The organism is Mesorhizobium sp. LEGMi-168a, from assembly GCF_058312955.1.
In genome coordinates this window covers 110,529-167,408 of the sequence record NZ_JBZEGV010000001.1, presented here as the reverse complement: position 1 = coordinate 167,408, position 56,880 = coordinate 110,529, and the positions used below count along the sequence as shown (strand labels likewise).

At 63.5% G+C, this 56,880-nt stretch carries 51 protein-coding genes and 1 pseudogene (2 of these 52 running past the window's edge); 19 read left to right on the top strand and 33 right to left on the bottom strand.

Annotated elements, in window-relative coordinates; translation table 11 throughout:
- From AC4FWB_RS00820 to AC4FWB_RS00810, 3 genes are all read left to right on the top strand, one after another.
- Positions 1–2,577 carry the 3' portion of a T1SS-143 repeat domain-containing protein gene (locus AC4FWB_RS00820; RefSeq protein ID WP_491023903.1) on the top strand. The gene continues 864 nt to the left of window position 1, outside the view, so the window shows 2,577 of its 3,441 coding nt (coding positions 865–3,441); the start codon falls outside the window, past its left edge; its stop codon occupies positions 2,575–2,577.
- A 74-nt stretch (positions 2,578–2,651) separates the two neighbouring features.
- A complete protein-coding gene (locus AC4FWB_RS00815; RefSeq protein ID WP_491023902.1) occupies positions 2,652–4,397 on the top strand; it encodes a type I secretion system permease/ATPase in 1,746 nt (581 codons plus the stop codon).
- 3 nt (positions 4,398–4,400) lie between these two features.
- Positions 4,401–5,927, top strand: a complete 1,527-nt coding sequence (locus AC4FWB_RS00810; protein WP_491023901.1) for an HlyD family type I secretion periplasmic adaptor subunit — start codon at positions 4,401–4,403, stop codon at positions 5,925–5,927.
- 107 nt (positions 5,928–6,034) lie between these two features.
- Here the strand turns inward: AC4FWB_RS00810 and AC4FWB_RS00805 are convergent, their stop codons facing one another.
- Positions 6,035–6,337, bottom strand: a complete 303-nt coding sequence (locus AC4FWB_RS00805; RefSeq protein ID WP_491023900.1) for a DUF982 domain-containing protein — start codon at positions 6,335–6,337, stop codon at positions 6,035–6,037.
- 294 nt (positions 6,338–6,631) lie between these two features.
- Here AC4FWB_RS00805 and AC4FWB_RS00800 point away from each other — a divergent pair, with 294 nt between their 5' ends.
- A complete protein-coding gene (locus AC4FWB_RS00800) occupies positions 6,632–8,089 on the top strand; it encodes an NCS1 family nucleobase:cation symporter-1 (RefSeq protein ID WP_491023899.1) in 1,458 nt (485 codons plus the stop codon).
- 195 nt (positions 8,090–8,284) lie between these two features.
- Here AC4FWB_RS00800 and AC4FWB_RS00795 read toward each other — a convergent pair whose 3' ends face one another.
- The 5 genes from AC4FWB_RS00795 to tpiA all read right to left on the bottom strand — a co-directional run bounded on the left by AC4FWB_RS00795 (position 8,285) and on the right by tpiA (position 13,459).
- Positions 8,285–8,830, bottom strand: coding sequence for a DUF1697 domain-containing protein (locus AC4FWB_RS00795; RefSeq protein WP_491023898.1), 546 nt, complete (start codon positions 8,828–8,830; stop codon positions 8,285–8,287).
- A 22-nt stretch (positions 8,831–8,852) separates the two neighbouring features.
- Complete coding sequence (gene pyrG / locus AC4FWB_RS00790) at positions 8,853–10,490, bottom strand: CTP synthase (protein ID WP_491023897.1); 1,638 nt, start codon at positions 10,488–10,490, stop codon at positions 8,853–8,855.
- 171 nt (positions 10,491–10,661) lie between these two features.
- Positions 10,662–11,780 (bottom strand): L,D-transpeptidase, encoded by a 1,119-nt coding sequence (locus tag AC4FWB_RS00785; protein ID WP_491023896.1) that lies wholly within the window; start codon positions 11,778–11,780, stop codon positions 10,662–10,664.
- Between the two features lie 212 nt (positions 11,781–11,992).
- Positions 11,993–12,499 (bottom strand): preprotein translocase subunit SecG, encoded by a 507-nt coding sequence (gene secG / locus AC4FWB_RS00780; RefSeq protein WP_491023894.1) that lies wholly within the window; start codon positions 12,497–12,499, stop codon positions 11,993–11,995.
- A gap of 192 nt (positions 12,500–12,691) precedes the next feature.
- Positions 12,692–13,459, bottom strand: coding sequence for a triose-phosphate isomerase (gene tpiA / locus AC4FWB_RS00775; RefSeq protein ID WP_491023893.1), 768 nt, complete (start codon positions 13,457–13,459; stop codon positions 12,692–12,694).
- 144 nt (positions 13,460–13,603) lie between these two features.
- Between tpiA and AC4FWB_RS00770 the strand changes: the two genes are divergently transcribed.
- From AC4FWB_RS00770 to lexA, 6 genes are all read left to right on the top strand, one after another.
- The gene (locus AC4FWB_RS00770; RefSeq protein ID WP_491023892.1) at positions 13,604–15,496 is read left to right on the top strand and encodes a SurA N-terminal domain-containing protein; all 1,893 of its coding nucleotides are present in this window, start codon (positions 13,604–13,606) and stop codon (positions 15,494–15,496) included.
- Entirely contained in the window at positions 15,493–16,503 is a 1,011-nt protein-coding gene (trpD, locus tag AC4FWB_RS00765; protein ID WP_491023891.1) for an anthranilate phosphoribosyltransferase, read from the top strand. The genes AC4FWB_RS00770 and trpD overlap by 4 nt, the downstream gene beginning before the upstream one ends.
- A gap of 4 nt (positions 16,504–16,507) precedes the next feature.
- Positions 16,508–17,359: an indole-3-glycerol phosphate synthase TrpC gene (gene trpC, locus AC4FWB_RS00760; RefSeq protein ID WP_491023890.1), complete on the top strand. Its 852-nt coding sequence runs from the start codon at positions 16,508–16,510 to the stop codon at positions 17,357–17,359.
- Between the two features lie 65 nt (positions 17,360–17,424).
- Entirely contained in the window at positions 17,425–17,904 is a 480-nt protein-coding gene (moaC, locus tag AC4FWB_RS00755; RefSeq protein ID WP_491023889.1) for a cyclic pyranopterin monophosphate synthase MoaC, read from the top strand.
- Between the two features lies 1 nt (position 17,905).
- Positions 17,906–19,111 (top strand): molybdopterin molybdotransferase MoeA, encoded by a 1,206-nt coding sequence (locus AC4FWB_RS00750; RefSeq protein WP_491023887.1) that lies wholly within the window; start codon positions 17,906–17,908, stop codon positions 19,109–19,111.
- A gap of 116 nt (positions 19,112–19,227) precedes the next feature.
- Positions 19,228–19,962 carry a transcriptional repressor LexA gene (gene lexA, locus AC4FWB_RS00745; protein ID WP_192245184.1) on the top strand — a complete coding sequence of 245 codons (735 nt, stop codon included), beginning with the start codon at positions 19,228–19,230 and terminating at the stop codon, positions 19,960–19,962.
- Here the strand turns inward: lexA and AC4FWB_RS00740 are convergent.
- Positions 19,946–22,411 carry a ComEC/Rec2 family competence protein gene (locus tag AC4FWB_RS00740; protein WP_491023886.1) on the bottom strand — a complete coding sequence of 822 codons (2,466 nt, stop codon included), beginning with the start codon at positions 22,409–22,411 and terminating at the stop codon, positions 19,946–19,948. The genes lexA and AC4FWB_RS00740 overlap by 17 nt on opposite strands.
- A gap of 101 nt (positions 22,412–22,512) precedes the next feature.
- Here AC4FWB_RS00740 and gltX point away from each other — a divergent pair, with 101 nt between their 5' ends.
- Positions 22,513–23,937: a glutamate--tRNA ligase gene (gene gltX, locus AC4FWB_RS00735; protein WP_491023885.1), complete on the top strand. Its 1,425-nt coding sequence runs from the start codon at positions 22,513–22,515 to the stop codon at positions 23,935–23,937.
- Between the two features lie 182 nt (positions 23,938–24,119).
- Positions 24,120–25,448, top strand: coding sequence for a citrate synthase (gene gltA, locus AC4FWB_RS00730; RefSeq protein ID WP_278230534.1), 1,329 nt, complete (start codon positions 24,120–24,122; stop codon positions 25,446–25,448).
- 51 nt (positions 25,449–25,499) lie between these two features.
- On the opposite strand, the gene lpxB is transcribed toward gltA, so the two are convergent.
- From lpxB to AC4FWB_RS00660, 14 genes and pseudogenes are all read right to left on the bottom strand, one after another.
- Positions 25,500–26,687, bottom strand: coding sequence for a lipid-A-disaccharide synthase (gene lpxB / locus AC4FWB_RS00725; protein ID WP_491023884.1), 1,188 nt, complete (start codon positions 26,685–26,687; stop codon positions 25,500–25,502).
- A complete protein-coding gene (locus AC4FWB_RS00720; protein ID WP_491023883.1) occupies positions 26,677–27,594 on the bottom strand; it encodes an LpxI family protein in 918 nt (305 codons plus the stop codon). Before AC4FWB_RS00720 ends, lpxB begins: the two co-directional genes overlap by 11 nt.
- Positions 27,566–28,402, bottom strand: a complete 837-nt coding sequence (gene lpxA, locus AC4FWB_RS00715; protein ID WP_491023882.1) for an acyl-ACP--UDP-N-acetylglucosamine O-acyltransferase — start codon at positions 28,400–28,402, stop codon at positions 27,566–27,568. Before lpxA ends, AC4FWB_RS00720 begins: the two co-directional genes overlap by 29 nt.
- 19 nt (positions 28,403–28,421) lie before the next feature.
- Positions 28,422–28,880, bottom strand: a complete 459-nt coding sequence (gene fabZ / locus AC4FWB_RS00710; RefSeq protein ID WP_491023881.1) for a 3-hydroxyacyl-ACP dehydratase FabZ — start codon at positions 28,878–28,880, stop codon at positions 28,422–28,424.
- On the bottom strand, positions 28,873–29,928 hold the full coding sequence (lpxD, locus tag AC4FWB_RS00705) for a UDP-3-O-(3-hydroxymyristoyl)glucosamine N-acyltransferase (RefSeq protein ID WP_491023880.1): 1,056 nt from the start codon (positions 29,926–29,928) through the stop codon (positions 28,873–28,875). The genes fabZ and lpxD overlap by 8 nt, the downstream gene beginning before the upstream one ends.
- Before the next feature lie 78 nt (positions 29,929–30,006).
- Complete coding sequence (gene bamA, locus AC4FWB_RS00700) at positions 30,007–32,379, bottom strand: outer membrane protein assembly factor BamA (protein ID WP_491023879.1); 2,373 nt, start codon at positions 32,377–32,379, stop codon at positions 30,007–30,009.
- A gap of 218 nt (positions 32,380–32,597) precedes the next feature.
- On the bottom strand, positions 32,598–33,740 hold the full coding sequence (rseP, locus tag AC4FWB_RS00695; protein ID WP_491023878.1) for an RIP metalloprotease RseP: 1,143 nt from the start codon (positions 33,738–33,740) through the stop codon (positions 32,598–32,600).
- A 102-nt stretch (positions 33,741–33,842) separates the two neighbouring features.
- Positions 33,843–34,658 (bottom strand): phosphatidate cytidylyltransferase, encoded by an 816-nt coding sequence (locus AC4FWB_RS00690; RefSeq protein WP_491023877.1) that lies wholly within the window; start codon positions 34,656–34,658, stop codon positions 33,843–33,845.
- A 12-nt stretch (positions 34,659–34,670) separates the two neighbouring features.
- Positions 34,671–35,402: pseudogene (locus AC4FWB_RS00685) on the bottom strand (isoprenyl transferase); the annotation flags it as partial.
- Positions 35,403–35,422: 20 nt separating this feature from the next.
- Positions 35,423–35,977: a ribosome recycling factor gene (gene frr / locus AC4FWB_RS00680; protein WP_491023876.1), complete on the bottom strand. Its 555-nt coding sequence runs from the start codon at positions 35,975–35,977 to the stop codon at positions 35,423–35,425.
- 89 nt (positions 35,978–36,066) lie between these two features.
- Positions 36,067–36,789, bottom strand: coding sequence for a UMP kinase (pyrH, locus tag AC4FWB_RS00675; protein ID WP_059188649.1), 723 nt, complete (start codon positions 36,787–36,789; stop codon positions 36,067–36,069).
- Positions 36,790–36,937: 148 nt separating this feature from the next.
- A complete protein-coding gene (locus AC4FWB_RS00670; protein WP_491023874.1) occupies positions 36,938–38,047 on the bottom strand; it encodes an aldo/keto reductase in 1,110 nt (369 codons plus the stop codon).
- Between the two features lie 28 nt (positions 38,048–38,075).
- Complete coding sequence (locus tag AC4FWB_RS00665; RefSeq protein WP_491023873.1) at positions 38,076–38,603, bottom strand: nuclear transport factor 2 family protein; 528 nt, start codon at positions 38,601–38,603, stop codon at positions 38,076–38,078.
- A 68-nt stretch (positions 38,604–38,671) separates the two neighbouring features.
- Positions 38,672–39,100, bottom strand: a complete 429-nt coding sequence (locus tag AC4FWB_RS00660; RefSeq protein WP_491023872.1) for a nuclear transport factor 2 family protein — start codon at positions 39,098–39,100, stop codon at positions 38,672–38,674.
- A gap of 121 nt (positions 39,101–39,221) precedes the next feature.
- On the opposite strand from AC4FWB_RS00660, the gene AC4FWB_RS00655 reads away from it, so the two are divergent.
- Positions 39,222–40,148, top strand: coding sequence for a LysR family transcriptional regulator (locus tag AC4FWB_RS00655; RefSeq protein ID WP_491023871.1), 927 nt, complete (start codon positions 39,222–39,224; stop codon positions 40,146–40,148).
- 27 nt (positions 40,149–40,175) lie between these two features.
- On the opposite strand, the gene tsf is transcribed toward AC4FWB_RS00655, so the two are convergent.
- From tsf to AC4FWB_RS00630, 5 genes are all read right to left on the bottom strand, one after another.
- A complete protein-coding gene (gene tsf, locus AC4FWB_RS00650; RefSeq protein WP_320229167.1) occupies positions 40,176–41,096 on the bottom strand; it encodes a translation elongation factor Ts in 921 nt (306 codons plus the stop codon).
- 119 nt (positions 41,097–41,215) lie between these two features.
- Positions 41,216–41,995, bottom strand: a complete 780-nt coding sequence (gene rpsB, locus AC4FWB_RS00645) for a 30S ribosomal protein S2 (protein ID WP_491023870.1) — start codon at positions 41,993–41,995, stop codon at positions 41,216–41,218.
- A gap of 201 nt (positions 41,996–42,196) precedes the next feature.
- Entirely contained in the window at positions 42,197–42,475 is a 279-nt protein-coding gene (locus AC4FWB_RS00640; RefSeq protein WP_059188655.1) for a DUF4031 domain-containing protein, read from the bottom strand.
- Positions 42,476–42,538: 63 nt separating this feature from the next.
- Complete coding sequence (locus AC4FWB_RS00635) at positions 42,539–43,831, bottom strand: hypothetical protein (RefSeq protein WP_491023869.1); 1,293 nt, start codon at positions 43,829–43,831, stop codon at positions 42,539–42,541.
- A 96-nt stretch (positions 43,832–43,927) separates the two neighbouring features.
- Complete coding sequence (locus AC4FWB_RS00630) at positions 43,928–44,758, bottom strand: cell envelope integrity EipB family protein (protein ID WP_491023868.1); 831 nt, start codon at positions 44,756–44,758, stop codon at positions 43,928–43,930.
- Positions 44,759–44,896: 138 nt separating this feature from the next.
- Between AC4FWB_RS00630 and AC4FWB_RS00625 the strand changes: the two genes are divergently transcribed.
- The 3 genes from AC4FWB_RS00625 (at position 44,897) to AC4FWB_RS00615 (ending at position 47,486) form a co-directional block, all read left to right on the top strand.
- Positions 44,897–45,361 carry a RidA family protein gene (locus AC4FWB_RS00625; protein WP_491023867.1) on the top strand — a complete coding sequence of 155 codons (465 nt, stop codon included), beginning with the start codon at positions 44,897–44,899 and terminating at the stop codon, positions 45,359–45,361.
- 11 nt (positions 45,362–45,372) lie between these two features.
- A complete protein-coding gene (locus AC4FWB_RS00620; protein ID WP_491023866.1) occupies positions 45,373–46,101 on the top strand; it encodes a glycerophosphodiester phosphodiesterase in 729 nt (242 codons plus the stop codon).
- A gap of 170 nt (positions 46,102–46,271) precedes the next feature.
- Positions 46,272–47,486 carry a GNAT family N-acetyltransferase gene (locus tag AC4FWB_RS00615; protein WP_491023865.1) on the top strand — a complete coding sequence of 405 codons (1,215 nt, stop codon included), beginning with the start codon at positions 46,272–46,274 and terminating at the stop codon, positions 47,484–47,486.
- Between the two features lie 8 nt (positions 47,487–47,494).
- Here the strand turns inward: AC4FWB_RS00615 and AC4FWB_RS00610 are convergent, their stop codons facing one another.
- Positions 47,495–47,668: a hypothetical protein gene (locus tag AC4FWB_RS00610; RefSeq protein ID WP_491023864.1), complete on the bottom strand. Its 174-nt coding sequence runs from the start codon at positions 47,666–47,668 to the stop codon at positions 47,495–47,497.
- A gap of 252 nt (positions 47,669–47,920) precedes the next feature.
- Between AC4FWB_RS00610 and AC4FWB_RS00605 the strand changes: the two genes are divergently transcribed.
- Both AC4FWB_RS00605 and AC4FWB_RS00600 read left to right on the top strand, forming a co-directional pair.
- A complete protein-coding gene (locus AC4FWB_RS00605) occupies positions 47,921–48,349 on the top strand; it encodes an HIT domain-containing protein (protein WP_491023863.1) in 429 nt (142 codons plus the stop codon).
- Between the two features lie 233 nt (positions 48,350–48,582).
- On the top strand, positions 48,583–49,677 hold the full coding sequence (locus tag AC4FWB_RS00600; RefSeq protein ID WP_491023862.1) for a phosphatase PAP2 family protein: 1,095 nt from the start codon (positions 48,583–48,585) through the stop codon (positions 49,675–49,677).
- Positions 49,678–49,856: 179 nt separating this feature from the next.
- Here AC4FWB_RS00600 and AC4FWB_RS00595 read toward each other — a convergent pair whose 3' ends face one another.
- From AC4FWB_RS00595 to AC4FWB_RS00580, 4 genes are all read right to left on the bottom strand, one after another.
- Positions 49,857–50,468, bottom strand: a complete 612-nt coding sequence (locus AC4FWB_RS00595) for a chloramphenicol phosphotransferase CPT family protein (protein ID WP_491023861.1) — start codon at positions 50,466–50,468, stop codon at positions 49,857–49,859.
- A gap of 62 nt (positions 50,469–50,530) precedes the next feature.
- On the bottom strand, positions 50,531–52,996 hold the full coding sequence (clpA, locus tag AC4FWB_RS00590) for an ATP-dependent Clp protease ATP-binding subunit ClpA (RefSeq protein WP_491023860.1): 2,466 nt from the start codon (positions 52,994–52,996) through the stop codon (positions 50,531–50,533).
- Positions 52,997–53,002: 6 nt separating this feature from the next.
- Positions 53,003–53,329, bottom strand: a complete 327-nt coding sequence (gene clpS / locus AC4FWB_RS00585) for an ATP-dependent Clp protease adapter ClpS (protein ID WP_041000825.1) — start codon at positions 53,327–53,329, stop codon at positions 53,003–53,005.
- A gap of 277 nt (positions 53,330–53,606) precedes the next feature.
- Positions 53,607–53,936, bottom strand: coding sequence for a phasin family protein (locus tag AC4FWB_RS00580; protein WP_491023859.1), 330 nt, complete (start codon positions 53,934–53,936; stop codon positions 53,607–53,609).
- Between the two features lie 287 nt (positions 53,937–54,223).
- Between AC4FWB_RS00580 and AC4FWB_RS00575 the strand changes: the two genes are divergently transcribed.
- Positions 54,224–55,660, top strand: a complete 1,437-nt coding sequence (locus tag AC4FWB_RS00575) for a D-alanyl-D-alanine carboxypeptidase (protein ID WP_491023858.1) — start codon at positions 54,224–54,226, stop codon at positions 55,658–55,660.
- A 42-nt stretch (positions 55,661–55,702) separates the two neighbouring features.
- Here AC4FWB_RS00575 and AC4FWB_RS00570 read toward each other — a convergent pair whose 3' ends face one another.
- The gene (locus AC4FWB_RS00570) at positions 55,703–56,401 is read right to left on the bottom strand and encodes a J domain-containing protein (protein ID WP_491023857.1); all 699 of its coding nucleotides are present in this window, start codon (positions 56,399–56,401) and stop codon (positions 55,703–55,705) included.
- Between the two features lie 227 nt (positions 56,402–56,628).
- On the bottom strand, positions 56,629–56,880 hold the 3' portion of the coding sequence (locus tag AC4FWB_RS00565) for a DUF1489 family protein (RefSeq protein ID WP_491023856.1). Its footprint extends 186 nt past the window's final position; 252 of the gene's 438 nt are visible here — the last part of the coding sequence; the start codon falls outside the window, past its right edge; its stop codon occupies positions 56,629–56,631.

The following is a 56,880-nucleotide window of genomic DNA, read 5'->3' as shown; positions in this document are numbered from 1 at the left end:
CAGAACGTCGTCAATGCGACCTCGGCGTCCTTTACCGTCAACCAGACCAATCCGGGCATCGGACCCGTCACCGTCAAGATCACGGCCTTCACCACGGCCGCAGAGCCGGGGGTGAATTTCGTCGACGGGCTCACCAACGACACGCACGTCAACATCACGTCGTTCTCGCTAACCAATGTCGTCGTCAAGACAGGCAACACGCAATTTTTTCCGGCCGCCTCGATCGATGCCGACGGCAACTTGATCATCACCGGACTGAGTAGCGGCGACACTGTACAGTGGACGACGAGCGGAACGCACGACCGCGTCCTGATCGAAAACATCAGCAATGCGGACGGCATTTCCGGCAACGACAACAACACTTTCGACATTGGCGGCTTCGGCATCGTAACATCCAGCGGCTCCTCGACGTTCGTAGGCCAACAGATCGTCATCGAGGACGACGGGCCGACGGCGAGCCAAGCGCAGCAGACCGGCACGGTCGACGAGGACGGGGTGCCCGGCGGCATCGCGGGCGGCGTCGGCGACGTGGCCGGCGAGGCCACCCAGGCCACCGGCAGCGTGGCACCGCTGTTCAACTCCGGCACCGATGTGCCGCTGACCTTCAGCCTGAATACCGACACCAGCGGGCTGCCCGCGCTGACGTCAGCTGGGGTGACGGTGACCTACTCCGTCCTCGGCAACACGCTGACGGCTTCGGCCGGCGCGAACACGGTGTTTACCTTCGCGCTCAACGGCACGACCGGCGCCTGGACCTTCACGCTCGTTGATCAACTCGACCATCCGACACTCAACGGCCTGTCGGGTGACGATACCGAGAACGACCTGACGATCAATCTGAGCTCGATCCTGCGCGCCACCGACGCTGACGGCGATACGGTGGCGGCGGCGGCCAACGCCCTGATCGTTACGGTCGACGACGATACGCCGACGGCGAGCCAAGCGCAGCAGACCGGCACTGTCGACGAGGACGGGGTGCCCGGGGGCATCGCGGGCGGCGTCGGCGACGTGGCCGGCGAGGCCACGCAAGCCACCGGCAGCGTGTCCCCGCTGTTCAACTCCGGCGCCGATGCGCCGCTGACCTTCAGCCTGAATAGCAACACGAGCGGGCTACCCACGCTGACCTCGGGTGGGGTGACGGTGACCTACTCCGTCGTCGGCAACACGCTGACGGCTTCGGCCGGCGCGAACACGGTGTTTACCTTCGCGCTCGACGGCACGACCGGCGCCTGGACCTTCACGCTCGCTGATCAGCTCGACCATCCGACGCTGAACGGCCTGCCGGGGGACAATACCGAGAACGACCTGACGATCAATCTGAGCTCGATCCTGCGCGCCACCGACGCCGACGGCGACACTGTGGCGGCGGCGGCAAACGCCCTGGTCGTCACGGTCGACGACGACACACCTACCATCAACCCGGCCATCGCGGACGGCCTGGTGGATTTCGCAGCTGGCAGCACCGTGACCAAGTCGCTAAACGGCTCGGCCGGTGCCGATAGCCCGGCAACCTTCAGCATCACCAGCTCGCCGGCGACCCTCACCATACTGGACGGCACGTCCTCGGAGCTGACCCTGCTCAGGGACCTGACCAACAACGACACCGTCGCCACCTACTACAAGGATGTCGATGGCAGCGGCACGCACAATGCCGGAGACATCGATTTCTTCAAGCTCACCCTGTCGGGCGGCAACTACACCTTCGATGTCCTCCAGAATCCTCCGCCCGCGGAGCTCACCTTCAGCTTTGCCGGGGCACCCTCCGGCAGCAATCTGTTCATGACCTTCGGCGATCCAAACTCCACCCAGATAGTGGTGATCGGGGAAGACCCGTTGAACCAGTCCCAAGGCGGGAACATCACGACCAAGGATGTGCTCAATATCAGCCAGGCCGGCAGCACCACCTCGTTCGGCGTCAACGGCAACCAGATCAACCCCGACGAAGGCGCGTTCATCACCTTTGTCACCGGCGCGAACACGAATTTCCTCGTGCCAAATCTGGACCAGAACGAGGCCGACGTCGAAGCCAACATCGACTTCACGGGCGTGTTTAATACGAACACGGCGTCCTTCACCGTCAACCAGACCAATCCAGGCGTCGGACCCGTCAGTGTCAAGATCACGGCCTTCAGCACCGCCGCCGAGCCGGGGGTGAATTTCGTCGACGGTCTCACCAACGACACGCACGTGAACATCACGTCGTTCTCGCTCACCGACTTCGTCGTCACGTCAGGCAATAAACAATTTACTCCGGCCGCCTCGATCGACGGCGACGGCAACTTGATCATCACCGGCCTGAGCACCGGCGACAAGGTGCAGTGGACGACGAGCGGAACCCATGACCGTGTGCTGATCGAAAACATCAGCAACGCGGATGGCATTACCGGCAACGACAACAACACCTTCGACATCGGTGGCTTCAGCCTCAGCCAGACGCAGCCAGCGCCCGACGAGAAGCTCGATTTCACCGTGCAGATCGCCGATTTCGACGGCGACACGGCGAGCGACAGCTTCTCCATTGGCATCGACGGAACCGGCATCTTCAACGACAACCACGTAGACGGCGTCATAGCCTGACGCGATCCGGCCGGGCGCCTGTCCTGGCGCCCGGCTGGGCACTTACCTTAAAGCATCGAAACGGGGGCTCCGTGATGCAACCAAGACCGCAATTCCAGGAGGTGATGCATCTGGCGCGCCGACAGGCGCCCGCCCTCCTCCTTTTCAGCCTGCTTACCAATGTCCTCCTGCTCGCCAGCACCGTCTACATGCTGCAGATCTACGACAGGGTGCTGTCGAGCGGCTCCGTTGACACTCTGCTTTGGCTCACTCTTGCCGTCATCGGTTCCATCGCCGTCTACGGCCTGCTGGAACACGCCCGCCGCATGATGCTGGCCCATATAAGCCAATGGCTGGACGACCAGCTCAGCGTTCCGGTGATCGAGCGCGCCATGGAGGTGCGTCTGGCGGGCAGCAGTATCGAAGCAGGTCTGAAGGATGTGGGGGAATTGCGCGGCTTCGTTGCCGGCGACGGCGTGCTGACCTTTCTCGATGCGCCATGGACGCCGGTCTTCCTGGCGTTCATGTGGTTTCTGCATCCGGCATTGGGCGTGGTCGGCCTGGCCGGCGCCGTGCTCCTGTTCTGCGCAGCGCTCGCCAATGATTTCCTCACCCGACGCAAGGGCCAGGAGGCATCCGCGGGGCTGCGCCGCAGCCAGGCGGTCGTTGGTCAATACGTTGAGGGTGCCGAGACGTTGCGCTCGCTCGGCATGTCCGAGCCGGCACTGCGGCGCTGGGAGGAAAACCAGCAGTCGCTGATGGAGCTCCAGTGCCGACTTTTTCGACGCACCACCATCATTGGCAGTCTGTCGCGCTCGCTGCGCCTTGCCCTGCAGGTGGCCGTGCTGGGACTCGGCGCCTATTTCGTGCTGCGCCGCGAATTGACGCCGGGCTCGATGATCGCGGCCTCCATCCTGCTCAGCCGGGCGCTGGCGCCGATCGAACGCTCGATCGGCGCCTGGCGCAGCCTGGTCAGCGCGCGAGCCGCGCGCCGCAGCCTGATCAAGCTCTTCGCCGACACCGGTTCGGTGCAAAATGCTGGCGTTACCCTGCCGCGCCCGCAGGGCAGGCTGAAGCTCGAGAACCTGCACTACTGCGCGCCGGGCACGTCGCAACCACTGCTGAACAAGATAGGTTTCGGCCTCGAGCCCGGTCAAACCTGCGGCGTGATCGGTTCGTCCGGCTCCGGCAAGACCACGCTCTGCCGTCTCATTGTCGGCGCGCTCAGGCCTTCGTTCGGCCATGTGAGGTTGGACGGCGCCGAGGTCTGCAACTGGCCTTCGGATCAGTTGGGCCAGCATGTCGGCTACCTGCCGCAACAGATCGAATTGTTCCCGGGAACGATCGCCGAGAATATCGCGCGCCTGCGGGACGTCGATAGCGAAGCCGTCATCGCCGCGGCGCAACTCGCCGGCATCCACGAGATGATCCTGCGGCTGCCGAACGGCTACCGGACCGAGGTCGGGCCGCACGGAGCCCGGATCTCGCGTGGCCAGCGACAGCGCATCGCACTGGCCCGCGCGCTGTTCGGCGATCCGCCGCTGGTTGTTCTCGACGAACCGAACACCGGCCTCGACGGCGAAGGCGAGGTGGCGCTGTTCAATGTCCTCCAGCAGTTGAAGGAACGGGGCCGCACGGTCGTTATCGTCAGCCATCAGACCAATCTTTTGCGCACGGCCGACCATGTCGTCCTACTCCGTGACGGATCCGTCTCGATGTTCGGCACGCGCGACGAGGTACTCGGCGCGCTGGCAGGCCAGGCCAAGCGCATCCCGGTGCCGGCGGCCATGCTGGACAAGATCGCCGCCAATGCGCCAGCGAACCTGAAGGCAGCGGAGTGAGCCATGGACGATCGATTTGGCAATTTCCAAGCGATGCTGGACAGACTGGCTGACAGCCTGCGCGAGCTGGCCGACAGGTTGACCGCCTCTGCCGGGGATCTGATCGCCAGCGTATCGATTTGGTTCGACGGACTGGACCAGCCAACGCGCATTGCTATGACGGTAGGTGGGGGCGCGATGTTCCTGCTCCTGATGAGAGGCCTGATTCGGCGGCGATCACCTGCAGTCCGGGCGAGTAGGCGCGACCTCAACCGACGGACGCGGCCCGCGCGCATATTGGGTTACGTTTCGTCGATCGTGTTCGTCGGCGGTGTCGCTGCTTGGTCCAGCGTTGCGCTTCTGGCAAGCGCCGTCGTCGCAAATGGCGTCGTCAGCCCGGAAGGCTACCGCAAGACCGTCCAGCACCTGGAGGGCGGCATCATCGGGAAGATCCATGTCAAGGAAGGCGACAGGGTCGGCGCCGGACAGGTGCTCATCAGCTTGAAGACAACGCAGGCTCAGGGTCGCTACGACGAATTGCAGACACACTACATCCGCCTTCTGGCGACCGAGGCCCGCCTGGTCGCTGAGCTTTCCGGCCAGAGCCGGATCGCCTTTCCCAAGGAGCTGACGTCGACCAATAGCGATCTGGCGCGAAAGGTGGTCGTCGAGGAGCAGGCGCTGCTCGACAGCCGCCTCGCAACCCGCGAAGGGCGCACGCACATCCTGGAAAAGCGCATTGCGCAGATCAAGGAGCAAAGCACGGGATCGAGGGAGGTGATCGCCGCCCAGACCGAGCAGCTCGGCCTGATCGACCAGGAGATTGCCTCCGCGCAGGAGATGTACAAGAAGGGCCTGGAACGCCTGCCACGGATATTGGCCCTGCAGCGCGCACAGGCCGACATTCGCGCCAATCAGGCGACGAACCGGGCACAGGTAGCGCACAACGACCAGCAGATCGGCGAGACCGAGTTCCAGCTCCTCAACCTGCGCCAACAAGACAGCGAGACGGCCAATGAGGATCTTACCAAGGTACGCGGGGACCTCGCCGAACTGCACAGCCAATTGCCCTCGCGCGAGGATGTGCTGGCCAGAACCGACATCGTCGCGCCGATCGCCGGAACGGTGATGAACCTGCGCGTGACGACCGAATCGGGCGTGATCGCCAGCGGCCAGCCGCTTCTCGACATCGTCCCCAACGAGCCCAATCTGATCATCGATTCACGCATCAAGCCGGCGGACATCGACGTGGTGCACCCGGACATGCCTGCCCGCGTGGTGCTGACGGCCTATCCAAGCCGGCATCTGCCGCAAATCCATGGCCTGCTCACCTCGGTGTCGGCCGACCGTCTCACGGACGAAAAGACCGGCGAGCCTTATTTCCTCGCCAAGGTCAAGGTCGACAAGGCCGATCTCGGAGAGCTGCATGACGTCCGTCTGTCGCCCGGCATGCCGGCGGAAGTCATGATCCTGACCGGGGAACATACCCTGCTCGACTATATGCTGGCCCCGGTTCAGGCGTCCCTCACGCGCTCTTTCAGGGAAAACTGAAACGAGAGAGCGGCACGCCGACGGAAACAAAAGGGAACCGCGGCGTCGGCCTAAGGCCAACGCCTCATCATCCGGATTTGTCAGCAGCAGCCGCAGGGGCGACGGAGCTACCGCCTCAGGGCGTAGACATTGTCCGTGGACGGGCCACCTAGCGGCAGCGCCATGTCGTCATCGAGCAGGCGGGTAATACGGGCAAAGCCGACGAAAGCCTTTCTCGCTTCCTCGGCCGACATGGTGCCCGACATCGCCGCCGAACAGCAATTCACGGCGCACTGATAAACGGGGCCGCGTCTCCCCGTTGGCCACTTCCGCAGGAACACCATCGCTTCGGAGACGCTATCGACTTCCTCCAAAGGGTATCCCTGCCCACGCGCAATCCGCACTGGGGTAAAGAAATGCAAGCGATCCATAGTTTCCTCCCGGTCGACCGCAGAGCGGCCGAACCGCATTAAACGCATATCCTGTGGATTAGTTCCAAACAAATTTGGTTGCCTCTTGAAAATTTCGTAGCCGCCGACCTCCAGCAAAAAGGCTGGCACCGACTAAGCCATGACGCAAGCTCGCGCCAAGCGATAACGGCGATTCTCATTGAATGTCTTTAAGGTGAAAGCCGGCAAATGGGTCGCTTGCCGGTTCCCCTGCGGCAGGCTTAACCTCCACGGTTAACGCGTGAGGGCGCGTTTTGCAAAAGGGGAACACTTGCAATGGCCATACAAGGTGCATCGCCCGGCCTCTACAACGAGGATCTGGCTCCGGCAACGGTCAGGAACTGGGGACCGTTTTCGATCTTCAACGTCTGGACGTCCGACGTCCACAGCCTCTGGGGCTACTATCTCGCCGCAAGTCTGTTCCTGTTCTGCGGCGGCTTCGTCAACTTCATCATCGCCATCGGCATCGGCTCGCTGATCATCTATTTCCTGATGAACCTTGTCGGCTATGCCGGCGTGAAGACCGGCGTTCCCTACCCCGTGCTCGCCCGCGCCTCTTTCGGCATCTGGGGCGCCAACATCCCGGCGCTGGTGCGCGCCGTCGTCGCCTGCTTCTGGTACGGCGCGCAGACGGCCGCGGCATCGGGCGCGATCGTCGCGCTGCTGACGCGGCTGCCATGGTTCAATGAATTCAACCAAACCTCGCACCTCCTTGGCCATTCCACCCTGGAAGTGATCTGCTTCGTCGTCATCTGGGCGCTACAGCTCCTGATCATCCAGAAGGGCATGGAAACGGTGCGCCGCTTCCAGGATTGGGCCGGCCCCGCCGTGTGGGTCATGATGCTGATTCTGGCGATCTATCTCTGCGTGAAGGCGGGCACCTTCGCCTTCACCAGCGACATCCCGATGGACGTGCTGCTCGACAAGACCAAGGACGCTGGGGTGCCCGGCGAGCCGGGATCGTGGACCGCGCTGTTCGCGGTGGCGGCGATCTGGGTGACCTATTTCTCGGCGCTCTACCTCAACTTCTGCGACTTTGCCCGCTATGCGCCCGACAAGGCATCGCTGCGCAAGGGCAACATCTGGGGCCTGCCGGTCAACCTCATCCTGTTCTCGCTGGTCGCCGGCGTCACCACGATCGCCGCCTACGACGTCTATCACGAGGTGCTGCTGCATCCCGACCAGATCTCGGCCAAGTTCGACAGCTGGTTCCTGGCGGCTCTCGCGGCGCTGACCTTCGCGGTGGCGACGCTCGGCATCAACGTCGTGGCGAACTTCGTCTCGCCGGCCTTCGACTTCTCCAACGTCTTCCCGCGCCAGATCGACTTCAAGAAGGGCGGCTACATCGCAGCACTTATCGCGCTTGTGCTCTATCCCTTCGCGCCTTGGGAAGGCAGTGCTGCTTCCTTCGTCAACATCATCGGCGCGACGATGGGGCCGATCTTCGGCGTGATGATGGTCGACTATTACCTGATCCGCAAAAGCGAGGTCGATGTCGAGGCGCTCTACCGCGAAGACGGCGAGTTCCGCTTCCAGGGGGGCTGGCACGTCAACGCCTTCATCGCCGCCGGCTTCGGCGCGATCTTCTCCTCGATCCTGCCGAACTTCACCAGCTGGCTGCCCTCCTGGTGGGGCGTATATGGCTGGTTCTTCGGCGTGGCGATCGCAGGCGCCGTCTACTACGTGCTGCGCACCATGGCGCTTGGTGCGGGTGCGCGGACAGTCAAGGCTTGAACTGGTCTCCCCCTTCTCCCCTTGTGGGAGAAGGTGGCCTCGCGAAGCGAGGTCGGATGAGGGGTGTTGGACGAAGTGGGGCGTTGGGGAGTAAGCGCTTATAATCCTTTGATTTTCAGCGCCGCGATCCTTCCAACACCCCTCATCCGTCTCGGCGCTGCGCGCCGATCCACCTTCTCCCACAAGGGGAGAAGGTCAGTCGTGTTTTCCCACCATCTCGGCCAGCCTGCGCACCGTGTTCCAGTTGCGCGAGGTGCCTGTCCCCATGCGCTTGTGACTGGCGGCCGCGAGCAGCCGCGAGCTCGGCCGCTGGCGCGAAAAGACGAGCCAGATATCGCCGTCGACCAAAAGCACCTTCTCGTCCTCGGCGGCACGGGCCTGAAGCGCTGATAGGGCATCCGTCGGCGCAGGCTCGCGCATGACGCGCACGGCGACCTGGTCGCCAGCGGCCGCGGACTCGGCCGGAAACGGATTGCCGGCCGTAAGCTTCAGCCAGTCCTCGGCACCGCGCACGATGATGTCGACATGGCGGCTGAAGGTCTCTTCGAACGCCTTTTCCAGTCGCCGCTCCAGATCGGAAATTTTGGTCGTCCGCGCCTCGAAGACCAGATTGCCGGTCGCCACCAGCGTGCGGACATTCTTCAGCCCGAGGCCTTCGGCCATCGCCTTGAGGTCCGACATGACGACCCGCCGCCCCTCGCCGAGGAGAATGCTGTAGAGCAGCGCGACGTAGGTCTGCATGGCTGATCCGCCAGCGAACGGCTCAAACGAGCCGCGACTGTTCCACCGCAGCCGAGATGAAGCTCGCGAACAGCGGGTGCGGTTCGAGCGGCCGGCTCTTCAATTCCGGATGGTACTGCACGCCGATAAACCAAGGATGGTCGGGATATTCGACCGTCTCCGGCAGCACGCCGTCGGGTGACATGCCGGCAAAGACCAGCCCGCATTCCTCGAGCCGTTGCTTGTAGTCGACGTTGACCTCATAGCGATGCCGGTGGCGCTCGGAAATCTGCGTGTCGCCATAGATATCGGCGATCTTGGAACCCTTTGCGAGCTCAGCCTGATAGGCGCCGAGCCGCATGGTGCCGCCGAGGTCGCCGGTCGCCCTGCGTTTCTCCAGCATGTTGCCCTTCAACCACTCGGTCATCAGGCCGACGACCGGCTCCCCGGTCGGGCCGAACTCGGTCGACGACGCATGCTCGACGCCGGCCAGCGACCGCGCCGCCTCGATGCAGGCCATCTGCATGCCGAAGCAGATGCCGAAGTAAGGCACCTTGCGCTCGCGCGCGAATTTCGCGGCGAGAATCTTGCCTTCCGAGCCGCGTTCGCCGAAACCGCCGGGAACGAGGATGCCGTGAACCTTTTCCAGCCACGGCGTCGGATCTTCCTTCTCAAAAATCTCGCTCTCGATCCAGTCGAGCTTGACCTTGACACGGTTGGCGAGGCCGCCATGCGAGAGCGCCTCGATCAGCGATTTATAGGCGTCCTTCAGCCCTGTGTACTTACCGACGACCGCAATCGTCACCTCGCCTTCCGGATTGTGGATGCGGTTGGAGAGCGCCTGCCACGGCTCCATGCGCGGCTTCGGCGCCGGGTCGATACCGAAGGCGGCGAGCACTTCCGAATCCAGCCCCTCCTGGTGGTAGGCCATCGGCACGTCATAGATATGCGGCACGTCGAGCGCCTGGATGACGGCGCTTTCGCGCACGTTGCAGAACAGCGAGAGCTTTCGGCGCTCCTCCTTGGGGATCGGCCGGTCGGCGCGCACCAAAAGGATGTCGGGTGCGATGCCGATGCCGCGCAATTCCTTGACCGAATGCTGTGTCGGCTTGGTCTTCAACTCGCCGGCCGTCGGGATGTAGGGCATCAGCGTCAGATGCACATAGACCGCGTTGTTGCGCGGCAGGTCGTTGCCGAGCTGGCGGATCGCCTCCAGGAACGGCATCGCCTCGATGTCGCCGACCGTGCCGCCGATCTCGCACAGGACAAAATCGTAGTCGTCATTGCCGTCGAGGACGAAATGCTTGATCTCGTCGGTGACGTGCGGGATCACCTGCACGGTGGCGCCGAGATAGTCGCCGCGCCGCTCGCGCTCGATGATGTTCTTGTAGATGCGGCCGGTGGTGATGTTGTCCTGCTGGTTGGCCGAGCGGCCGGTGAAGCGCTCATAGTGGCCGAGATCGAGATCGGTCTCGGCGCCGTCGTCGGTGACGAACACTTCGCCATGCTGATACGGCGACATCGTTCCGGGGTCGACATTGAGGTAAGGGTCGAGCTTTTTGATCCGCGCGCGATAGCCTCGCGCTTGCAGGAGAGCCCCAAGAGCTGCTGCGGCTATGCCTTTTCCGAGCGAGGAAACCACGCCGCCTGTGATGAATACATATCGCGCCATGGGAGTCATCGCTTAACGCGGCCTGATTGATTCCGCCAGAGAAAAAACCGCCGCGAAGGCTTTTTCCCAAAATGGCGCGACGCCCGGAAGGGCAAGGAAATGGCAGTCAAAACGAAAGGGCCGGCGGTGCCGGCCCTTTCGGCAGTTTGATTGAACGCGTCAGATAATAACGACTGGTTGTTATATAATAACAACCTTGGTGCCGATCTTGACGCGGCTGTAGAGGTCCATGACGTGCTCGTTGATCATCCGGAAGCAGCCGTTGGAAGCGCTGGTTCCGATCGAGTTTGGCGCAATGGTGCCGTGGATGCGCAGATGCGTGTCCTTCTTGCCGTCATAGAGATAGATGGCGCGCGCGCCGAGCGGGTTCTCGCCGCCGCCGGGCATGCCGTCCTTGTACTGGCCATAGTGCTTCGGCTCGCGCTTCTGCATGTCGAGCGTCGGGATCCAGCGCGGCCATTCCTGCTTGTCGCCGACGGCGACGGTACCCTTGAACTGCAGGCCTTCGCGGCCGACCGCGATGGCATAGCGGCGCGCTGTCGAAAAGCTCTCGACGAGGTAGAGACGGCGGGCGCTGGTGTCGATGACGATGGTCCCCGGCTCATAGCCGGTGAAGGTGACGTCCTGCGGCACGAATTCCGGCTTCACCTTGAACGGCCTTTTGGCGTCCTTCTTGGCGAGAGCCGAATCGAGAGCGCGGGTTTCGGGCAGATAGCTGATCGAGCTTACCGACTGGCCGCCAAAGAGCCCGGCGAACAGCCCGCCGCTTTCCGTTTGCTTCTGCCCGGGCTGCTCGCTGCGCAGCTCACCGTTGTTGCCGGTGGCCGTGATGTTCATGGCCTCGGCCGGGATGGGCTCCTCGGTCTGGAGCGGCGCGATCGGGGCCAGCGGCTCAAGCGGCGCGATGATCTTGACGGTCTTCTTCACCGGCCTGGCATCGGCCACTTCCGCCGACGTACCCTTCTTGGCAAGCCATTCCTGACGGGCCGCGTCGGCCTTGGCCTTGGCCGCCTCGCGCATCGCCATCTTGCGAGCTTCGAGCGCCTTGGCCTTGGCGGCTTCCTTGTCGGCCGCGATCTTGGCCTCGAGCTTGCTGATCTGGGCGAGGTCGTCCGAGGTTGGGTTTTTCTTCTTCTTGAGAAGCTTCAGCTGCGATGCGTCGCTCTTGGCTGCGACGGGAATAGCGTCGGTCTTCTCGACCGACGGCGAAGCGGCCAGGTTTGCCGGTGAGGCAAAGGCCGCGGACCCCATGCCGAATACGGCACAGAATCCCAAAAGGATGAAGCTGCGAAGCTGCATGGCGAAGATCCGATTTTCTATGCTAGTTGCCCACGGCGTCGCCCGGCGCCCCCCAAGGACGCCGAAAAGTGCCGCGCGCAATCTATAATCGATTAGCCGCGCACCGCTCAAGCTGAGCGACGCGCTACGTTTGGTTGAATCTTCGTGATCAAGCCGCATTTGCCGCGACTGTGTTCAAAGAACAACAGATCGCGGCGGCAATGCTTGTCCGGCTACTGGTTCGGAACCTGCGGAGTGACCGGCAAGGTGACGCCATTGGTGGCCGGCGGCGCGGTCGGATTCGCCGGCGCCGGGGTGGCGGGAGCGGTGGCTGGAGCCGTGGTGGTGCCGCCATTCGAAAGCGGAGTAGTGGTCGTACCGCTCGACGGGGTCGTGCCGCCGGCCGGCGCGGCCGGCTGCGAGGTGCCCACGGGGCCGTTAGCGCCCGGAAGTTTGTTTAGCACGCCCTTACCCGCATTGTCCGTTGCCGCCGGCCGGTCGAGGATGTCGATCGGCCTCTCGCCGTAGCGGGCTATGATGGACAGGGCGAGCGAGGTTACGAAGAACGCCGCAGCCAGGATCGCCGTCGCGCGGGTCAGAGCGTTGGCGGCACCCCGCGCCGTCATGAAACCGGAACCACCGCCAATGCCGAGACCGCCGCCTTCGGAGCGCTGCAGCAGCACCACGCCGACAAGGGCGAGCACGACCATAAGGTGGATGACGATCAGTACGGTTTCCATAATTTATCCTGGCGAGGCCTTGCGCGGCCGCGCATACGACCGGTGATTTGGAGGCGGCTCCTTACAATGCTTTGGCGGCATTTCCAAGCCCGTGGCCGGGAATATGGGAAGCAATGCGGCCATTGCAACGATTTGGCCAGCCCGTGCAGCGCTTTGCTTCGCGTCCCTGCCGCTCCGGCTGAGCGCCCGCGGCTATGAGATATTCATATAGGCTTCCGCGATGGCGAGGAAATCGGCCGCCTTCAGGCTTGCGCCGCCGACCAGCGCGCCATCGACATTCTCGACGCCAAGCAGTTCCACCGCATTGGACGGCTTGACCGAACCGCCATAGAGAATGCGCATCTTGGCTGCGGCATCGCCGAGCAGCGCGGTGAGCTTGCCGCGGATATGCGCATGGGCCTCGGCGACGTCGGCCGCGGTCGGCGTCAGGCCGGTGCCGATGGCCCAGACCGGCTCATAGGCAATGATGGTGTTGGCGGCGGTGGCGCTCGGCGGCACGGAACCGTCAAGCTGGCGCGACAGGATATCGAGCGTCGCGCCTGCCTCGCGCTCGGCGCGCGTCTCGCCGATGCAGATGATGGCCACCAGCCCTGCCCGCCAGGCCGCCGACGCCTTGGCATGGACTATAGCGTCGTCTTCCCCGCCCTGCTCGCGGCGTTCGGAATGGCCGACGATGACGTGGCTGGCTCCGGCATCCTTCAGCATCTCGGCCGAAATGCAGCCGGTATAGGCGCCGCTCTCCTTGGGATGGCAATCCTCGCCGCCGGCGCGAACGGGCGTGCGCGAAAGGATCTCGGCAGCCTGGTGAAGCAAGGTCGCCGGCACGCAGACCAGCGCTTCCGTCTCCGCATCGAGCCCGCTCATGAAACCGTTGCCGATCATCCTCAACTCGTTGAGCGAGGCGCTGGTGCCGTTCATTTTCCAGTTGCCGGCGACGAGCGGACGGATTCCAGGGGTCATAGGGTCGGGTTCTCCAGGCGACATAAGGCAGCGCCCTCACTACCAAAATCAGGCCACAAAGCAATCGACAGTGGCCCGGAAGGACGCTATTGCGCTTGTTTCAGACTCGGCGCATGCGAAAATGCGCATAAATCGGAAGTAGGCATGCTTGGTTTATTGAGAAGCGCGGCGGGCACCTGGGTCGCGAAGGCGTTGCTGTCCCTGCTGGTGGTGAGCTTTGCCGTCTGGGGTATTTCCGGGCGCTTGTCGGGAAGCTTGGCGGGCCATCATTCCGTGATCACTGCAGGCGGCACGACGGTTTCGATCAACGAGTACCGCCTCGCCTACGATCGCCAGATCAACCTTTTGTCGCAGCAATATGGCCAGCGCATCACGCAGGAGCAGGCCAGGCTGCTCGGCATCGACAACCAGGTTCTGGCGCAGCTCGTTTCGGGCGCCGTGCTCGACGAGCAAGCCCGCAAGCTCGGGCTCGGCCTTTCCAAGGACCGTCTGGCCGAGCTGACGCGCGAGGATCCGGCTTTCAAGGGCCCGGGCGGCCAGTTCGACCGCAGGACCTTCGAATATCTGCTTCGCCAGGTAGGCATGCGGCCGGAGGACTATCTCAGGAACCGCTCGCAGGTGGCGGTGCGCCAGCAGATCGTCGAGGCGATTTCCGACGGTCTCAAGGCGCCGCAGACCTTCCTGAAGGCGGTCGCGCTCTATCGCGGCGAGGACCGCACGATCGACTATCTCGTGCTGCCGAAGACATTGGTGCAGCCGATCGAGGCGCCGTCCGACAGCGCGCTGAAAACCTATTTCGAAGCCAACAAGAAGAACTACGCCGCGCCGGAATACCGCAAATTCTCCTATATCCGGTTGGAGCCGCAGGACATCATGGACCCGACGGCGGTGACCGACAGCCAAGTCGCCGACGACTACAACAAGAACAAGGCGCGCTACACCACGCCTGAAATGCGCACCATCGAACAGCTGGTGTTCAAGACGCCGGATGCGGCCAAGGCGGCCTATGATTCCCTGAAGACCGGCGCCACCTTCGATAAGATCGTCACCGCCGAGGGCAAGACCCAGGCCGATACGCTGCTCGGCACGCTGGCCAAGGACAAGATCGCCGACAAGGCGGTGGCCGACGCGGCCTTCTCGCTCAACGCCAACGAGGTCAGCCCGGTGGTTCAGGGCGCTTTCGGCCCGGTGCTGCTGCGCGTCACCGAGATCAAGCCGCAAGTGGTGAAGCCGCTCTCGGAAGTGTCGGATCAGATCCGCAAGGACCTGGCGCTCGGCGAGGCTAGCCGCATCCTGCTCGACGTGCATGACAGTTACGAGGACACCCGCGCGTCGGGCGCCTCGCTTGCCCAGGCGGCCGAAAAGCTGAAGCTCAAGGTGGTCACCATCGACGCCATCGACCGCACCGGCCAGCGGCCGGACGGCACGATCGTCAACGACCTGCCGCAATCGGCCGATCTCATCAAGGCGGTCTTCGAGGCCGAGCCGAACCAGGAAAACGAAGGCCTGACCACCGCCGACAACGGCTTCGTTTTCTACGAGGACCAGTCGATCACGCCGGCGCGCGACCGCACGCTGGACGAGGTTCGCCAGAAGGTCGCGGCCGACTGGACGGCCGCCGAGACCGACAAGCGGCTCGACACGAAGGCTGGGGAGCTGGAAAAGCGCCTGAAGGCCGGCACGACGCTCGACGTGATTGCGGGCGAGCTGAAGCTCGAGAAGCAGACCAAGCGCGGCCTCAAGCGCGAAGCCGATGATGCCGACTTCGGCAAGGAAGGTGCCGCGGCCATGTTCGGCGTCGGCGAAGGCGGCACGGGCCTGATCCCCTCGCCCACCGGCGACGGCCAGATCCTGTTCAAGGTCGCCGAAGTCTTCGAGCCGGCCGGCGCCGATAGCAGCTCGGTTCCGGACGATGCGCAGAAATCCTTCAGCGCCGGCATGTCCGACGACCTGCTCGACCAGCTGGTGGCGCAACTGCAGTCGCAGTATGACGTTCGCATCGATCCGGCCGCCGTTTCCCAGGCACAGACCCGATGAGCGCTCTCAAGACACACATAGCCAAGGTCGCCACCGGTAGCGCGCTCTCCTTCGAGGAAGCACGCGAGGCCTTCGACATCATCATGTCGGGCGACGCGACGCCGGGCCAGATCGGCGGTTTCCTGATGGCGCTGCGCGTGCGCGGCGAGGCGGTGAGCGAGATTTCCGGCGCGGTCGCCACGATGCGCGCCAAGATGCTGCGCGTCGAAGCCCCGCAGGGCGCCATCGACATCGTCGGCACCGGCGGCGACAACTCGCACTCGGTCAACATCTCCACAGCCTCGGCCTTCGTCATCGCGGCGGCCGGGGTTCCGGTCGCCAAGCACGGCAATCGCGGCCTATCCTCGCTGACCGGCTCGGCCGACGTGCTGACGGCGCTCGGCGTCAAGATCGACATCTCGCCGGAGACGATCGGCCGCTGCATCCACGAGGCCGGCGTCGGCTTCATGTTCGCGCCGGCGCATCACCCTGCGATGAAGCATGTCGGCCCGATCCGCGGCGAGCTCGGCACCCGCACCATTTTCAACCTGCTCGGACCGCTGTCCAATCCGGCCGGCGTCAGCCGCCAGATGGTCGGCGTCTTCCTGCCGGAATGGATCATGCCGGTGGCCGAGACGCTGAAGGCGCTTGGCGCCGATCACGCCTGGGTCGTGCACGGCGACGGTTACGACGAGATCACCACCACCGGCGAGACTCAAGTTGCCGAGCTCGCCGGCGGCGAGATCCGCAGCTTCACGCTCACCCCGGAAGCGGTGGGCCTGAAGCGGCACAGCAAAGAAGAGCTGCGCGGCGGCGACGCGGCGTATAATGCCAAGGCGTTGCGCGATATGCTGGGCGGTGCTGCCGGCGCCTATCGCGACACCGTGCTCATGAATGCCGGCGCTGGCCTGGTGGTGGCGGGCAAGGCGACGACGCTCGCCGACGGCATCGAAGCAGCCGCACAGGCCATCGACAGCGGCCGGGCGCTCGCGGTGCTCGACAAGCTCATCGAGATTTCGAACGGTTAGAACTGTGTCCGATATCCTGCGCAAGATCGAAGCCTATAAGCGCGAAGAGATCGCCGCGGCGAAGCTCGGCGTGCCGCTTGCCGATATCAAGGCGAAGGCGAAGGATGCGGAGCCGCCGCGCGGCTTCCTCGCGGCACTCGAGGCCAAGCGGAAGGCCGGCGGCTTCGCGCTGATCGCCGAGATCAAGAAGGCAAGCCCTTCCAAGGGGTTGATCCGCGCCGACTTCGATCCGCCGGCGCTCGCCAGGGCCTACCAGCAAGGCGGTGCTGCCTGCCTTTCGGTGTTGACCGACGCTCCGTCCTTCCAGGGGGCGCCCGCATTCCTGACCGCCGCGCGCGCCGCCGTCGGCCTGCCCGCTTTGCGCAAGGATTTCCTTTTCGACCCGTACCAGGTCCACGAGGCACGGGCCTGGGGCGCGGACGCGATCCTCATCATCATGGCAAGCGTCGACGACGCTCTAGCCCGCGAGCTCGAAGCGACGGCATTCGAGCTCGGCATGGACGCGCTGATCGAGGTGCATGACGAGAAGGAAATGGAGCGCGCGCTTCGCCTCTCGTCACGGCTGATCGGCATCAACAACCGCGATTTGCGGACATTCGAGACCAGCCTCGATGTTTCCGAGCGGCTTGCGGCGATGGTGCCGCCCGACCGGCTGCTGGTCAGCGAGAGCGGCATCTTCACCCATCAGGACTGCCGCCGGCTGGAGAAGAGCAAGATCGGCACCTTCCTCGTCGGCGAGAGCCTGATGCGGCAGGCCGATGTGGCCGCCGCGACTGAGCTGCTGCTGACGGGCAAGGCGCCGGCCAATGCATCGGCCCGAAAATCGATTCCGATTTTCGGAGGGCACGATGCATAGATTCAAAGTGTTAGAGCGTACTTTGTGCATCCAAGCGGACGCACGTCGCTCTAAGGCCATCTGAGATGGCCGCCCTCACCCATCTTGGCGCCAAGGGCGAAGCCAACATGGTCGATGTCGGCGACAAGGCCGAGACGACGCGCACGGCGATCGCCGAAGGTTTTGTCGCCATGCGGCCGGAAACGCTGGAGATGATCCTGGCCGGCGACGCCAAGAAGGGCGACGTGCTGGGCACCGCGCGCATCGCCGGCATCATGGCGGCCAAGAAGACACATGAGCTCGTTCCGCTCTGCCACCCGCTGCTTCTGACCAAGGTTGCGGTCGATATCGAGCCCGATCGCGCGCTCCCCGGCCTGAAGGTCACAGCGCTTGCCCGCGTCACCGGCAAGACGGGCGTGGAGATGGAGGCGCTGACCGCGGCGTCGGTCGCCTGCCTCACCATCTACGACATGGCCAAGGCGGCGGATCGCGCCATGGTGATTTCCGGCATCAGGCTGGTCGAGAAGACCGGCGGCAAGTCGGGCGACTACAAGGCGGGCTCCTAAGATGGCGCTGCTTCCGGTCGCCGAGGCGCTCGAGCGCCTGCTGGACGGCGCGACTGCGCTGCCAGGCGAAAGCGTGCCGCTGGCCGATGCGGCCGGCCGGGTGCTGGCCGAACCGGTGTTGGCGCTGCGCACCCAGCCGCCCTTCAACGCTTCGGCCATGGATGGCTATGCCGCACACTTTGCGGACGTGGCCTCGGCGCCGGCGCGGCTTTCGGTGATCGGCATGGCGCCGGCGGGGCGCGGCTTTACCGGCATTGTCGGCAAGGGCGAGGCCGTGCGCATCTTCACCGGTGCGCCCGTGCCCGAAGGCGCCGACACGATCGTCATCCAGGAGAATGTCCGCGACCTCGGCGGCGGCCGGATCGAGGTGACCGAACCGACGTCCGCAGGACGCAACATCCGCCGAGCCGGCCTCGACTTCTTGCAAGGCGACGTTCTCTTGGAAAAAGACCGGCTGCTCGATCCGGCGGCGCTTTCGCTGGCGGCGTCGGCCAATCATCCGAGCCTTACCGTGGTGCGGCAGCCGCTGGTCGCCATCATCGCCACGGGCGATGAACTGCTGCCCCCAGGCAGCGCGCTCGGCCCCGACCAGATCATCTCGTCCAATGCCTATGGCGTCACAGCTACGGCCCAGTCGGTTGGGGCGCGCGCGCTCGACCTCGGCATCGCGGCCGACCGCCACGACGCAATCGCGGCCTTGGTCAAGAAAGCAGTCGAGGCTGGCGCTGATGTCATCGTGACGCTCGGTGGCGCCTCGGTTGGTGATCACGACCTGATCCACGACGTGCTGACCGGCGAAGGCATGCGGCTCGATTTCTGGAAGATCGCCATGCGCCCCGGCAAACCGTTGATGTTTGGCCGGCTTGGCAACATCCGCTGCATCGGCCTGCCCGGCAATCCGGTGGCAAGCCTTGTCTGCTCGCAATTGTTCCTGAAGCCGCTTCTGGCACGGCTGGGCGGCCGCGATCATCGGCAGGACATCCGCACCGCGCGATTGGCTGCCGCTATGCACGCCAATGATCTCCGGCAAGACTATGTGCGGGCCGCCGTGCGCGAGGACGCCGGACAGCTGGTCGCGACACCGTTTAGCATTCAGGATTCGTCGATGTTGAGGACGCTGGCCAACGCCAATGGCCTGATCGTGCGCGAGCCCTTCGCCCCGGCAGCGGAAGCGGGCGCCGAATGCAGCGTTCTGATGTTACGCTGAACAAAACGTCAACACATTCACTAAACTTTAAACGGTTGCGGAACACAACTGGAACAGATAGTGTTTGTTCTGGGTTTGTTTTCTGATTCTGGTTTCAGGACCCGCTGGGGGTTGCCATGCTGACGCGCAAACAACATGAACTTCTGATGTTCATTCACGAACGGCTCAAGGAAAGCGGTATTCCGCCATCTTTCGACGAGATGAAGGAGGCGCTCGACCTTGCCTCGAAGTCGGGCATCCATCGGCTGATCACGGCGTTGGAAGAGCGCGGCTTCATTCGCCGGCTGCCGAACAGGGCGCGGGCCCTTGAAGTTCTGCGGCTGCCAGATTCGATAGCGCCCGGCCTGAACGCGGCGAAGAAGTTTTCGCCGAGCGTCATCCAGGGCGGCCAAGGCAATCTCGGCCGGCAGATCAAGCCGGCAGCGCCCTCGCGCACGCCAACGCCCAGCAATGACGACGATGCCGTTTCGGCCGTGTCCATTCCGGTGATGGGCCGCATCGCCGCCGGCGTGCCGATCGACGCCATCCAGCACCAGACGCATTCGATCACAGTGCCGCCGGACATGATCGCGGGCGGCGAGCACTACGCGCTCGAAGTCAAGGGCGACTCGATGATCGAGGCCGGCATCTTCGACGGCGATACCGTGATCATCCGCAACGCCAATACCGCGAGCCCGGGCGAGATCGTGGTGGCGCTGGTCGACGATGAGGAAGCGACGCTCAAGCGCTTCCGCCGCAAGGGCGCCTCGATCGCGCTCGAGGCCGCCAATCCGGCCTATGAGACCCGCATCTTCGGTCCCGACCGCGTCAAGGTTCAGGGCAAGCTGGTCGGGCTCATCCGCCGCTACTGAGTGGTTGTGGCGGCTTCGTATCGGTCTTCTCAGGCCGCTGGTAAGGCGGCAGGCCTCTTGCCTCACGTGAGTACTTTCGCTGCTCGTGCCAAGGCCGATATGGCTTTTCGACGGCATATCGAATGGCCGGCCGCGCCGTTGCCGATTGCGGATCGAAGAAGACGGCGGCACTGCCGTCACGTGCGAGCTGGCGCTTGGTGACGACGAGGACTCGCGGGTCGCGGCAAGGATTATAGGCCGTGGCGTCGTTGATGACGATGAGGTCGGCGAAGCCGCAGGCCGGCCTGGCACTGTCGCGATTCTCGGCCAAAGCGACGATCGCGCCGGACGGATGCCGGCCAATGCAGAGATCACCGGTGCAATAGAACGGCGACCCCGGCGGCAGGTCGACAGGGTCGGCGATGTCCAGCGCGCCTTCGGCGAAGGTCTCTGGCGGCACGATTGCTTCGGCCTTGAGCGCACGTTTCCAGTTGTCAGTGGTGAATTCGTTGGAGCGGGCACGGTTGACGGCGAGCTCGCCGCCGCCGATCGGCATGGCCACCAGATGTGCGTCCTCGGAGATCAGCAGGTCCGGCGTGCGCACCTGCGGGATCGTCAACAGGCTTGCCAGAGCGAAAGGAACGGCCGCCAGCCTGAGCCAGGTGGTCGCCATGGTGGCGATGACGAGCGCGATGGTCGCCAGCAGCACCGACTGGATCGAGATCAGCCCCACGGCGTCGACCGGCGACCATTGCGAAATCCACGCCGAGATCGCGATCATTGCCGTCAGACCCTTGCCCATCAAATAGAGGAAAGGCCCGTCGAAGCCGAACGGCATCATGATCGCGCTGGCGACGGCAAGGAACATCACGACGGTGACGATCGGCATGATCGCCAGATTGGCCAATAAGCTGAGCGGCGAGACGCGCTGGAAATGCCAGATGGCAAACAGCGCCGTAGCACTTCCGGCAATGATCGACGTCATGGCGGCGCCACCCGCTCCGACCGCCAGCTTTCGCGACAGGAACCGCAGGAACGAACGCTTTGCCGGCGGCGCTCTCACTTTGTCGGCGCGGTAGTCGGCCCAGCCAGCATAGGCGCCGACTAGGGCAGCGGTCGCGGCAAACGACATCTGAAAGCTTGGACCGACCACTTCATGTGGCGACACAAGGATGACGGCGATGGCCGAGATCGCCAGGTTGCGCATCGTCAGCGCCGCGCGGTCGAAGAGCACGGCGACAAGCATCACGGCCAGCATGATGAAGCTTCGCTCGGCGGCGACAACCACGCCGGAGATGACGAGATAGGCGGCGATCGAGATAAGCGCGATGGCCGCTGCATATTTCTTCACCGGGCGCCGCGAGGAAAAATCCGGAAACAACGCGAAGGCGCCGCGCAGCAGGAGCATGATCGTGCCGGCGACCAGCGCCATGTGCAGGCCTGAAATCGAGATGATGTGGTAGATGCCGGTCCGCCGCATCGCCTCATTGATGTCTTCGGGGATGCCGGCGCGAACGCCGACGATCAGCGCCGCGGCAATCTCGCCTTCGGGTCCGCCGACGGTGCTTCTGATGTGGTCGGCAATGTTTTCGCGCGCGTTCTCGATCGCCGAGGCGATGCTCGCCTCAGTGGCCGGATCGGTTGTCGAAACGACTTTCGGGTCGCCGAGGAAAAATCCGCTACCGCCAATGCCGGAAAAATAGCTGTCGAAGGAAAAGTCATAACTTTCGGGGCGGACCGGTCCGGTCGGCGGCAAGAGCCGTGCATAGCCTGTCACCAGAGACCCTGCCTTCATGTCGGGCGGAATCCTGCGTGCCGAGAGCCTGACGCGATCCGGCGCGTAGCGCAGCGTCGGATGCGCGGTCGAGATGAGGTCGATGGTCAGCCGCACACGGCCATTGGCCATTTCCTCGACGATGACGACGCGCCCCGTCAGCCGCGTCTGGATCTCGGAGCCGAGCATTGGCGTTGCGGTCCGCCATGTCTCGACCTTCGCGGCGACAAAGCCCAATGCGCAAAACAGCGCCGCCATGAAGAGAAGATGCGTCTTTGGCCAAGAGCGGGAAATGGCCGCACAGCCCCCCATCAGCGCTACCGCCGCCAGCGGCCTGTAGAGATCGGGCTCCGTGTTCAGGGAAAAATAGAAGATCACACCGGCGGCCAGGAACACCGGAACCAGCAGGAAGCCGATGCCTCGGTCGAGCTCAGTGGTGGCTGCTGTTGCGATGCTCCGACGAAACGCGGGAGAAGAGGCACGGCGGAACTGCTTGCGGACCCGCTCGATGATTGCCCGCTCAGGCGGCTGCAAGGAGGCGTCGCCGTTCGGCGGCAAAATCTCACCAGCCGGACGCGGCATCGGAACCGAAATCGGCGTCGCTTCAGCAGGCACGGTGCCGGCAAACAGCAGGCGCTCGCTGACGCCAGCCGCCGTCCCCTCGCCCTCCTCCGCGCCCCGGCCACGTCCAGCCATCGGGTCTGCCCCTTGCGCCCCAGACCTCCTATGCTACATGAACCGCGATCGCGCGAAAGTCCGCGCAACCACGACTGTTTCAGTGCCACTCTGAGAGTTCCATGTCCGACAAGGTCGTCACCCGTTTTGCCCCCTCGCCCACCGGCTACCTGCACATTGGTGGCGCGCGCACGGCGCTGTTCAATTGGCTCTATGCCAAGCACACCGGCGGCACGATGCTGCTGCGCATCGAGGACACCGATCGCGAGCGCTCCACCGAGGCGGCGACGGCCGCCATCCTGGATGGCCTGACCTGGCTCGGCCTCTCCTGGGACGGCGAAGCCGTATCGCAGTTCGAGCGCGCGCCGCGCCATCGCGAGGTGGCCGAGGAGCTCGTGCGCCTGGGCAAGGCCTATTACAGCTACGAGACGCCTGCCGAGCTGGAGGCGATGCGCGAGGCAGCGCGCGCCAAGGGACTGCCGCCGCGTTACAACGGCCAGTGGCGCGACCGTGACCCCTCCGAGGCGCCTGCCGGCCTCAAGGGCGCCATCCGCATCAAGGCGCCGACCGAGGGCGAGACGATCGTGCACGACCGTGTGCAGGGCGAGGTGCGCTTTCCGAACAAGGATCTCGACGACTTCATCATCCTGCGCTCGGACGGCAACCCGACCTACATGCACGCCGTCGTCGTCGACGACCATGACATGGGCGTCACCCACATCATCCGTGGCGACGATCATCTGACCAACGCGGCGCGCCAGACCGTCATCTACAACGCCATGGGCTGGGCGGTGCCGTCGATGTCGCACATCCCGCTGATCCATGGCGCCGACGGCGCCAAGTTGTCGAAGCGCCACGGCGCGCTCGGCGTCGAGGCCTATCGCGCCATGGGCTATCTGCCCGAGGCGCTGCTCAACTATCTGGCCAGGCTCGGCTGGAGCCATGGCGACGACGAGGTGATGTCGATCAAGGACATGATCTCGTGGTTCGACATCGGCGACGTCAACAAGGGCGCCGCGCGCTTCGACTTCGCCAAGCTCGAGGCGCTGAACGGCGTGCATATGCGTCAGATGGATGACAAGGCCCTCTTCGACGTCTTCGTCGCCACCTTGCCCTATCTCGAAGGCGGACCGGCGCTCGCGGCAAAGCTCGACGACAGGCGCAAGGCACAGCTGCTGGCCGCTATGCCCGGCCTCAAGGAGCGCGCGAAGACGCTGGTCGAGCTCGTGGACGGAGCCGCCTTCCTGTTCGCGGAGCGCCCCCTGCAGCTTGATGAGAAGGCTGCGGGATTGCTTGGCGGTGACGCGCGCGCCATTCTGAGCGGTGTTCATGCCGCGCTTGCGGCGATCCCCGGCGAATGGAGCGCCGCGACCGCGGAAGCTGCGATCCGTGACTTTGCGCAGGCCGGCGGCCACAAGCTTGGCGCCGTCGCCCAGCCGCTGAGAGCCGCGCTCACCGGCCGGAGCACCTCGCCCGGCGTGTTCGACGTGCTTGCCGTTTTGGGGCGCCAGGAGAGCCTGGCGCGGATCGGAGATCAAATCGATTAGGAGCGAACTGGCCCAAGAAGATTGGCATTGAAAGGTGTGTTTCGCAGTGCAACATTAGGCCTTGGCCCAATCTGGCACGCACCTCCTAAAATGCGGTGGTAAGTTCGCGCATTCCGGTGATTTCGACGTGTCGTTTGCAGGAATTGCCTTGCCGGCATGAGGAAACATAAAGGAGTTTGAGAATGAGCGAAGCTGCGACAAAACTGGAACCGGGCGGCAAGGCGCATGAGTCGACCGCCAGGCTCGAGCTCGCCGGCAAGACCCATGAATTCAAGGTGCGAAGCGGCTCGACCGGGCCTGACGTCATCGACATCGGCGCGCTATACAGCACCACCGGCGCCTTCACCTACGATCCGGGCTTCACGTCAACGGCGAGCTGCGAGTCGGCGATCACCTTCATCGACGGCGACGCCGGCATCCTCTTGCACCGCGGCTATCCGATCGACCAGCTCGCCGAGCACGGCGACTTCCTCGAGGTCTGCTACCTGCTGCTCTATGGCGAATTGCCGACCAAGGCGCAGAAGGACGACTTCGACTATCGCGTGACGCGCCACACCATGGTGCATGAGCAGATGTCGCGTTTCTTCACCGGCTTCCGCCGTGACGCGCACCCGATGGCCGTCATGTGCGGCGTGGTCGGCGCGCTGTCGGCCTTCTACCATGACTCGACCGATATCTCGGACCCGTATCAGCGCATGGTCGCCTCGATGCGGCTGATCGCCAAGATGCCGACGATCGCGGCGATGGCCTACAAATACCATATCGGCCAGCCCTTCATTTATCCGAAGAACGAGCTGAACTTCGCCGCCAACTTCCTGCATATGTGCTTCGCGGTGCCCTGCGAGGAGTACAAGATCAACCCGGTGCTGGCGCGCGCCATGGAGCGCATCTTCATCCTGCACGCCGACCACGAGCAGAACGCCTCGACCTCGACCGTGCGACTTGCCGGCTCGTCGGGCGCCAATCCCTTCGCCTGCATCGCCGCCGGCATCGCTTGTCTGTGGGGTCCGGCGCATGGCGGCGCCAATGAGGCAGCCCTCAACATGCTGGGCGAGATCGGCCATGTCGACCACATCCCGGAGTTCATCGCCCGCGCCAAGGACAAGAACGATCCGTTCCGCCTGATGGGCTTCGGCCACCGCGTCTACAAGAACTACGATCCGCGCGCCAAGATCATGCAGAAGACCGCGCATGAGGTGCTGGGCGAGCTCGGCATCAAGGACGATCCGCTGCTCGACATCGCGATGGAGCTGGAAAAGATCGCACTCACCGATTCCTACTTCATCGAGAAGAAGCTCTATCCGAACGTCGATTTCTATTCGGGCATCACGCTGAAGGCGCTGGGCTTCCCCACGACCATGTTCACCGTGCTGTTCGCGGTCGCCCGCACCGTCGGCTGGATCGCGCAGTGGAAGGAAATGATCGAGGATCCGCACCAGAAGATCGGCCGCCCGCGGCAGCTCTACACCGGCGCCACGGAGCGCGACTACGTGCCGATTGCGAAGAGATGAAGTGAGTAGTGAATAGGGAGTAGTGAGTGGTAGCGGAATGCAGCGCACTCACTACTCACTACTCACTACTCCCTTCCTGATACACCCCATCACCACCTCGGCGGCGATCTCGCCCGATGGTTTCCCGGTTGCCATGCGCCTGGCAATCTCGGCGAAGCCCGCCTTCTGCCAGGCGCGCATGCCGGTATCGGCAAACAGGGCCTCCAACTGACGCGCCAGGTTCTCCGGCCGGACATACTGGTTGTAGAATTCAGGAACCAGCGTGCGGTCCGAAATCAGGTTGGGCAGCAGTGCCGACCATGTGGTCACCAGGTAGCGGGAAATGAGGCGCGCGATCGGATCCAGCTTGTAGCTGGACACCATCGGAACGCCCGAAAGCGCCAGCTCGAGCGAAACCGTTCCGGACGCTATCAAAGCCGCATCGGCCTTGCCGAAAGCCTGCCATTTGCGCTCCGCATCGGAGATGATCTCGGGCTTCTCGTCCCAACTCGCGACCGAAGCTCTGACCAGGTCGGCGACATGCGGCACGGTCGGCAACAGCAGCCGCAGCCGATGGCCGCGCTGGTGCAGGACCGACACTGCCTTGCCGAACGGCTCGATCAGCCGGCGCACCTCGCCGCGGCGCGAGCCCGGCAGAACGAGCAGCGTCTTGACGCGATCCTCCGACAGGTCCCGCGGCAGGCTTTGGGCCTTTGCGGCGCCAAGCACGCCCGAATCCTGCGTCAGCCGGTGGCCGACATAAGTGCCGGGCGGTCCGCCAAGCCGGGCAAGCGCCTTCACCTCGAAAGGCAGGATGCAGAGGATGTGATCGACATAGGGCTTCATCGCCACCGCCCTGCCCGGCCGCCATGCCCAAACGCTGGGGCAGACATAGTGGACGATCGGAATGGCGGGCGCGGCAGCGCGGACCTTTTTAGCGACGCGCAACGAAAAATCGGGGCTGTCGATGGTGATCAGGCAATCCGGCCGCTCCGCTGCGATCGCGGCGGCCGTCTGGCTGATCCGCCGCATCAGCCGCGGCAGGTCGCGCAAGACGGCGCTGAAGCCCATCAGCGCGATCTCGCTGCCATCGAAGAGCGGCGTCAGCCCCATTTCCTGCAGATGCCGGCCGCCGGTGCCGACGAGCTGGATCTTGCGGCCGGTGGTCTTCTCCAACGCCCGCACGATGTCGGCGCCGAGCAGGTCGCCGGATTCCTCGCCGGCGACGATGGCGATCTTGAGCGGCTTCTCACCGGCCATCAGCCGGCTCCGTTACTGGGAGACCGACGATGAACAGGCCAAGCGCATTGGCCCGCGCCAGTGTCGCCGGGCCTTCGAGAATGAGCGAGCGGCCTGCCTCCACGGCTATGCCGGCAAGCCCTGCGGCATGTGCCGCCTCGATCGTCTGCGGGCCTATCGAAGGCAGATCGGCGCGCAGTTCCTGGCCCGGCTTGGCGCATTTGACCAGAACGCCGCGCGTCTTTCCGGCGAGCCGGCCGTGATGGCGCAGCTCTTTCGTCCGCTCCAGCAGGCCGGCAGTGCCCTCGATGCCTTCCAGCGCAATGGCCCGGCCGCCGATTGCTATCGCCGCCTGGCCGATATCCAGCGCGCCGATGGCCTTGGCCGCCGCGCGGCCGGCCTCGATATCGCGCCAGTCGGACTTGCTTGGCTCAGTTGCCGTGAGCGGGCCTTCACCGGCGGTTAGTTCGGGAACGACCTCGTGCGCGCCGACCACCTTGATGCCCCGCCTTTCGAGGCCTCGCGTCAGAACCTTCAGAAGCCCGTCATCGCCGTGCGCCAGAGCGACGATCACCGACGGTACGATCGCCAGCAATCCGAGGCTGGGACGCATGTTGCTCAGCCTTGGCCTGCGCTTGATTTCCCCGGCAAGGACCAGATGGGTGACGCCGTGGCGTTTCAACGTCGACACCAACGAGCCGATCTGCTCGAGCGCCAAGGTGACGTGCTCGTATCGGCTAAGCTGCTGCTTGCGGTCAGCCTCGCCTTCCATCAACAGAATGAAGGGCGGATGGCCGTGCGCGGCGAGACCGTCGGCGACCTCGACCGGCAGGCTGCCGCCACCGGCTATGATGCCGACCCTGGAGCCCGGCGCGAGTGCAAGCGCTGATCCGGCGGGCTCAGCCCTCGTCATCGCCGTTGTCATCATCGCCGCCGCCCTTGAGCGACGGGACGGCATAGTGCCGCTTGCCGCGGCTGGTGATGAAGTCGATGATCTTCATGGCCGTCGGCGAGGAGGCGAATTCCGCCTTGGAGATCTCGACATTCTCGGCGACGGTGCGGGAGCGGTCGAAAATTGTCCTGTAGGCCTTGCGCAACAGGTAGATTTCAGAGCGCGGCAGGCCGGAGCGCTTCAGACCGATGATGTTCAGGCCGCGCAGGCTGGCACGATTGCCGACGGCAATGGCATAGGGGATTACATCGCCGACAAAAGCCGAACACCCACCGAGAAAGGCGTTGTCGCCGACACGCACGAATTGATGAACGGCGCTTAGGCCGCCGATATAGACGTTGTCGCCGATCTCGCAATGTCCGCCGAGCGTTGCCCCGTTGGCGAAAGTGGCGTTCTTTCCGACGACGCAATCGTGGGCGATGTGGGCATAGGCCAGGAAATTGCCGTTGTCGCCCACTGTCGTCTCGCCACGGCTGGAATCGGTGCCGAGATGCATGGTGACGCCTTCGCGGATGGTGCAGTTCTCGCCGATGACCAGCGTGGTGCGCCCGCCCTTGTGCTTTGTGTTTTGCGGCGGGCCACCCAGGATCGCCATCGGATAGACCTTGGTCGCGGCACCAATGGTGGTCGCGCCCATCACCGAAACATGGCTGACCATTTCGACACGGTCGCCGATCACCGCGTCGGCGCTGACATGACAGAACGGCCCGATGCGGGCGCCCTCGCCGATTTCGGCGCCATCTTCGACGATTGCGGAAGGGTGGATTGATGTCTGGATTTTCATAAGCATTTCGAACCGTCAGTCAGTCGGCAACCATGGCCGAGATCTCGGCCTCCGCCGCCTTCGCGCCGTCCACCATGGCCTCGCAGGCGAATTTGAGCAGGTTGCCGCGCATCTTGATTTTCTTGACGTGAATCCGGAGCTGGTCGCCTGGACCGACCGGTTTGCGGAATTTCGCGTTGTCGATGGTCAGGAAATAGACCAGCGATGGCTTTTCCGTATTGAGGCTGCGAATGCAGATCGCGCCGGCCGTCTGCGCCATCGCCTCGATGATCAGCACGCCCGGCATCACCGGGTGCTCCGGGAAATGGCCCTGGAAATGCGGCTCGTTGATGGTGACGTTCTTGATGCCGACGGCCGAGTCGTTGCCGTCGATATCGACGATCCGGTCGATCATCAGGAACGGATAGCGGTGCGGCAGGAGCTTCATGAGCCCCATTATGTCGACCGCCTCGAGTGTCGTCGCAACCATGTCAGCCATTTCCGTCGCCCTGCTTGCGCGTCCTGGCCAGCCTGCGCAGCATCGCGATCTCGCGCATGGCTTCCGCCATCGGCTGCGCCGGATAGCCTCCCCAGACCTCGCCCGCCGGCACGTTGCTCATGAATCCGCTTCTCGCAGCAAGCTTGGCTCCCGGACCGATGGTCAAATGATCGGCGAGGCCGACACCGCCACCCATCGTGACGTTGTCGCCGACGACGACGGAACCGGAAATACCCGAAAGCCCGGCTATAATGCAATTGCGGCCGATGCGAACATTGTGGGCGATCTGCACCAGATTGTCGATCTTGGTGCCTTGTCCGATGACGGTGTCGGACATTGCGCCGCGATCGACGGTCGAGTTGGAGCCGATCTCGACATCGTCCTGGATGATGACGCGGCCGATCTGCGGAACGCGCTCGGGTCCCTTGGCGCCGGCCACGAAGCCGAACCCGTCCTGGCCTATCCTTGCGCCGCCATGGATGATGACGCGGTTGCCAATCAGCGCGTATTGGATGCTGGCGCCCGGGCCGACATAGCCGTCGCGGCCTATCTTGCAGGAGCGGCCAATGACGGCATGCGGCGCAATGACCGTGCCTGCGCCAATCGAGGCACCGGGACCGATCACGGCGCCCGCCTCCACGATCGCACCGGCTTCGACATGCGCGGACGGATCGATATACGCCTGCGGCGAAACACCGGTTTCGCCGGTCATCGGCCCTGGAGTCGCGGCTTGCGGAAAGAGCAGCCGCCCGACCATGGCGAAGGCCTGCTGCGGGCGCGGATGAACCAGCACCGCGATCCCCTGCGGAGCCCGGCTGGCAAAGTCGGCGGGACACAGGACGGCAGCCGCCTTGAGCGACTGCATCAAAGCGAAATTGCGCCTGCCGTCGACGAAGACCAGCGCACCCTCGCCGCCCTCATTGGCCGGCGCCAACGCTTCGATGGCAATATCGGCTTGCGAGGAATCGACGAGATTGGCGCCGGTCAGATTCGCGACCTCGCCAGCCGTATACCGGCGTGAAGGCGCGAAGAACACCGGATCGGTCATTCCACAAATAATATCCAGCTCGGTCGGATCAGTCTCTTCCGGGCCGTCAGGCGGCCCGGAAACATCGTAACCCGCGGATTAGAAACGGGTCGCAATGCCGAAATTGAATTCCTGCACGTCGTCGCCCGGCTGCTTCTCGACCGGAATCGCATAGTCGATGCGGATCGGGCCGAACGGCGAAGCCCACATCAGGCCGACACCGACCGAAGCACGCAAATGCATGTCAGCCGATCCCGCCTTTACCAAGGTCGGATCAAGCTTGCTGCCATAGAGCGTTGCCGCGTCGGCAAACACCGCGCCGCGCAAGCCGAAGCTCTCCGGAATGACCGGCAGCGGGAACTGGGCTTCCGCCGAGGCATTGAAATAGGTCGTGCCGCCGAGATGGTCGCCGCTGGTGTCGTTGGCGATCGGACCGATGCCGCCATAAGCGAAACCGCGGATCATGCGGTCGTTGCTCTGGAAGTGATCGAAGATGCGAAGATCGCCGTTGCCATAGCCCGCGACATAGCCGGCACCGCCCGATACCAGGCCGACTAGGTCGAGCTGTTCGGACAAGGTCTGGTAGACACTTGCCCGCCCGGTGAGTTTCACGAACTTGGCGTCACCGCCGAGACCTGCGACCTCGGTCGTGCCGGTGATGTAGAGACCCTCATGCGGGTTCTTCATGTCGTCGATGGTGTTGTAGACCAAACCGAGGCTGACTGACGACTTGACCCATGGGCTCTCAGCTATGCCATCGAGAATCGCCTGCGAAACATCGCAGCTGCCATCGGGAATGCCGTCACCATTGGTATCACAACTGTCGTCAAGCTTATATTTCTCCTGCGAGATATTATACGCCAGCTGCGTCGAGATATTGTCGGTGATCGGCAGGCCGAAGCGGATGGTCGCGCCCGTCACGTCACTGTCGTAGTGGCTATATTCTCTGGTCGACTTGTAGATGTCGAACCCAGCCGCGATGCGCCGACCGAGGAAATATGGCTCCGTGAACGAGAGAGCGTAGTCGCGCGAGTGCCTGCCGCCGCCGGCCGACACCTTGATGTACTGGCCCCGGCCGAGGAAGTTGCGCTCGGTGATCGAGCCTTCGACGGACGGACCGGGCGTTTCGCCGCCGGTCGAATAGCCGGCGCCGACCGAGAACTCGCCGGTCGACTTCTCGACCACGTCAACCACCAGGACGACCTGGTCGGGAGCCGATCCGGGAACGGTCGAGATATCGACTTTCTCAAAATAATCCAGCGCTTCCAGCCGCTTCTTCGCGCGCTGGATGAGAACCTGGTTGAAGGCGTCGCCTTCGCTGACATCGAACTCGCGGCGGATGACATAGTCGCGCGTGCGGTCGTTGCCGCGGATTTCGATGCGCTCGATATAGGCCTTGGTGCCCTGGTCGATGGTGTAGACAACCGAGATCGTGTGATTCTCGAAATTGCGGTCGCCGCGTGGCGTTACCTGGGCAAAAGCATAGCCCGAACCCGCGACCTTTTCGGTGAGCGCGACGATCGTGTCCTCGACGTCCTTGGCGTTGTAGACATCGCCCTTGTGAGTCTCGACCACCGATTCCAGCGACTTGGAGTCGACCTCGGGGATCGTGCTCTCGACGCTGATGTCGCCGAAGGTGTAGCGCTCGCCTTCCTGCACGGTGATCGTGACCGTGTATTTGTTGGTGGCTTCATCCAACTCGCCGACGGCCGAGACAACCTGGAAGTCGGCATAGCCGTGATTGTAGTAGAAGCGGCGTAGCAACTCCTGGTCGGCGCGCAGCTTGTCCTCGTCATAGACGTCGTCGCGCAGCACGAACGAAAGCCAGGTCGAACGCTTGGTGTTGATCACGTCCGACAGGCGGCGGCTCGAATAGGCGCTGTTGCCGACGAAGTTGATGGCCGCGATCTGCGTGCGCGCGCCTTCGTTGATGTTGAAGACCACGTTCACGCGATTGTCGCCGAGATCCATGATCTGGGTGGTCACGGCGGCGTCGTCGCGACCGATGCGCCGATAGGCAGCCTTGACCGCCTCGACATCGGCATCGAGCGCCTGCTGCGAGAAGGTCGCGCGCGGCTTCAGCTGGATGGCCGCCTGAAGGGCGTTGTCCTTGAGCTTCTTGTTGCCCTGGAACAGGACCTGATTGACGACCTTGTATTCGGAAACTTTCACGACCAGGGTCGAGCCGACCTGGTTGATCTGGACGTCCGAGAACAGCCCGGTGCCGAACAGGGCTTTCACGGCGCTGTCGATGTCGGCGCTTGAGAACGCCTTGCCGGGCTTGATCGAAATGTAATTGCGGATGGTTTCGGCATCGACACGCTGGTTGCCGCTGACCTCGACCCTGCTGACGACTGCTGCTTCGGCTACCGATGTGGCAACGAACTGCACTGCGAGCGCGCCTGGCAAAACCAGCGCGGCGGACAAAGCCGCCGCGGACGCGGCGCTCAGAAACTTGGATGCTGCCTTCATCGGGCTTTTGTACCTTTTTCTCGTAGTCCCCACGGCGAGAAAACCGGACGTGCGGTATTTTCCCTTACCGTATTAACCGGATTTTCCCTACACGCAAGGCTCCCGGTTAATTTGTATTTACTTAACCCTGATGCGTGGCTTTCGCGTCACGCATATCCCCACGCATGGTAAACGGCGTCTCAATATGGTCGGAGCCGAAGCCAAATTCCTTCATGATTTCAGCACCCAAACAGATCATTCCAAAAAACGAAGCCCATGAACCCGAGCACCAGAAGAAGACCGGCCCGGTAGGCCATCTCCATCATCCGCTCCGACACGGGCCGCCTTATGACGGCCTCCACGCCGTAGAACAAGAGGTGGCCGCCGTCGAGAGGGGGAATCGGCAGAAGATTGAGAATCCCTATCCCGACTGACAGGAATGCAACAAGCTGCACCAGCCACTCGAAGCCTAGTTTGGCAGCCTGTCCCGACATTTTTGCGATCTTGATCGGTCCGCCCAACTGGCATTTGTCCTCGCGCCCGACGACAAACCGCTTCAGGAACTGGCCGGTGCGCTCGATGACATGCCCGGTTTCCTCGACGGCCGCCGCCAGCGCGCCCGCGGGCGTATAGGAGATCAGCCGCGGCTGCCCGAGCTCGGCATTGTTGGCGACGCCGATGATCGCTACCTTGACCTTGTTGCCCAGCGCATCCTGCTGTTCCATCGGCTCCGGCGTCGCCGTGACGGTGAGTTCCTTGCCGTCGCGCAGCATGGTGAATGTGATGGCGTCGCCGGCGCGGCCCGAGACCAGGCGCTGAACATCGGCGAAGGTCTCGACCTTGTTGCCGTCAACCCTGACGAATCGGTCGCCCGGCTGGATGCCTGCCCGCGCCGCGGGGCTGCCGGCAGTGACTTCGGCCACGGTCGGCTCCATGACCGGACGGCCGTAGAGCGAAAACAGCACCGCGAACACGGCGATCGTCAGCAGGAAATTGAACAGCGGTCCGGCAACGACAGTCGCCGCGCGCTTCCAGATCGGCTGGGTGTGGAAGGCGACCGCGCGCTCGGCCTCGGTCAGCGATTCGAGGTCTTCGGCGCTCGGCTGGCTCGACGTCGCGTTCATGTCGCCGACGAATTTGACATAGCCGCCAAGCGGGATCGCGCAAAGCTTCCAGCGCGTGCCGTGGCGGTCGTTGAAGCCGAAGAGTTCCGGCCCGAAGCCGATCGAAAACGCCTTAACGCCGATGCCGCACCAGCGGCCGATCAGGTAGTGGCCCATCTCATGGACGAACACCACGACGGTGAGCACGAACAGGAACGGCACCAGGGTGCCAAGGACAAAGCCTTGAGTGCTGAAGAGCGCGTGAAGAATGTCGTTCAAGTCATGCCCTCAAATTCGCCCAGCGCGACAGTCCGCCGCGACTGTGGCATCAATCCGGGCGAATCCGTGGCACGCGTCGTTTTTCGCCCAGTGGCGACGCCTTCAGTTTGGAAACAGCCCCATTGCCGGATGGTCGGCGCCCGCCGCAATCCAACCGATGACGTACAGGGCAAAGGCCGCCGCGACAAGCCCATCGACCCTGTCCATGACGCCGCCATGGCCGGGAATCAGATTGCTCGAATCCTTGCAGCCGTGCCGGCGCTTGACCCAGGATTCGAACAGGTCGCCGATCTGCGAGACGATCGAGAGCGCCAGGGCGACGAATCCGAGCTGCACGAGGTTGCCGGCCCCGCTGACGATTGCCAGCAGCAATCCGGCGATCATGCCGCCGACGGCGCCGCCAAGCGCGCCGCTCTGCGTCTTGCCGGGCGAGATCGAGGGCGCGAGCTTCGGGCCGCCGACCGCGCGGCCGACGAAATAAGCCGCTATGTCGGTCGCCCAGACCACCGCGAACAGGAAGAGAATGGCGATCAGCCCTGAATGGTTGTCATCGCGCAGATAGGCGAGCGAAAGGCCGGACAGAGCCGCATAGGCCAGCCCGCAGGCTTCCCACTGCGCCCCACCCCGAATGCGCGCGGCGATGACAGCAACTGCGACAAGGATCGCGATAAGGACCAGCAGCCACAAGGCCGGCAGGCCGGCAATCAGCGCGCCGATGAAGACCAGAATCAGCGCTTCCGGCAGAAAGCCGAGCGCCGCGCCGTTCCCGGGGCGCGACATGCGGGTCCATTCGTAGAAGATCAGTGCCGCGATCGCCGCGCAGAACAGGCGGAACGGCAGCCCGCCGAGCCAGGTGAGCGCGAGCGTGACGCCCGCCATCACGATGGCCGAGATGACGCGCTGCTGGAGATTGCTCATTTTGGACGGAGCCTAGGAGGCGACGTCGCGGGCAGCGAGCCCGCCGAAACGGCGCTCGCGGCCGGCAAAGTCCCGCAGGGCGTCGGCGAGATGCTCCCGGCTGAAGTCCGGCCAGTAGCAAGGCAGGAAGACGAGCTCGCTGTAGGCCGCCTGCCACAAAAGGAAGTTCGACAGCCGGAGCTCGCCGCTGGTGCGGATCACCAGGTCGGGATCGGGAATGCCGTCGGTGTCGAGCGAACCGGCAAAGCTCTCCATCGTGATCGCGTCGCTTGTCATTTCGCCGCGTGCCACGGCATCGGCGAACTTGCGCGCAGCGCGCACGATCTCGTCGCGGCCGCCATAGTTGAAGGCGATGACCAGCGTCAGCGCCTGGTTGCCCGCGGTCAGCGATTCGGCCTCCTGCAGCAGGCCCCTGATGTCGGGCTGCAGCCCCTCCCTGTCGCCGATCACCCTCACCCGCACGCCATTCTGGTGCAGTTCGGCGAGATCGCGGCGGATGAAGAGCTTCAAGAGACCCATCAGGTCGCTGACTTCGGATTTCGGCCGCGACCAGTTTTCCGAGGAGAAGGCATAGACCGTCAGATAGGAGATGCCGAGTTCGGGCGCGGCGCGCACCGTCTTGCGCAAGGCCTCGACGCCGGCCCGATGGCCGGCAAGCCTCGGCATGCCGCGCGCCTTGGCCCAGCGTCCATTTCCATCCATGATGATCGCGACATGCGAGGGCGTTGCCATGGTCTCGCTTTCGAGCCGGTGAGAAGCCGACCCTAAACCTGCATGATTTCCGCTTCCTTATCGGAAAGCAGGTGATCGATGGTGCTGATCATCTCGTCGGTCAGCTTCTGAACCTGGTCGGAGCGCTTGCGATGATCGTCTTCGCTGATTGTGCCATCCTTTTCAGCCTTTTTTAGGAAGTCCATGCCGTCGCGGCGAACGTGGCGCACGGCGACGCGGGCGTTCTCGGCATATCCATGCGAAATCTTGACCAGTTCCTTGCGGCGCTGCTCGTTGAGCTCGGGCAGCGGAATCCTGAGATTGGTGCCGTCGACGATCGGATTGAAGCCGAGATTGGCTTCGCGGATAGCGCGGTCGACGGCGCTGACCATCGACTTGTCCCAGACCGAGACCGAAATCATGCGCGGCTCCGGCACCGTCACATTGGCCACCTGGTTGATCGGCATCGCCGTGCCGTAGGCCTGGACCTGGACCGCGTCGAGCAGGTTGCTGGAAGCGCGGCCGGTGCGCAGCGAAGCGAGATCGTGCTTGAAGGCCGAGATCGCCCCGTCCATGCGCCGCTTGAGGTCGTCATACTCGCCACTCATGATCATCTCCTCGACCCGTTCGCCGGGTTCACTGTTTGTGTTCAGGTTCCCATCCGGAACCAACGTTCGTTTAGCCGGTTCTGATCCGATCAGTTATCAGCGACGATCGTGCAACGGCCGCCGCCCCTGAGAATTTCGCCGAAACCACCCTTTTCGTGGATCGAATAGACGATTATCGGAATGTTGTTTTCGCGCGCAAGTGCAATTGCGGCCGTATCCATGATCGTAAGCCCGCGTTTGATGACTTCGGCATGACTTATGCGATCGAAGCGCACCGCGTTCGGATCCTTCTTGGGGTCGGCCGAATAGACGCCGTCGACCTGCGTGCCCTTGAACAGGGCGTCCGCGCCGATTTCGGCGGCGCGAAGGGCCGCGGCCGAATCGGTGGTAAAGAACGGATTGCCGGTGCCGCCGGCGAAAATCACCACCTTGCCCTGATTCATATAGGCGGTCGCCTGGCGCTGCGAGAAGCTCTCGCAGAGCTCGGGCATGGCGATGGCCGAAAGCACCACGGCGTCGACGCCGATCTTGTTCAGCGAGGTGCGCAGCGCCAGCGAATTGATGACGGTGGCCAACATGCCCATATGGTCGCCGGTGACGCGGTCGCCGCCCTTGGAAGCGACGGCCACACCGCGGAAGATGTTGCCGCCGCCGATGACGACGCCGACTTCGATGCCGAGCGCGCGGGCTTCGGCAATGTCGGCGGCGATGCGGTCGACGACCGAAACGTCGATGCCGAAATGCTGTTCTCCCATCAACGCTTCGCCTGAAGCTTTCAGCAAGACACGTCGATAGAGGGGCTTCACCGTCATCTGGTTCCTCGAAAATCTTGGCGCGGCAAATCTGGAGGCGAAGCTGCCCCGCTTCGCCTGGCGGCGCTGGCATGATGGATCGACCCGATACACGAAGGGCGCGGCGATGTCACGCCGCGCCCTTGCGCAAAATCCCAGGCTTTTTCGATCAGTTGCTGCTGACGCTGACCGCCTCGCCTTCGACCAGGACCGGCGGCGAATAGCCGGAAGGCTTGTCGCCGGTCACGGCGCCGCCTGTGACCCTGACCTGAATCTGCGAGCCGAAATACGGATGAGGAAATGGCGCCGGAACGCTGCTGACCGTTTCCAGCCGCTGGCGAAGTGCGGCGGGAATTTCGAAATCCAGCGCCGCGAGGTTGTCCTGCAATTGCGCGAGCTTCGTCGCGCCGAGGATGACGGTTGCGACGCCGGGCTGCGTCGCAACCCAGTTAAGCGCCACCTCAGCCATGCTGCGGTCGAGTTCGGCGGCAACCTTCTCGAGCTCCGCCACGATCGTCCAGTTGCGGTCGCTGAATTTCTGGAAACCCGGATGCGTGGTGTTGCGGAAACCGTCGAGTCGGCCGGCGTTCCCGGCCTGTGTCGGACGGTATTTGCCGCTCAGCAGCCCGCTGGCCAGCGGGCTCCAGACCATGATGCCGGCGCCGTGTCGTGTCGCCAAAGGCACGAATTCGTGCTCGATCGTGCGCTCAGTCAGCGAATATTCGAGCTGGAGCGCCGAGATCGGCTCGTAGCCGCGCAGTTCGGCGATCGCCTGCGCCCGGCCTGCGTACCAGGCCGGCACGTCGGAAAGGCCGATATGGCGCACCTTGCCCGCGCGCACCAGATCGTCGAGCGTGCGCAGCACCTCCTCGGCCGGCGTCAGCCGGTCCCACACATGCATGAGATAGAGGTCGATATAGTCGGTCCCGAGCCGCTTCAGTGAAGCGTCCACGGCGCGCATGATGTTCTTGCGGCCATTGCCGCCGGCATTCGGATTGCCGGGATCTGAGTTGAAGGTGAATTTGGTGGCGATCACCGCCTTGTCGCGTAAGCCGCGCTCGGCGACGAATTCGCCGAGCCAGGTCTCGGCGATGCCGCCGGTGTAGAGATCGGCGGTGTCGAAGAAATTGCCGCCGGCCTCGACATAGGCATCGAACATGGCGCGGGCGGTATCCCTGTCAGCGCCCCAGCCCCATTCGGTGCCGAAGGTCATGGTGCCCAACGCCAGCCGGCTGACGCGCAGACCGCTGTTGCCGAGCGTGTAATATGTCATGCTCATGATGTTCTCCGATCGTGTTGATGTGGGCTTATTGACCAGGAGTCGTTTTCACCCAGGGATTGCCGCGCTCATACGTCATGCGGAAGGTGAAGCCGTCGACCTCCCAGCCGGCGCCGGAGCGGATCAGGTGGTGCTCATAGGTGCCCCACACTTCCCAGAGCGGATCGCCATTGCCCTCCATCCGGTTCCAGGCATAGCCGTTGGAACGGACGGTCGCGGCGTCGGCCTTGATGACGACCTGATGGTTGGTGCGCAAATGCAGGCTGGTCTTGCTGCCCTTGAGGTTGGCCGCCCAGGCGCCGATCAGATCGTCGGAGGCGATGTTGGTCGCAGGCTGTCCGGAAAGGCTGCTGAAGTCGGCGGTGACGCGATCCGCGAAATAGCTGCGGGCAAGCTTCCAGTCCTGCGCATCGACGGCGCGGTCGATGGCATCCGCGATGCGGATGACGGCACGCTCGTCGGCGAGCGCTTGCCAGCCCGTTGGTTCGGCTCCGCCGGCATCGACGGGCGCCAGCGCCAATCCTGCCGCGAAAGTCACATGTCTCAACGCATTCATGTCTCTTCTCCTTGTGTGGATAGGTCTGCAAACGGATGGATGATTTGTCGGCACGGCAGGGTTTGCCTTCAGCCCTTCGCCAGCGCGTCGACCACAACCTGGAACCGGCGCGGATCGAAATAGTCGTGATAGGCGCTGATCAGGCCGTTCTCGAACCGGAAGACCGCAATGTTGCTGTTGGTGTATTCGGTGCCGCCCACGATCACGGCACGGTTTCGGTATTCTACCACCACAGCTTCAGAGTCGGCTGCCGGATAGATGGCTGTCAGCTGGGATTCGAAGGATTCGAAATTGCCGAACAATCCTTTGAAGGCGGCCAGGATGGCGGCCTTGCCGTCAATGCTGTCGCCAAATCCCGCCGGCGGATAGAAGACGATGATCCGCCCGTTATCGGCCCAAAGCTCGCCCCAACTATCGATATCCTTGCGATGCATCAGATCGAAGAAACGGCGAACCGTCTCAAGGTTGCGAGCCTGATTGGAATGAAGATCGGTCATCGGAGGTCTCCTGCCCGTTGGTTGCCACGTTGGTTGCCGTTCGATGCCTGCTTAGATGCACCTCTTTTGCCCGCTCGATAAGGTTGCATGATCTGCATGGACTATGCGATATCGTTCATGAATGGACCGCGATCTGCTCACGCATCTGCCTGTTGTCGTCGCCGTGGCGCGGCGCGGCGGCTTTGCGCTCGCCGCGGCCGAGCTCGGCATGAGCCCGTCGGCCGTCAGTCACGCGGTGCGGCTGGTGGAAGAGCGTATCGGCCAGCCGCTGTTTGCGCGCACGACGCGCAGCGTTTCGCTGACCGAAGCCGGCAAGGCGCTGGTCGAGACGGCCGCCCCTGCCCTTCAGGACATCGCCGAACGCATGGATCGCATCCGCGGCGTCAAGGGCCGGCCCTCCGGCCTGCTCAGGATCAATGCCTCCAACATCGCGATCCCCTTGGCGGTGACGCCCGTGGTCGCGGCCATGGCCGAGCGCTATCCGGATGTGACGGTCGAGGTCTTCGCCGAGCAGGGCCTGGTCGATATCGTCGGCGAGGGTTTCGATGCCGGCATCCGACTGGGCGAGATGATCGCGCAGGACATGATCACCGTGCGGCTGACGCCGCCCTTCAAGGCCGTGGTCGTTGCCTCGCCTGCCTATATCGGAAAGCACGGCCGTCCGCGCGACGTGGCAGACCTCGCCAAGCACAATTGCATCGGCTACCGGCTTGTCCGCTCGGGCGGGCTCTATCGCTGGGATCTGAACGACAACGGCAAGGACGTCGCGGTCGAGACGCGCGGCACCGCCGTCGTCACCGATTCGCTTGCGGCAATCGATGTTGCGCTTGCGGGCGTCGGGCTCGCCTATGTGTTCGAGCCGCTGGTGCGCGCCGATCTTGCGGCCGGACGTCTGGTCCAGATCCTGCCGAAAGCAGCGATCGAGGAGCCGGGCCTCTTCCTCTACTTCCCGCGCCGGGCGTCAATGGCGCCGAAGCTCAGGGCCTTCATCGATACCGCAAATGAGATCGGCCGGGCATCCTTGCGGACACCCGGCCGAGTTGCCTGAGCTCTTTAGCCTTACTTCTTCTTCGGGCTATTTCTTGACCGCGGCCGCGACTTCCGCCGCGAAATCGGTCGTTTCCTTCTCGATGCCTTCGCCGAGCGCGAAGCGCAGGTAGGCGCTGATCTTGGCCGGAGCGCCGATCTCCTTCTCGGCATCCTTCAGCGCCTTCTCGACGGTGATGTCAGGGTTGAGCACGAAGGCCTGCTTCAGAAGCACCACCTCTTCATAGAACTTGCGCAGGCGGCCCTCGACCATCTTCTCGATGATCGCCTCGGGCTTGCCGGTCTGGCGCGCCTGGTCGGCGAAGATCGCCTTCTCGCGCTCGACCGCGGCCGGATCGAGTTCTTCGGTCGTCAGCGCCATCGGGTTGGTGGCGGCGACATGCATGGCGACCTGACGGCCGAAGGCGTTCGCCGCATGCTCATTGCCGGTGGTCTCGATCGCGACCAGCACGCCGAGCTTGCCGAGGCCGTCGGCAACGGCGTTGTGGACATAGGTCGCCACCGCGCCATGCGGAACGGTGAGCTTGGCCGAGCGGCGGAAGCCCATGTTCTCGCCGATGGTGCCGACCGCGTCCTTGATGGTGTCGGTGACCGACTTGTCGGAACCCGGATACTTGGCCGCGGCCACGGCCTCGGTCGTGCCATAGGCGAGCGCGACCTTGGCGACGTTGGCAACGATTTCCTGGAAGGCGGCGTTGCGCGCAACGAAGTCGGTCTCGGAATTGACCTCGACGACGGCGGCTTCGCGGACGCCGGAATCGACGCCGATCAGGCCCTCTGCCGCGGTGCGGCCGGCCTTCTTGTCAGCCTTGGAGATGCCCTTCTTGCGCAGCCAGTCGACGGCCTCTTCCATGTTGCCGTTGGTTTCGTTCAACGCCGCCTTGCAGTCCATCATGCCCGCGCCGGTCAAGTCGCGGAGTTCTTTGACCTGTGCAGCCGAAATGCTCATTGTCGCCTCTTTGTTTCAAATGCGCCGACGCACCATCGAATGTCGATGATGCGCCCGGCAAAAGCGCTTTAGCGCGCCAACTTATTGGAAAGATGAAGGCCGGAACCGGCCTTCGCTTTTCAAGCTTCCGGAGCCTCGGCAGCCGGGGCGTCGAGCGCCGGCTCGACCGGTGCCTCGGCCGACGCGCCGATATCCATGCCGAGCGCGCCCTGCTGGCGGGCGATGCCGTCGATGGCAGCCTTGGCGATCAGATCGCAATAGAGCTGGATGGCGCGCGCCGCGTCGTCATTGCCGGGGATCGGGAAGTCGATCTTGTCCGGATCGCAGTTCGAATCGATGATGGCGACGACCGGAATGCCGAGGCGCTTGGCCTCGAGGATGGCGATCGCTTCCTTGTTGGTGTCGATGACGAACATCAGGTCCGGCGTCGAGCCCATGTCCTTGATGCCGCCCAGCGCCTTGTTGAGCTTCTCGCGCTCGCGGTCGAGGTTGAGGCGCTCCTTCTTGGTGAGGCCCTGGGCCTCGCCGGCCAGCGTCTCGTCGAGCTTGCGCAGGCGCTGGATCGAGTTCGAGATCGTCTTCCAGTTGGTCAGCATGCCGCCCAGCCAACGCGAGTTGACATAATACTGGGCCGAACGCTGCGCGGCGTCGGCGACGATGTCCGAGGCCTGGCGCTTGGTGCCGACGAACAGCACACGGCCGCCCTTGGCGACGGTGTCGGAAACCTGCTTCAGGGCCTGATGCAGCAACGGCACCGTCTGCGACAGGTCGATGATATGGATGTTGTTGCGGGCGCCGTAGATGTAAGGCGCCATCTTCGGGTTCCAGCGGTGGGTCTGGTGGCCGAAGTGAACACCAGCTTCCAAAAGCTGGCGCATGCTGTAATCAGGCAGAGCCATTCTTTAGTTCCTTTCCGGTTGGCCTCCACGGACACAGGCATTTCGGACGGATGTCCTGATGCCACCGGAGGTTTCAGCCGGATTTCTCCCGGGCAGACACCAAAGTCCGTGTGTGGAATGAGCGCGCATATAGAGGGGATGCGCCATAAACGCAAGCGGGGCGCCGGAAAACGCTTTTGCCTGCGGCGATCCGCGCAAATCTCAGCGTTTCACCTTGCCGTTCGGCACCCGCACGCGGCGGAAGATCGCCACGATCTCCTCGCGGCTGCATTCGACCGCGCCAAGCCGCACGGCGCGGTCGCGCTCGAAGCCGGTGATATCGTAGTGCGGCGCCGAAGTCTTCGGCGGCCCCTGATAGGATGAGCGCTTGACGCCGAGCTCGGCGGCAAAGCGGTGCAGCTCATCGGTGTCGTCGGCGAGCAGATGGCACCAGCGATGGCCGGCCCATTTCCAGATCGCCGCATCGACATAGACAGCCATCGAGCTTGCCGCACTCCTACCGACATGGGCGGCCCGCTCACAGTCACCCGGGCCGAAATGAAGTCAGCGATGATAGAAGGGATTCGGATAGGAAATGAAGCCGCCGCCGGCCTGGAGCTCGGCGACGATCCCGGTCACCGCTTCCTGTATGCGCGAGCGCAGCACGATGAGCGCCTCGTCGACCGAGCCGTCATAGACATGCAGTCCCAGGGGCTCGGGCACGCGGATATGGGCACAGCGCGGCCCCGCGGGTTGCGGGATGAAGCGGTTGACCGTGTCGCGCAATGAACCCTTGCAATAATCGTTGCGGATGCGCTTCAGATGCTCGGCGATCTCCTCCTGCGTGACCGTTTGATTGGCGAAGGCCCAGGCGCCGACACGCTGTATGCGCTGGATCGTTTCCGTCAGCTTTCGCACATGTTTCTGCTCACCGGCATCGGCCTTTCCGTCGCGCAGCCAGCGGCGTGAGCGCCGCAGCAGCTCGGCCATATCCAGGCCCGGCTCGGCAATGGCTGCGGCTAGCTCCCGTCCAAGCACAGCCAGAACGCCTTGCTGGCAGTCGGCATAGGAAGCGCCCTCCTCCGCCGCCAGGCCACAGGCCTGTTCGTCGCGGGACAGCAGCGTCGAATAAATGCGATAAACGCGTTCCGGCAGCGAGCCGTTTGCGGCGCTTGCGATTTTCAGGCTTTTCTCGACATAGGTGCATTCCTTGGCGAGCGCCCGCTCGACATTGCCGGTGAAAGCGAGTTTCCAGACGACCGGAGCGACCCAGGCCTTGAAATCCTTGTTCGTCTCGCGACCGCGCTTCAAGGCTTCGAGCCCCATCTCCACCGCGCCGGGAAGCAATGGCCCGATATAGTTACTGTGCCAGCCAACAGAGCCTTCCGGATGAAGCAGCACGCCATGACCTTTGAGGGCCCAGTCGACCGAATGCGCCTTGGCGGCGTCAGTGTTGCCGGGAATCTGCGCGATCAGATTGTTGGCCAGCCAGAATTTCTGCATCAGCCGACCGAGCCCGTTGACCACGCCATGCGTCGCCCATGAGGCGGCAAGCGGGCTGACGCGCGAGACGATCTCTTTGTCGATCATCCAGTCGGTGAAGAATTCCGGATGGTTGGGCGTGATAAAAGTCGCTTGGCCCCCGCCGCAGCAGGCCTGCAGCCTTTGCCGGTCGGCGGCGGGAAAGTCGATGTGGCGGACGTTTGAGACACCGCGCAGGCCGGCGAGCCGGTTGAACGGCAACAGGTCGCGAAAGCCTGGAACACCATGCAGCATGACGACGCGGTTGACGATCGTCATTACGCTGATCAGCGCCGGATTGGGCCGCGGCGCCACGAACACGTCTATCCTGCCCAAGCTTCTCCCCCGAAATGCCCGCAAGGAAGCTGGAACCGGATTGCGGCGCCTTCAAGTCGAGCCGCCCCGGCAGGTGGCTTTGTGGTTAACTCGCCACTATTTCGACGCCGGGCAAGGCTTGGCCTGATCGAACAGCGACAGGTTGACCAGCTTGCCGGTCATCGAGAAGTCGCCATAGTCCATGACGAGATCGCGCGTGATGCCGTTCTCGTGCAGCTTGAAGCTGATCCGATACTCAGGCACTTCCTCGCCGCTCTTGTCGGTTTCGTCGAAATAGGCGATGTCGACCGGCCAGTACTTGTCGGTCGCGAGCTTGGCAAGCGCCGGCGCTTCGGGGTCCAACTTGTCAGCGTCGGTCCTCTTGCCGACAACAACCGTGGTCGTCATCACCTTGTTGGCGTCCTCGGAGCCGTCGAACAGATTGGTCTGATAGAAGTTTTCCCCTTTCTCGGCCTTGCCGATCAGCTCGACGAGATGTTGGGTGGGGAACTGCGTGGCGGCGAGCTCGAGCGTGTTCTTCTCGGGCTTGTCGATATCGACCTTGAGGCCCTTCGGCTCCTTGGTCGCCATGCCCTTGACTTCCTTGTCGAGGTTCTGGTCGACGAAGGATTTCGTCACGAAGGAGAAGGTCTTGCCCTCGGCGTCTTCGAACGTCGTCGTCTGCTGGTCGGTCAGCCTGGTGTTGTCGCTGGTGACGATCTGGGTGACGAAGCGGAATTTTACCGTGTAGCCCTCGCAAGGCGAGCCGTTGAACTCATACACCATGCGGCCGGAAATGCCGGTGATGCCCGATCGGTCCGACGCCTTATTGAGGGTGAGGTCGTAGACGGCGCGGTGCGCCTGCAGCGCGGGCACGGCAAAGGCCGGAGCCATCGGGATGGCCGCCGACAGGAGAGCGGCGGAAAGGAAAAGGCGCGTCACGCGCATGAAGTGCTCCGATCGTCGCGACCGATGGCAGGCCGCAGGGAAAGATGGTCCAGCTTAAAAAAAGTCGTGGCGGAAGCGAGGCAAAAATAGCAATTTCGGCCCGGCCAACGCGGCGCCTTCCAGCAATAGGGAAAACCAATGAGCGAAACAATCGAAAAGCGGCTAAGCGATCTCGGCATCACCATTCCGGCCGCCGCCGCGCCCGCCGCCAACTACGTGCCCTACTGCCGGACCGGCAACACGCTGTTCACGGCAGGCCAACTGCCGCTGAAGGACGGCAAGCTGCTGGCAAGCGGGCTGCTCGGCCGCGATATCGACACCGCCGCCGGCAAGGAGGGCGCGAAATTCTGCGCCATCAACATCCTGGCGCAGGCCAAGGCAGCCCTCGGCGATCTCGAAAAGATCCGCCGGCTGGTCAAGATCACGGTCTTCGTCGCCTCGGCGCCGGATTTCGTCGAGCAGCATCTGGTCGCCAACGGCGCCTCCGACTTCCTTGTCGCCGCGCTCGGCGAACGCGGCAAGCATGCCCGCTCCGCCGTCGGCACCGCGTCGCTGCCGCTCAACGCCGCGGTTGAAATCGAAGCGATCTTCGAAGTCGAGTGAGCGCGCCTGACATGACCGACCTTTCCTGGCTGATCGCCCGCCCGGTCGCGCATCGCGGCTTTCACGACATGAACAAGACGCGTTGGGAGAACACGCTGTCTGCCTTCGCCTCGGCGGCCGAGCGCGGCTATGCGATCGAATGCGACGTGCATATCTCGTCCGATGGCGTTCCCGTCATCATCCACGACGGCGACCTCAAACGCCTGACCGGCGAGGACGGTTTTGTTTGGCAGCGCACCGCGGCCGAGCTGACGGCGCTGAAGGTGGGCGGCACCAAGGATCATGTGCCGACGCTGCAGGAGGCGCTCGACTTGATCGACGGTCGGGTGCCGCTGGTGGTCGAGCTGAAAGGCGTTGCCGGCCACGACACCGGACTGGTGGCGAGCGTCGGCAGGCTGCTCAAGCGCTACAAGGGCAAGGTGGCGATCATGTCGTTCGACCACTGGCTGATCCGCGATTTCGCCAAGGATGCTCCGGGCATTCCTGGCGGGCTGACCGCCTACGGCAAGGACAACCAGCTCATCGAAGCGCATTTCGCCATGCTGGCGCATGACCTCGCCTTCACCTCCTACGCCGCCGGTGACCTGCCCAACCCGTTCGTCAGCTTCGTGCGCGAAAAGCTCGGGATGCCGGTCATCACCTGGACGGTGCACGACCAGCCGGCGGTCGACCTCACTTTCAAATATGCCGACCAAATGACCTTCGAGGGTTTTGAGCCCGATCTGGTCAAGGTCGCCTAGAGCCGGATGATTTCAGGTCGAAACGACCTGAAATCTGATCCGCCTCTAAATCAATCTAAAGAGAGAGCATGATGTCGTCCGAAAACCGCTTCACACTTTTCGGCATCATGCTCTGAGGCGGTGCCTGAAACGTGACTTGTAGCAGCCCTGAGGACGCTTAAATAAGCCGCATGGATCAGGGTGACGAAGACGATGGACGGACGGCGAATGCGGACTATGCGATCCGCGTCGCGGCGGGCATCGGGGCATTTACCTGCGAGGAGTGGAACGGCTTCGTCGGGACCACACGCGGTGACAAAGAAAACGGCTACAACCCGCTCGTTTCATTCGCTTTTCTGAGCGCGCTGGAGGATTCCGGCTGCGCCGTGCGGCGCACCGGTTGGCAGGGCCATCATCTCAGGCTCGAGAATGCGCAAGGCAAGCTGCTCGGCGCCGTGCCTTGCTATCTGAAATCGCACAGCCAGGGCGAATATGTCTTCGACCATGGCTGGTCGGATGCGTTCGAGCGCGCCGGCGGGCGCTATTATCCCAAGCTGCAATGCTCGGTGCCGTTCACGCCGGTCACCGGCCCTCGCCTGCTGGTGAGCAAGGATGAGGATGAAGGCGCAGTCAGGGCCGGACTTGCCGCTGGCTTGAAATTGGTGACCGATAAGCTTGGCGTGTCTTCCGCCCATGTCACATTCGCCACGGAGTCCGATGTCGCGACGCTGGAGGCAGCCGGCTTCCTGCATCGCACCGACCAGCAGTTCCACTTCTTCAACGAAGGTTTTTCGAACTATGACGACTTCCTCGCCACGCTTGCCTCGCGCAAGCGCAAGGCGATGAAGAAGGAGCGGCGTGAGGCGCTGGCGGACGGCATCTCGATCGACTGGCTGACCGGCAAGCACATCACCGAACGCGCCTGGGACGATTTCTTCGCCTTCTACATGGATACCGGCGGCCGAAAATGGGGCAGGCCCTACCTCAACCGCCAGTTCTTCTCGCTGATCGGCGAGCGCATGGCGGACGATATCCTCCTGGTGATGGCCAGGCGCAACGGCCGCTACATTGCCGGCGCTATCAACTTCATCGGCTCCGATGCGCTCTACGGGCGCAACTGGGGCTGCATCGAGGATCATCCCTTCCTGCATTTCGAGGTCTGCTACCATCAGGCGATCGACTTCGCCATCGAACGCAAGCTGAAGGTGGTGGAGGCCGGCGCGCAAGGCGAGCACAAGCTGGCGCGCGGCTATCAGCCGGTCACCATGCATTCGGCGCACTACATCGCGCATCCGGGCCTGCGCAACGCCGTCGCCGACTATCTGCGCCGCGAGCGTCACGAGGTGGAGCGGATGGGCGAATATCTCGAAGAGCACACGCCGTTCCGCAAGGATCTCAAGGAGTAGGCGGCGCCCTATCCCACAGTCATCGCGGCTTTCGTGCCGCGATCGGAACGAGGAACGAAAAGCAGGCGACCAGGAAGAAGATGCCGCCCGCAAGAGCCAGCAGATCCTGCGCGCCACGCCGCGGCGATGAAGAACAGCGCCGACGCAATGAACAACAGCCAGCCGGCAACGATCCACTTCATAGCCGCTCCATCCTCATCCTCGCCTGTCAGACGACAAACATGTCCGTTCAGGCAAGCAGCGATAGGCTTGGCTGCTGGCGACACGAACAGCATTTTGCAACGAAGGTCCCAGTTTTTTGTCCGACCGCGCCACACCACCAGGCTTCCGCTGGCGGCTTGAAACGTAGCTCCAACATCCCGCGCCCGAGCGCCTTGCCGCATACAAGCGGCTTCGCTACATCGGGTGGCAGGCTACAATCCGGAGGACCCGCCATGGCCGAAGCCTATGATCCCGGCAACATCTTCGCGAAAATCCTGCGCGGCGAAATCCCCTCGCATCGCATCTATGAGGACGATGCGGTCGTTGCCTTCATGGACGTGATGCCGCAAGGGGTCGGGCACACGCTGGTGGTGCCGAAGGTGCCGTCGCGCAACATCCTCGATGCCGATCCGGCAACGTTCGCCCCGCTCTTTGCCGTGGTGCAGAAAGTGGCGGTGGCCGTGAAAAAGGCCTTCAACGCCGACGGCGTCACCGTCCTGCAGTTCAACGAGCCGGCATCCGGGCAGACCGTCTACCACCTCCATGTCCACGTCATCCCGCGCTTCGAGGGTGTGCCGCTCAAGCCGCATTCCGGGCAGATGGAGAAGCCGGAGGTGCTGGCCGAGAACGCCGGCAAGGTCCGGGCGGCGCTTGGAAATTGAAACTCGCAAGTCCGTCGACCTGAGAGGCGGACCGATAGCTTCGAACCGACAGGCCCGATCTGGTTTGCGAAAGCCTCCGCGCAGCTCGACTTTCCCGAAGCTAAATTTTGGAGCCGAGCGGATTGCGTACCGCATCGGGTGCGATCGTTTGCACTCGAATCGCTTGGTTAGGGAATATCGAACCATCTCGCGGTAAGAGGTTGAGCGGTAGCGAACTATCGGGTTTCAAAGCCATGGAAAATTCGGTTGCGACGTCGCCCCCCCTGACGAGGACAGCCGCCGGACGCGCTTTTCTGATCGTATTGGCGGACGCCTTTCAACGGCACCGGCTGCTGCACGCAATGGCCGTCGCGGCCCTGCTTCTGGCAGCCGCGGTCGGCATCCGCACCGGAAACATGCCGGATTTCGGCGTATTGAAGGAATACGCCCAGTATCTTTTTATCGCTTTCTGGATCTGCGGCTGCGTCTTCGCTCTCGGAAGCTTTTTCCACCTGGCGCTGATCAAGCGAGACACCGAACCGCTCGGCGCCTTCCTGAAATCGCTGGGCAGCTTCTTCGGCGATGCCGAACGCACTGCCAACAGCCTGAACGGCCTGGCCGCCAGCATCGCCTTCATATCCGCCGTCGGCGTGCTGAAGGGAGCCATCGCAATTCTTTCCCCGTTCGCATGGGACAAGGCGCTGGCTCACGCCGATCGGGTCCTGCATTTCGGCCGGGCGCCACACGAGTGGCTGTGGTTCGTCGTCCAGTCGCCACTCGCGTTGAGGCTGCTCAATTTAGCCTACAATTTCTGGTTCATCGTGCTCATCGCCACGGTTTTCACCGCTTGCATCACACGCAGCGATACGAAGCTGCGTCACCAGTTCCTGATGAGCTTCATGCTGGTGTGGACCTTTGGCGGCTTTTTCCTGGCGATGGGGTTGTCGTCGGCCGGGCCGTGCTATTTCGAGCGGCTGGGTCTCGGCGCTGACTTTCGTCCGCTCATGCAGGCACTCTCCGCCGCCGATCGCGTCTATCCGATCTGGGCGCTCAGCACGCAGGACATGCTGTGGAGCGGCTATACCGGCGCGACCAGCGGCAGTATCGGAATATCAGCCTTCCCTTCCATGCACGTGGCGATGGCGGTGCTTTTCGCCCTCTACGCAATGCGCCGTTCCCGGCTGGCCGGCATGCTGATGTGGGCATTCGCCGGTGTAATCATGATCGGTTCGGTCGCGCTTGGCTGGCACTACGCCCTGGACGGCTACGCGGGCGCGTTTCTGTCAGTCGCGATCTGGAAGGCATGCGGATATTTCCTGAGCCGCTTCGCGCCAGAAGGGGTTGCTTGACCCAGCGACGAGCGATCCGGACTTCACGGTAAGACTTGCGCGGCATTAAAGCATGTCTCCCGAACCGGTTTCGGGACAAAGACATGCGTAAAATCAAAGACCTAAAGCGCACTGAGCGATTCCGAAAGATCGCGATGCGCTTTAGGCAACTTGACCGGTGAGGCTCAGGCGGCTCGCATTCACGCCAGCCTCCGAAAGGCCTGCGGTTCCGGTCCGGCATCGAGCCGTTGCCGGATTGCCATGGCGCACTCGGCGGGATTTTGCCGCGATGTATCGACCTCGAAATCGTAAACGCCCGGCCTATGCACCTCTTCCTGCCAAAGACCGACGGGCAGCGGCACTGCATCGTCGACGGAGCCGGTCACATACGCTCCGTCCGCTCCACTCGCGGCACGCCTTTGCATGATCACGTCAACCGGGCAGCGGACCCCGACGAACAGGACCGGCAGGCCGGCCAGGCGCCGGGCGCAATCGGGAAGGATGTCGAGCGATCTCGAATAGGCGTCGTGGTGACCGACATCGACGACGACATTCAACCCCAGCCGGCTGTGTGCCGCGATGGACTCATAAAGCGCGGCGTAGAGGCGTGGCACAAAGGCCTCCAGGTCAGGGCGTTCTCCGCCCGGGCGAAGGCCAATACCCGGAAGCAGTCGTGGCGGCGTGATCTGCACACAGGCGTCGACGCCGAGATTGATCCAGGCACCGTCGAACATCTCCTGAACGGCGGCCGCGATGCTCGACTTTCCGGAGCGCGGCGCACCGTTGAGGGTGATGATTTGTCCGGCTTCCACGCGCCAGTTTTCTCCCAACGAAAAAAGCCCCGTTGCCGGGGCTTTTTTGATTTCCGGGCCGATCAGCCCTTGCGGGGCAGTTGCGGCACCAGGCTGCGCTTGCCGCCGTCCTTGCCCTTCGGCTCCGGCTTCTGCGCCACCGCCTTCTTGGCGGCAGGCTTCTTCGCCGCGGCCTTTCTGGGCTTAGGCGAATCCTCCGGCTCTTCCTTCTTCGGCTTCACCGGGGCTTCGTCGCCGAGCGACTCGAGCTTCAGGCCGGTCTCGCCGGTCTCCTTCTTCTCGACGGTGACGCGCACCGTGCCGCCCTTCTTCAGCTTGCCGAACAGCACCTCGTCGGCGAGCGGCTTCTTGATGTGCTCCTGGATGACGCGGCCGAGCGGACGCGCGCCCATGCGCTCGTCATAGCCCTTGTCGGCCAGCCAGGCGATCGCATCCGGCGACAGGTCGAAGGTGACGCCGCGCTCGGAGAGCTGGGCCTCAAGCTGCATGACGAACTTCTGCACCACCTGATGGATCACCGGCACCGGCAGCGAGCCGAACGGGATGATCGCATCGAGACGGTTGCGGAATTCCGGCGTGAACAGCCGGTTGATCGCCTCGACGTCGTCGCCCTCGCGCTTGGTCGAGCCGAAGCCGATCGCCGCGCGCTGAGCGTCCGACGCGCCCGCATTGGTCGTCATGATCAGGATGACGTTGCGGAAGTCGATCTGCTTGCCGTTGTGGTCGGTCAGCTTGCCGTGGTCCATGACCTGCAACAGGATGTTGAACAGGTCCGGATGCGCCTTCTCGACCTCGTCGAGCAAGAGCACGCAATGCGGATGCTGGTCGACGCCGTCGGTCAACAGACCGCCCTGGTCGAAGCCGACATAGCCGGGAGGCGCGCCGATCAGCCGCGAGACCGTGTGGCGTTCCATATATTCCGACATGTCGAAGCGGATCAGCTCGACGCCGAGCGAGGCCGCGAGCTGCTTGGCCACTTCGGTCTTGCCGACGCCGGTTGGCCCTGAGAACAGGTAGGAGCCGATCGGCTTCTCCGGCTCGCGCAGGCCGGCCCGCGCCAGCTTGATCGCCGAGGTCAGCGCGGTGATCGCGGTGTCCTGACCGTAGACGACGCGCTTCAGCTCGACATCGAGGCCCTGCAGCACCTTCTCGTCGTCGGCCGAAACCGTCTTCGGCGGGATTCGGGCCATGGTGGCGATCGTCGCCTCGATCTCCTTGATGCCGATCGTCTTCTTGCGCTTGGCCTCCGGCACCAGCATCTGCGAGGCGCCGGTCTCGTCGATCACGTCGATCGCCTTGTCCGGCAGCTTGCGGTCGTTGATGTAGCGCGCCGAAAGCTCGACCGAAGCCTTGATCGCTTCAGAGGTGTAGCGGACCTTGTGGAACTCCTCGAAATAGGGCTTCAGGCCCTTCATGATCTCGATGGCATCTTCGATGGTCGGCTCGTTGACGTCGATCTTCTGGAAGCGCCGCACCAGCGCGCGGTCCTTCTCGAAGAACTGGCGGAACTCCTTGTAGGTGGTCGAGCCGATGCAGCGGATGGCGCCCGACGACAGCGCCGGCTTCAACAGGTTCGAGGCATCCATGGCGCCTCCGGACGTGGCCCCTGCCCCGATCACGGTGTGGATCTCGTCGATGAACAGCACCGCGCCGGGATAGTCCTCGAGCTCCTTGACGACCTGCTTCAGCCGCTCCTCGAAGTCGCCGCGATAGCGGGTGCCGGCCAGCAGCGTGCCCATGTCGAGCGCGAAGATGGTGGCGTCCTGCAGCACCTCGGGCACGTCGCCCTCGACGATGCGCTTGGCAAGGCCCTCGGCGATCGCCGTCTTGCCGACGCCGGGATCGCCGACATAGAGTGGGTTGTTCTTGGAGCGGCGGCACAGCACCTGGATGGTGCGGTTGATCTCGCTCTCGCGGCCGATCAGCGGATCGATCTTGCCGGCCCTGGCCTTGTTGTTGAGGTTGATGCAGTAGGCAGTCAGCGCGTCCTGCGGCTTCTTCTTGCCGCCGTCCTCCTGCGGCTCGGCGCCGTTCTGGCCGCCCTGCTCGTCCTCGGCGCCGCGCGGCGTGCGCGACTCCGAGGCGCCGGGGCGCTTGGCGATGCCGTGCGAGATGTAGTTGACCGCATCGTAGCGGGTCATCTGCTGTTCCTGCAGGAAATAGGCGGCGTGGCTCTCGCGCTCGGCGAAGATGGCGACGAGCACGTTGGCGCCGGACACTTCCTCGCGGCCGGACGACTGCACATGGATGACGGCGCGCTGGATGACGCGCTGGAACCCGGCGGTCGGCTTGGAATCCTCATCGTAGCCGGTGACGAGGTTGTCGAGCTCGGTGTCGATATAGGTGAGAACGGTGTGCTTGAGCTCGTCGAGATCGACGTTGCAGGCGCGCATGACGGCGGCCGCCTCGGTGTCGTCGATCAGGGCGAGCAGCAGGTGTTCGAGCGTCGCATATTCATGATGCCGCTCGTTGGCGAATGTCAGCGCCTGATGTAGCGCCTTTTCCAGGCCTTGGGAGAAAGCCGGCATGTTACCTCACTTCTTCTCCATCACGCATTGCAGCGGATGCTGATTCTGTCGGGCGAAATCCATGACCTGAGACACTTTGGTCTCGGCCACCTCGAATGTGTAGACCCCGCACTCGCCCACTCCATGATTGTGAACATGCAGCATGATGCGTGTGGCGGCCTCGCGGTCCTTCTGGAAAAAACGCTCCAGGACGTGGACCACGAACTCCATGGGAGTGTAGTCGTCGTTGAGGATGAGGACCCGGTAGAGGCTGGGCTTCTTGGTCTTGGTTTTGGTGCGCGTGATGACCGCCGTGCCGCGACCGGGATCGTTGCGGTCGCCGTCACCTTGCATTCGCACCACGCCTGCCGTGGCAGTCAAACCGATCGTCACGTAGTCCTGCCTTTTCGAATCCTCATGCGAGTTCAACATGTAGGTCTTCGATGGACGATTTTAAGCCCTTCTGTTTAGCTGACAATATGGCTAGGTGGGCAAACTTCAGCGATTTTCTCAATCGTGAATGCGGGAAGGCTCAGGCGGTTGCAGCCGCGCACGAAAAAACCCGGCCGCGCTTCCGCGACCGGGTCCTTTTCTGAGGCCGGCTGGCCGTGTCCGATATGATCGGACGAGATTACTTCGCCTTGGCGACGACCGATTCGAACGGCTTGTAGGCTTCCTTGGCGAGCTCGGCATAGAGATTGCCGAGCTTGCTGGCCTCGGCCACGAAGCTCTCGTAGCTCTGCTTGGCGTAGTCGGTCTGGATCTCGATGGCCTTCTCGATCGACTTGGCCGCGAACAGCTTCTCGACGGCGGCGCTGCCGGCCTCGAAGCTCTTCTTGGTGTATTCGCCGGCTTCGGTGGCGATCGCCTGCGCGCCCTTGGTGAGCGAGGCAAAGCTCTTCAGCCCGGTGTCGGCAAACTCCTTGCCGTATTTCGTGAAGTCCTCATAGGTCTGGGTCATTTCATTCTTCCCTTGGTTGAAACGCCCATTAGCCCCGGGCGCCCTTGTGCAATGCATCGGAATATATTGTGCGCTGCACAAAAGTCAAGATTCCCTTGAGCCGCAAGGGTCCCAAGGAACAGCAACGGCTAAAATTCGAATAAACAGAAGCTCAAATCGCCAGAAAATGGTGAACGCCGCGGTTACCATAAACGGATTGGTAACGCTGGCCGCGATAGCTTGGCCGAAAGTGAGGCAGGCACTCCCTCTGCCGCCTCCGGGGCAACGAAAATTCAGGGTAAGTAACGGTGCGTCAGGCGTTGTCGGGCTTCGTCTCCAAATCTCCATTCTCCATTAAGGCAGTCATGGTCGCCGCTCTGGCGGTGACGATTGTCGCCGCCGATGTCGCCTCGGCTCTAGCCGCCAAGTCCGCGGCCATTGTCGTCGACGCCAAGACCGGCAAGGTGCTCTATTCGGCCGACGCCAACGGCCGGCGCTATCCTGCATCGCTCACCAAGATGATGACGCTCTACCTCACCTTCGAGGCGCTGGCGAAAGGCAGGATCAGCAAGAATACGCCGGTGCCATACTCGGCCCATGCCGCGTCCGAGCCGCCGACCAAGCTCGGCGTGCGTGCCGGCGGCTCGGTTCCGGTCGAGACCGCGATCCTGTCGATGGTGACCAAGTCGGCCAATGACTCCGCCACGGCGCTGGGCGAGCTCTTGGGCGGCAGCGAGGACAATTTCGCCCGCATGATGACGGCCAAGGCGCGTCAGCTCGGCATGAACGGCACCGTCTTCCGCAATGCCAACGGCCTGCCCGATCCCGGCCAGTTCACCACGGCGCATGACATGGCCATGCTCGGCATCGCGCTCCGTGAGCACTACCCGCAATATTACGGCTATTTCTCGCAGCGCTCGTTCCTCTACGGCCGCCAGCGCATCAACGGCCACAACCGCCTGCTCGGCCGCATCAAGGGCGTCGACGGGATCAAGACCGGCTATACGCGCGCTTCCGGCTACAACTTGGTTTCCTCCGTCGCCGACGGCGACCGCCGCCTTGTCGCGGTGGTGATGGGCGGCGCTTCCGGCCGCAGCCGCGACAACCAGATGGCCTCGCTGATCAACACCTATCTGCCGCGCACCTCGACCCGGGGCGGCGGCAATTTGATTGCCAAGGCGGGCGGCGACAATCCGATCAAAGCCCTGGCCAAGGTCTTCCTGCCGAAGCATGACGCGCCGACGCCTGACGAAAAACCGGCTGTCGACGAGACCGAGGTCGCGTCGGCCGACGACAGCGCTCCGGTCGCGGAGGAGACCAAGCCGGTGATCCAGGTCAGGAAGGTGAAGACGGTTGCCGTGGCCGCCATGGCGCCGGCGCCTGCGCCCCAGGAAACCGCATCCCAGACCGGAACCACGTCCCAGACAGTCGCCGCTTACGCCGAGCCGGCTCCAGCGGCCGCGCCGGCCGTCGATCCGGTCAGGACGTCTTCCGTGCCGTCGGGATGGGTGGTGCAGGTCGCGTCCTCGCCCACGCAGTCTGGAGCTCAGGCCCTTCTCGACAAGACAAGCAAGCAGGCGCCGAAAGCGCTGGCCGATGCTTCGGGCTTCACGGTCGCGTTCGACAAGGACGGCGTCACCTACTACCGCGCCCGCTTCGGCGGCTTCGGTTCGAAGGACGCCGCCTGGAAGGCCTGCGATGCCCTGAAGCGAAAGAAAATCTCGTGCTACGCCGTCCAGCAGTAAGCGGCGTTTGAAGCTCCCCGGTAAGTTCTGCGTCGAAGGAGACTAATCGTGATTGGAGAGCAAGACGTCCTTGGCTTCATTGATTCGCGCCGCCAGGACAGACGTGCCGCCGACATCGGCGTTCAGGCGCTGCATCAGGCGGCGGTGCGCCTTGCGGATATCCGCCGCGGCAGCCCCCGCTTCAAGACCAAGGATCTTGTAGGCCTCCTCCTTAGTCATGGCGCCCGCACCTGGCGCAACACCCAGCCCTTCGCCACTGTCCGGCTGCGCGTCCTTGCGCCAGACGGGAAAACGGCCGTCAAGATACGTCTCTAACAGCTGGCGGCTCTCCGGATCCGGCCGCAACTCGACATGAAGTTGCTGCAGGTCCGCGATCCCCATGGCGCCCAGCATTTTGCCCTCATAGTGGCCCGCCAGGACGAGGCCTTCGAGCTTGCCGCTGTCGTGGTCGAGGTCCATTTCGAGGGCCGCGGTGCGCACCGTCGAACGCTTGGCCGCGACAGGTTTCGCCGGCGGTCGTCTCGCCCGCATCCACGCATACCAACCGGCGGCCGCAACCATCAGCAGGCCGCCGATGCTGCTGCGGCCGACCACGAGCATCGTCGCGCCGGTCAGACCCAGCAGCGCGGGTCCAAGCGTTCTGAGATTGTCCGCCATCCTGGCTGCGTCGGCGCGCACGAAAACTGTCGCCACACCAAAAAGCACCAGAAGCAAAGCCGCCAATGCGATGATCACGCCCATCGGTTAGCACCGCCACGCAAATGATTGTGCATGTAAATCAAGATGTGGCGTAGGTCCGGCGCTTGCAAGCCCCACACCGAGCCAGCCGAAGGGCCAGCGGCGTAACGACCAGTCCGACCTAAAGCATGTCTGCCGAAAGTGGGGAACGGTTCCGGGGCAAAGACATGCGTAAAATCAAAGGCCTAAAGCGCATGGAGCGAACCTGAAAGATCGCGGCGCGCTTTAGACTAAAGCAGTCCCAGTTCGGCGAGCTCCAGTCGCAATTTCGGCGGCATCTCGGCGAGTGCCGCCTTGCCCTTGCCGAGATCGGCCGGAGCATCGGAAGGCTTGAGATAGCGCCAACCCTGGAAAGCGCGGCGCGGCTGCCAGTCGGTGCGCACCACTTCGGGATCAAGCATTAAATGGCAGCGACCGATGCCTTCGTCGTCGGTGAAAGGCCGGATCTCGGTGATCAATTGCCGGCATTGGACGTTGCCCTT

What these genes read in the sequence shown, in the direction of transcription:
- AC4FWB_RS00815 (WP_491023902.1), top strand. Translation starts at nt 2,652, where the DNA reads ATGCAACCAAGACCGCAATTCCAGGAGGTGATGCATCTGGCGCGCCGA.
- AC4FWB_RS00810 (WP_491023901.1), top strand. Translation starts at nt 4,401, where the DNA reads ATGGACGATCGATTTGGCAATTTCCAAGCGATGCTGGACAGACTGGCT.
- AC4FWB_RS00805 (WP_491023900.1), bottom strand. Translation starts at nt 6,337, where the DNA reads ATGGATCGCTTGCATTTCTTTACCCCAGTGCGGATTGCGCGTGGGCAG.
- AC4FWB_RS00800 (WP_491023899.1), top strand. Translation starts at nt 6,632, where the DNA reads ATGGCCATACAAGGTGCATCGCCCGGCCTCTACAACGAGGATCTGGCT.
- AC4FWB_RS00795 (WP_491023898.1), bottom strand. Translation starts at nt 8,830, where the DNA reads ATGCAGACCTACGTCGCGCTGCTCTACAGCATTCTCCTCGGCGAGGGG.
- pyrG (WP_491023897.1), bottom strand. Translation starts at nt 10,490, where the DNA reads ATGACTCCCATGGCGCGATATGTATTCATCACAGGCGGCGTGGTTTCC.
- AC4FWB_RS00785 (WP_491023896.1), bottom strand. Translation starts at nt 11,780, where the DNA reads ATGCAGCTTCGCAGCTTCATCCTTTTGGGATTCTGTGCCGTATTCGGC.
- secG (WP_491023894.1), bottom strand. Translation starts at nt 12,499, where the DNA reads ATGGAAACCGTACTGATCGTCATCCACCTTATGGTCGTGCTCGCCCTT.
- tpiA (WP_491023893.1), bottom strand. Translation starts at nt 13,459, where the DNA reads ATGACCCCTGGAATCCGTCCGCTCGTCGCCGGCAACTGGAAAATGAAC.
- AC4FWB_RS00770 (WP_491023892.1), top strand. Translation starts at nt 13,604, where the DNA reads ATGCTTGGTTTATTGAGAAGCGCGGCGGGCACCTGGGTCGCGAAGGCG.
- trpD (WP_491023891.1), top strand. Translation starts at nt 15,493, where the DNA reads ATGAGCGCTCTCAAGACACACATAGCCAAGGTCGCCACCGGTAGCGCG.
- moaC (WP_491023889.1), top strand. Translation starts at nt 17,425, where the DNA reads ATGGCCGCCCTCACCCATCTTGGCGCCAAGGGCGAAGCCAACATGGTC.
- AC4FWB_RS00750 (WP_491023887.1), top strand. Translation starts at nt 17,906, where the DNA reads ATGGCGCTGCTTCCGGTCGCCGAGGCGCTCGAGCGCCTGCTGGACGGC.
- lexA (WP_192245184.1), top strand. Translation starts at nt 19,228, where the DNA reads ATGCTGACGCGCAAACAACATGAACTTCTGATGTTCATTCACGAACGG.
- AC4FWB_RS00740 (WP_491023886.1), bottom strand. Translation starts at nt 22,411, where the DNA reads ATGGCTGGACGTGGCCGGGGCGCGGAGGAGGGCGAGGGGACGGCGGCT.
- gltX (WP_491023885.1), top strand. Translation starts at nt 22,513, where the DNA reads ATGTCCGACAAGGTCGTCACCCGTTTTGCCCCCTCGCCCACCGGCTAC.
- gltA (WP_278230534.1), top strand. Translation starts at nt 24,120, where the DNA reads ATGAGCGAAGCTGCGACAAAACTGGAACCGGGCGGCAAGGCGCATGAG.
- lpxB (WP_491023884.1), bottom strand. Translation starts at nt 26,687, where the DNA reads ATGGCCGGTGAGAAGCCGCTCAAGATCGCCATCGTCGCCGGCGAGGAA.
- AC4FWB_RS00720 (WP_491023883.1), bottom strand. Translation starts at nt 27,594, where the DNA reads ATGATGACAACGGCGATGACGAGGGCTGAGCCCGCCGGATCAGCGCTT.
- lpxA (WP_491023882.1), bottom strand. Translation starts at nt 28,402, where the DNA reads ATGAAAATCCAGACATCAATCCACCCTTCCGCAATCGTCGAAGATGGC.
- fabZ (WP_491023881.1), bottom strand. Translation starts at nt 28,880, where the DNA reads ATGGCTGACATGGTTGCGACGACACTCGAGGCGGTCGACATAATGGGG.
- lpxD (WP_491023880.1), bottom strand. Translation starts at nt 29,928, where the DNA reads ATGACCGATCCGGTGTTCTTCGCGCCTTCACGCCGGTATACGGCTGGC.
- bamA (WP_491023879.1), bottom strand. Translation starts at nt 32,379, where the DNA reads ATGAAGGCAGCATCCAAGTTTCTGAGCGCCGCGTCCGCGGCGGCTTTG.
- AC4FWB_RS00690 (WP_491023877.1), bottom strand. Translation starts at nt 34,658, where the DNA reads ATGAGCAATCTCCAGCAGCGCGTCATCTCGGCCATCGTGATGGCGGGC.
- frr (WP_491023876.1), bottom strand. Translation starts at nt 35,977, where the DNA reads ATGAGTGGCGAGTATGACGACCTCAAGCGGCGCATGGACGGGGCGATC.
- pyrH (WP_059188649.1), bottom strand. Translation starts at nt 36,789, where the DNA reads ATGACGGTGAAGCCCCTCTATCGACGTGTCTTGCTGAAAGCTTCAGGC.
- AC4FWB_RS00670 (WP_491023874.1), bottom strand. Translation starts at nt 38,047, where the DNA reads ATGAGCATGACATATTACACGCTCGGCAACAGCGGTCTGCGCGTCAGC.
- AC4FWB_RS00665 (WP_491023873.1), bottom strand. Translation starts at nt 38,603, where the DNA reads ATGAATGCGTTGAGACATGTGACTTTCGCGGCAGGATTGGCGCTGGCG.
- AC4FWB_RS00660 (WP_491023872.1), bottom strand. Translation starts at nt 39,100, where the DNA reads ATGACCGATCTTCATTCCAATCAGGCTCGCAACCTTGAGACGGTTCGC.
- AC4FWB_RS00655 (WP_491023871.1), top strand. Translation starts at nt 39,222, where the DNA reads ATGGACCGCGATCTGCTCACGCATCTGCCTGTTGTCGTCGCCGTGGCG.
- tsf (WP_320229167.1), bottom strand. Translation starts at nt 41,096, where the DNA reads ATGAGCATTTCGGCTGCACAGGTCAAAGAACTCCGCGACTTGACCGGC.
- rpsB (WP_491023870.1), bottom strand. Translation starts at nt 41,995, where the DNA reads ATGGCTCTGCCTGATTACAGCATGCGCCAGCTTTTGGAAGCTGGTGTT.
- AC4FWB_RS00640 (WP_059188655.1), bottom strand. Translation starts at nt 42,475, where the DNA reads ATGGCTGTCTATGTCGATGCGGCGATCTGGAAATGGGCCGGCCATCGC.
- AC4FWB_RS00630 (WP_491023868.1), bottom strand. Translation starts at nt 44,758, where the DNA reads ATGCGCGTGACGCGCCTTTTCCTTTCCGCCGCTCTCCTGTCGGCGGCC.
- AC4FWB_RS00625 (WP_491023867.1), top strand. Translation starts at nt 44,897, where the DNA reads ATGAGCGAAACAATCGAAAAGCGGCTAAGCGATCTCGGCATCACCATT.
- AC4FWB_RS00620 (WP_491023866.1), top strand. Translation starts at nt 45,373, where the DNA reads ATGACCGACCTTTCCTGGCTGATCGCCCGCCCGGTCGCGCATCGCGGC.
- AC4FWB_RS00615 (WP_491023865.1), top strand. Translation starts at nt 46,272, where the DNA reads ATGGATCAGGGTGACGAAGACGATGGACGGACGGCGAATGCGGACTAT.
- AC4FWB_RS00610 (WP_491023864.1), bottom strand. Translation starts at nt 47,668, where the DNA reads ATGAAGTGGATCGTTGCCGGCTGGCTGTTGTTCATTGCGTCGGCGCTG.
- AC4FWB_RS00605 (WP_491023863.1), top strand. Translation starts at nt 47,921, where the DNA reads ATGGCCGAAGCCTATGATCCCGGCAACATCTTCGCGAAAATCCTGCGC.
- AC4FWB_RS00600 (WP_491023862.1), top strand. Translation starts at nt 48,583, where the DNA reads ATGGAAAATTCGGTTGCGACGTCGCCCCCCCTGACGAGGACAGCCGCC.
- clpA (WP_491023860.1), bottom strand. Translation starts at nt 52,996, where the DNA reads ATGCCGGCTTTCTCCCAAGGCCTGGAAAAGGCGCTACATCAGGCGCTG.
- clpS (WP_041000825.1), bottom strand. Translation starts at nt 53,329, where the DNA reads ATGCAAGGTGACGGCGACCGCAACGATCCCGGTCGCGGCACGGCGGTC.
- AC4FWB_RS00580 (WP_491023859.1), bottom strand. Translation starts at nt 53,936, where the DNA reads ATGACCCAGACCTATGAGGACTTCACGAAATACGGCAAGGAGTTTGCC.
- AC4FWB_RS00570 (WP_491023857.1), bottom strand. Translation starts at nt 56,401, where the DNA reads ATGGGCGTGATCATCGCATTGGCGGCTTTGCTTCTGGTGCTTTTTGGT.